The organism is Acidianus ambivalens (genome assembly GCF_009729015.1).
Taxonomy (GTDB): Archaea; Thermoproteota; Thermoprotei_A; order Sulfolobales; family Sulfolobaceae; genus Acidianus; species Acidianus ambivalens.
Genome location: NZ_CP045482.1, coordinates 2075824 through 2129969, shown reverse-complemented (window position 1 = coordinate 2129969; position 54146 = coordinate 2075824). Strand labels below are relative to the sequence as shown.

Annotated in this window: 81 protein-coding genes and 7 tRNA genes (2 of these 88 only partly in view); 12 read left to right on the top strand and 76 right to left on the bottom strand. The window is 32.7% G+C overall.

Annotation, left to right across the window (positions count from 1 at the left end; translation table 11 throughout):
* On the bottom strand, positions 1-26 hold the 5' portion of the coding sequence (gene argC / locus D1866_RS12300) for an N-acetyl-gamma-glutamyl-phosphate reductase (protein ID WP_152940230.1). It extends 1024 nt beyond the left edge of the window; 26 of the gene's 1050 nt are visible here — the first part of the coding sequence; its start codon is at positions 24-26; the stop codon falls past the left edge of the window.
* Between the two features lie 52 nt (positions 27-78).
* On the opposite strand from argC, the gene D1866_RS12295 reads away from it, so the two are divergent.
* Complete coding sequence (locus tag D1866_RS12295; protein ID WP_013775684.1) at positions 79-498, top strand: hypothetical protein; 420 nt, start codon at positions 79-81, stop codon at positions 496-498.
* Here the strand turns inward: D1866_RS12295 and cedB are convergent.
* Together cedB and hxlB are read right to left on the bottom strand one after the other, a co-directional pair.
* Positions 491-2281 (bottom strand): DNA import protein CedB, encoded by a 1791-nt coding sequence (gene cedB / locus D1866_RS12290; RefSeq protein ID WP_152940228.1) that lies wholly within the window; start codon positions 2279-2281, stop codon positions 491-493. The two genes, D1866_RS12295 and cedB, sit on opposite strands and share 8 nt — an antisense overlap.
* Positions 2282-2328: 47 nt before the next feature.
* Entirely contained in the window at positions 2329-2916 is a 588-nt protein-coding gene (gene hxlB, locus D1866_RS12285; RefSeq protein ID WP_048054574.1) for a 6-phospho-3-hexuloisomerase, read from the bottom strand.
* A 155-nt stretch (positions 2917-3071) separates the two neighbouring features.
* Here hxlB and D1866_RS12280 point away from each other — a divergent pair, with 155 nt between their 5' ends.
* Positions 3072-3356, top strand: a complete 285-nt coding sequence (locus D1866_RS12280) for a hypothetical protein (RefSeq protein ID WP_013775681.1) — start codon at positions 3072-3074, stop codon at positions 3354-3356.
* Positions 3343-4143 (top strand): carbohydrate kinase family protein, encoded by an 801-nt coding sequence (locus tag D1866_RS12275; RefSeq protein ID WP_152940226.1) that lies wholly within the window; start codon positions 3343-3345, stop codon positions 4141-4143. The genes D1866_RS12280 and D1866_RS12275 overlap by 14 nt, the downstream gene beginning before the upstream one ends.
* Here D1866_RS12275 and D1866_RS12270 read toward each other — a convergent pair.
* Positions 4103-4969 carry a hypothetical protein gene (locus D1866_RS12270; RefSeq protein WP_152940224.1) on the bottom strand — a complete coding sequence of 289 codons (867 nt, stop codon included), beginning with the start codon at positions 4967-4969 and terminating at the stop codon, positions 4103-4105. The genes D1866_RS12275 and D1866_RS12270 overlap by 41 nt on opposite strands.
* A 23-nt stretch (positions 4970-4992) precedes the next feature.
* A complete protein-coding gene (locus tag D1866_RS12265) occupies positions 4993-5304 on the bottom strand; it encodes a hypothetical protein (protein WP_013775678.1) in 312 nt (103 codons plus the stop codon).
* A gap of 68 nt (positions 5305-5372) precedes the next feature.
* Here D1866_RS12265 and D1866_RS12260 point away from each other — a divergent pair, with 68 nt between their 5' ends.
* The 3 genes from D1866_RS12260 (at position 5373) to D1866_RS12250 (ending at position 6382) form a co-directional block, all read left to right on the top strand.
* Positions 5373-5615, top strand: coding sequence for a hypothetical protein (locus D1866_RS12260; RefSeq protein ID WP_152940222.1), 243 nt, complete (start codon positions 5373-5375; stop codon positions 5613-5615).
* A 32-nt stretch (positions 5616-5647) separates the two neighbouring features.
* Positions 5648-5722, top strand: a tRNA-Val gene (locus D1866_RS12255).
* Positions 5723-6175: 453 nt separating this feature from the next.
* Complete coding sequence (locus tag D1866_RS12250; protein ID WP_152940220.1) at positions 6176-6382, top strand: putative integrase; 207 nt, start codon at positions 6176-6178, stop codon at positions 6380-6382.
* Positions 6383-6387: 5 nt separating this feature from the next.
* Here D1866_RS12250 and D1866_RS12245 read toward each other — a convergent pair.
* Positions 6388-6461: transfer RNA gene (locus tag D1866_RS12245), tRNA-Phe, on the bottom strand.
* Between the two features lie 124 nt (positions 6462-6585).
* On the opposite strand from D1866_RS12245, the gene D1866_RS12240 reads away from it, so the two are divergent.
* Positions 6586-6900, top strand: coding sequence for a hypothetical protein (locus D1866_RS12240; protein ID WP_152940218.1), 315 nt, complete (start codon positions 6586-6588; stop codon positions 6898-6900).
* Here D1866_RS12240 and D1866_RS12235 read toward each other — a convergent pair.
* The 34 genes from D1866_RS12235 to D1866_RS12070 all read right to left on the bottom strand — a co-directional run bounded on the left by D1866_RS12235 (position 6897) and on the right by D1866_RS12070 (position 28972).
* Complete coding sequence (locus tag D1866_RS12235; protein ID WP_152940216.1) at positions 6897-7316, bottom strand: archease; 420 nt, start codon at positions 7314-7316, stop codon at positions 6897-6899. The two genes, D1866_RS12240 and D1866_RS12235, sit on opposite strands and share 4 nt — an antisense overlap.
* Before the next feature lie 281 nt (positions 7317-7597).
* A complete protein-coding gene (gene cedA, locus D1866_RS12230; RefSeq protein WP_152940214.1) occupies positions 7598-8386 on the bottom strand; it encodes a DNA import protein CedA in 789 nt (262 codons plus the stop codon).
* 11 nt (positions 8387-8397) lie between these two features.
* Positions 8398-8634 carry a DNA import protein CedA1 gene (gene cedA1 / locus D1866_RS12225; RefSeq protein WP_152940212.1) on the bottom strand — a complete coding sequence of 79 codons (237 nt, stop codon included), beginning with the start codon at positions 8632-8634 and terminating at the stop codon, positions 8398-8400.
* Between the two features lie 42 nt (positions 8635-8676).
* Complete coding sequence (cmk, locus tag D1866_RS12220) at positions 8677-9207, bottom strand: (d)CMP kinase (RefSeq protein ID WP_013775673.1); 531 nt, start codon at positions 9205-9207, stop codon at positions 8677-8679.
* Positions 9204-9467 carry a 50S ribosomal protein L34e gene (locus D1866_RS12215; protein WP_152940210.1) on the bottom strand — a complete coding sequence of 88 codons (264 nt, stop codon included), beginning with the start codon at positions 9465-9467 and terminating at the stop codon, positions 9204-9206. Before D1866_RS12215 ends, cmk begins: the two co-directional genes overlap by 4 nt.
* Positions 9468-9942: 475 nt before the next feature.
* Positions 9943-10530, bottom strand: a complete 588-nt coding sequence (locus D1866_RS12210) for an adenylate kinase (protein ID WP_152940208.1) — start codon at positions 10528-10530, stop codon at positions 9943-9945.
* A 2-nt stretch (positions 10531-10532) separates the two neighbouring features.
* A complete protein-coding gene (gene secY, locus D1866_RS12205; RefSeq protein WP_152940206.1) occupies positions 10533-11930 on the bottom strand; it encodes a preprotein translocase subunit SecY in 1398 nt (465 codons plus the stop codon).
* A 15-nt stretch (positions 11931-11945) separates the two neighbouring features.
* Positions 11946-12383 (bottom strand): uL15 family ribosomal protein, encoded by a 438-nt coding sequence (locus tag D1866_RS12200; protein WP_152940204.1) that lies wholly within the window; start codon positions 12381-12383, stop codon positions 11946-11948.
* Between the two features lies 1 nt (position 12384).
* Positions 12385-12855, bottom strand: a complete 471-nt coding sequence (locus D1866_RS12195) for a 50S ribosomal protein L30 (protein ID WP_155861184.1) — start codon at positions 12853-12855, stop codon at positions 12385-12387.
* A gap of 6 nt (positions 12856-12861) precedes the next feature.
* Positions 12862-13506 carry a 30S ribosomal protein S5 gene (locus D1866_RS12190; protein ID WP_152940202.1) on the bottom strand — a complete coding sequence of 215 codons (645 nt, stop codon included), beginning with the start codon at positions 13504-13506 and terminating at the stop codon, positions 12862-12864.
* Between the two features lie 2 nt (positions 13507-13508).
* On the bottom strand, positions 13509-14099 hold the full coding sequence (locus tag D1866_RS12185; protein WP_152940200.1) for a 50S ribosomal protein L18: 591 nt from the start codon (positions 14097-14099) through the stop codon (positions 13509-13511).
* 1 nt (position 14100) lies between these two features.
* Positions 14101-14559, bottom strand: coding sequence for a 50S ribosomal protein L19e (locus D1866_RS12180; RefSeq protein ID WP_155861183.1), 459 nt, complete (start codon positions 14557-14559; stop codon positions 14101-14103).
* A 2-nt stretch (positions 14560-14561) separates the two neighbouring features.
* Positions 14562-14963, bottom strand: a complete 402-nt coding sequence (locus D1866_RS12175; RefSeq protein WP_152940198.1) for a 50S ribosomal protein L32e — start codon at positions 14961-14963, stop codon at positions 14562-14564.
* The gene (locus tag D1866_RS12170) at positions 14963-15508 is read right to left on the bottom strand and encodes a 50S ribosomal protein L6 (protein ID WP_152940196.1); all 546 of its coding nucleotides are present in this window, start codon (positions 15506-15508) and stop codon (positions 14963-14965) included. The genes D1866_RS12175 and D1866_RS12170 overlap by 1 nt, the downstream gene beginning before the upstream one ends.
* Positions 15509-15520: 12 nt before the next feature.
* Positions 15521-15922 carry a 30S ribosomal protein S8 gene (locus D1866_RS12165; protein ID WP_155861182.1) on the bottom strand — a complete coding sequence of 134 codons (402 nt, stop codon included), beginning with the start codon at positions 15920-15922 and terminating at the stop codon, positions 15521-15523.
* Between the two features lie 5 nt (positions 15923-15927).
* Positions 15928-16092 carry a 30S ribosomal protein S14 gene (locus D1866_RS12160; protein WP_013775660.1) on the bottom strand — a complete coding sequence of 55 codons (165 nt, stop codon included), beginning with the start codon at positions 16090-16092 and terminating at the stop codon, positions 15928-15930.
* Between the two features lie 10 nt (positions 16093-16102).
* The gene (locus D1866_RS12155) at positions 16103-16639 is read right to left on the bottom strand and encodes a 50S ribosomal protein L5 (protein WP_152940194.1); all 537 of its coding nucleotides are present in this window, start codon (positions 16637-16639) and stop codon (positions 16103-16105) included.
* Positions 16640-16641: 2 nt separating this feature from the next.
* The gene (locus tag D1866_RS12150; RefSeq protein WP_152940192.1) at positions 16642-17358 is read right to left on the bottom strand and encodes a 30S ribosomal protein S4e; all 717 of its coding nucleotides are present in this window, start codon (positions 17356-17358) and stop codon (positions 16642-16644) included.
* On the bottom strand, positions 17358-17729 hold the full coding sequence (gene rplX, locus D1866_RS12145) for a 50S ribosomal protein L24 (protein WP_152940190.1): 372 nt from the start codon (positions 17727-17729) through the stop codon (positions 17358-17360). The genes D1866_RS12150 and rplX overlap by 1 nt, the downstream gene beginning before the upstream one ends.
* A gap of 14 nt (positions 17730-17743) precedes the next feature.
* Positions 17744-18160, bottom strand: a complete 417-nt coding sequence (locus D1866_RS12140) for a 50S ribosomal protein L14 (RefSeq protein ID WP_013775656.1) — start codon at positions 18158-18160, stop codon at positions 17744-17746.
* Complete coding sequence (locus D1866_RS12135) at positions 18160-18495, bottom strand: 30S ribosomal protein S17 (RefSeq protein ID WP_152940188.1); 336 nt, start codon at positions 18493-18495, stop codon at positions 18160-18162. Before D1866_RS12135 ends, D1866_RS12140 begins: the two co-directional genes overlap by 1 nt.
* Positions 18492-18752 carry a ribonuclease P protein subunit gene (locus tag D1866_RS12130; RefSeq protein ID WP_152940186.1) on the bottom strand — a complete coding sequence of 87 codons (261 nt, stop codon included), beginning with the start codon at positions 18750-18752 and terminating at the stop codon, positions 18492-18494. The genes D1866_RS12135 and D1866_RS12130 overlap by 4 nt, the downstream gene beginning before the upstream one ends.
* Complete coding sequence (rpmC, locus tag D1866_RS12125) at positions 18736-18954, bottom strand: 50S ribosomal protein L29 (RefSeq protein ID WP_152940184.1); 219 nt, start codon at positions 18952-18954, stop codon at positions 18736-18738. The genes D1866_RS12130 and rpmC overlap by 17 nt, the downstream gene beginning before the upstream one ends.
* Entirely contained in the window at positions 18938-19621 is a 684-nt protein-coding gene (locus D1866_RS12120; protein ID WP_013775652.1) for a 30S ribosomal protein S3, read from the bottom strand. Before D1866_RS12120 ends, rpmC begins: the two co-directional genes overlap by 17 nt.
* A complete protein-coding gene (locus D1866_RS12115; RefSeq protein ID WP_152940182.1) occupies positions 19622-20092 on the bottom strand; it encodes a 50S ribosomal protein L22 in 471 nt (156 codons plus the stop codon). It lies immediately after the preceding gene.
* 2 nt (positions 20093-20094) lie between these two features.
* The gene (locus D1866_RS12110; protein WP_048054896.1) at positions 20095-20514 is read right to left on the bottom strand and encodes a 30S ribosomal protein S19; all 420 of its coding nucleotides are present in this window, start codon (positions 20512-20514) and stop codon (positions 20095-20097) included.
* A gap of 40 nt (positions 20515-20554) precedes the next feature.
* A complete protein-coding gene (locus D1866_RS12105; RefSeq protein ID WP_013775649.1) occupies positions 20555-21271 on the bottom strand; it encodes a 50S ribosomal protein L2 in 717 nt (238 codons plus the stop codon).
* Between the two features lie 11 nt (positions 21272-21282).
* Positions 21283-21531 (bottom strand): 50S ribosomal protein L23, encoded by a 249-nt coding sequence (locus D1866_RS12100; protein ID WP_152940180.1) that lies wholly within the window; start codon positions 21529-21531, stop codon positions 21283-21285.
* Positions 21528-22325, bottom strand: coding sequence for a 50S ribosomal protein L4 (gene rpl4p, locus D1866_RS12095; protein ID WP_152940178.1), 798 nt, complete (start codon positions 22323-22325; stop codon positions 21528-21530). Before rpl4p ends, D1866_RS12100 begins: the two co-directional genes overlap by 4 nt.
* A 5-nt stretch (positions 22326-22330) precedes the next feature.
* Positions 22331-23350: a 50S ribosomal protein L3 gene (locus D1866_RS12090; RefSeq protein WP_152940174.1), complete on the bottom strand. Its 1020-nt coding sequence runs from the start codon at positions 23348-23350 to the stop codon at positions 22331-22333.
* A 49-nt stretch (positions 23351-23399) separates the two neighbouring features.
* Positions 23400-24137 (bottom strand): putative RNA uridine N3 methyltransferase, encoded by a 738-nt coding sequence (locus D1866_RS12085; RefSeq protein ID WP_152940172.1) that lies wholly within the window; start codon positions 24135-24137, stop codon positions 23400-23402.
* Positions 24138-27278, bottom strand: a complete 3141-nt coding sequence (gene ileS, locus D1866_RS12080; RefSeq protein ID WP_196773541.1) for an isoleucine--tRNA ligase — start codon at positions 27276-27278, stop codon at positions 24138-24140.
* Positions 27279-27348: 70 nt separating this feature from the next.
* Positions 27349-28365 (bottom strand): isocitrate/isopropylmalate dehydrogenase family protein, encoded by a 1017-nt coding sequence (locus D1866_RS12075; protein WP_152940169.1) that lies wholly within the window; start codon positions 28363-28365, stop codon positions 27349-27351.
* Between the two features lie 13 nt (positions 28366-28378).
* Positions 28379-28972, bottom strand: coding sequence for a DUF447 domain-containing protein (locus D1866_RS12070; protein ID WP_152940167.1), 594 nt, complete (start codon positions 28970-28972; stop codon positions 28379-28381).
* A gap of 7 nt (positions 28973-28979) precedes the next feature.
* On the opposite strand from D1866_RS12070, the gene D1866_RS12065 reads away from it, so the two are divergent.
* Positions 28980-30395, top strand: a complete 1416-nt coding sequence (locus tag D1866_RS12065; RefSeq protein WP_170254117.1) for a M28 family peptidase — start codon at positions 28980-28982, stop codon at positions 30393-30395.
* On the opposite strand, the gene D1866_RS12060 is transcribed toward D1866_RS12065, so the two are convergent.
* The 16 genes from D1866_RS12060 to D1866_RS11985 form a co-directional block, all read right to left on the bottom strand.
* Positions 30378-31097 carry an HAD family hydrolase gene (locus D1866_RS12060; RefSeq protein WP_152940163.1) on the bottom strand — a complete coding sequence of 240 codons (720 nt, stop codon included), beginning with the start codon at positions 31095-31097 and terminating at the stop codon, positions 30378-30380. The genes D1866_RS12065 and D1866_RS12060 overlap by 18 nt on opposite strands.
* Before the next feature lie 5 nt (positions 31098-31102).
* On the bottom strand, positions 31103-33313 hold the full coding sequence (locus tag D1866_RS12055; RefSeq protein WP_152940161.1) for an elongation factor EF-2: 2211 nt from the start codon (positions 33311-33313) through the stop codon (positions 31103-31105).
* Between the two features lie 64 nt (positions 33314-33377).
* Positions 33378-34073, bottom strand: a complete 696-nt coding sequence (gene xpf / locus D1866_RS12050) for a 3'-flap repair endonuclease Xpf (protein ID WP_155861181.1) — start codon at positions 34071-34073, stop codon at positions 33378-33380.
* A 26-nt stretch (positions 34074-34099) separates the two neighbouring features.
* The gene (locus tag D1866_RS12045; protein ID WP_013775637.1) at positions 34100-34486 is read right to left on the bottom strand and encodes a prefoldin subunit beta; all 387 of its coding nucleotides are present in this window, start codon (positions 34484-34486) and stop codon (positions 34100-34102) included.
* Positions 34464-34709, bottom strand: coding sequence for a KEOPS complex subunit Pcc1 (locus D1866_RS12040; RefSeq protein ID WP_013775636.1), 246 nt, complete (start codon positions 34707-34709; stop codon positions 34464-34466). Before D1866_RS12040 ends, D1866_RS12045 begins: the two co-directional genes overlap by 23 nt.
* Positions 34681-35016 carry a hypothetical protein gene (locus tag D1866_RS12035; RefSeq protein ID WP_152940157.1) on the bottom strand — a complete coding sequence of 112 codons (336 nt, stop codon included), beginning with the start codon at positions 35014-35016 and terminating at the stop codon, positions 34681-34683. Before D1866_RS12035 ends, D1866_RS12040 begins: the two co-directional genes overlap by 29 nt.
* 163 nt (positions 35017-35179) lie before the next feature.
* Entirely contained in the window at positions 35180-35398 is a 219-nt protein-coding gene (locus D1866_RS12030; RefSeq protein WP_013775635.1) for a 50S ribosomal protein L37ae, read from the bottom strand.
* 10 nt (positions 35399-35408) lie between these two features.
* A complete protein-coding gene (gene rrp42, locus D1866_RS12025; RefSeq protein WP_152940155.1) occupies positions 35409-36239 on the bottom strand; it encodes an exosome complex protein Rrp42 in 831 nt (276 codons plus the stop codon).
* Between the two features lies 1 nt (position 36240).
* Positions 36241-36972 carry an exosome complex exonuclease Rrp41 gene (rrp41, locus tag D1866_RS12020; RefSeq protein ID WP_013775633.1) on the bottom strand — a complete coding sequence of 244 codons (732 nt, stop codon included), beginning with the start codon at positions 36970-36972 and terminating at the stop codon, positions 36241-36243.
* A complete protein-coding gene (gene rrp4 / locus D1866_RS12015) occupies positions 36950-37693 on the bottom strand; it encodes an exosome complex RNA-binding protein Rrp4 (protein WP_152940153.1) in 744 nt (247 codons plus the stop codon). Before rrp4 ends, rrp41 begins: the two co-directional genes overlap by 23 nt.
* Before the next feature lies 1 nt (position 37694).
* A complete protein-coding gene (locus tag D1866_RS12010) occupies positions 37695-38393 on the bottom strand; it encodes a ribosome assembly factor SBDS (RefSeq protein WP_152940151.1) in 699 nt (232 codons plus the stop codon).
* Positions 38394-38402: 9 nt separating this feature from the next.
* Positions 38403-39131, bottom strand: a complete 729-nt coding sequence (psmA, locus tag D1866_RS12005) for an archaeal proteasome endopeptidase complex subunit alpha (RefSeq protein ID WP_048054566.1) — start codon at positions 39129-39131, stop codon at positions 38403-38405.
* A gap of 100 nt (positions 39132-39231) precedes the next feature.
* On the bottom strand, positions 39232-39663 hold the full coding sequence (locus D1866_RS12000; protein WP_152940149.1) for an Rpp14/Pop5 family protein: 432 nt from the start codon (positions 39661-39663) through the stop codon (positions 39232-39234).
* A complete protein-coding gene (locus tag D1866_RS11995) occupies positions 39641-40204 on the bottom strand; it encodes a PHP domain-containing protein (RefSeq protein WP_152940147.1) in 564 nt (187 codons plus the stop codon). The genes D1866_RS12000 and D1866_RS11995 overlap by 23 nt, the downstream gene beginning before the upstream one ends.
* On the bottom strand, positions 40167-40619 hold the full coding sequence (locus D1866_RS11990; RefSeq protein WP_152940145.1) for an RNA-binding domain-containing protein: 453 nt from the start codon (positions 40617-40619) through the stop codon (positions 40167-40169). The genes D1866_RS11995 and D1866_RS11990 overlap by 38 nt, the downstream gene beginning before the upstream one ends.
* Positions 40616-41272 carry a 50S ribosomal protein L15e gene (locus tag D1866_RS11985; RefSeq protein WP_013775626.1) on the bottom strand — a complete coding sequence of 219 codons (657 nt, stop codon included), beginning with the start codon at positions 41270-41272 and terminating at the stop codon, positions 40616-40618. Before D1866_RS11985 ends, D1866_RS11990 begins: the two co-directional genes overlap by 4 nt.
* 71 nt (positions 41273-41343) lie before the next feature.
* Here D1866_RS11985 and D1866_RS11980 point away from each other — a divergent pair, with 71 nt between their 5' ends.
* Positions 41344-42549 (top strand): redox-regulated ATPase YchF, encoded by a 1206-nt coding sequence (locus D1866_RS11980; protein WP_152940143.1) that lies wholly within the window; start codon positions 41344-41346, stop codon positions 42547-42549.
* On the opposite strand, the gene spn is transcribed toward D1866_RS11980, so the two are convergent.
* From spn to D1866_RS11940, 8 genes are read right to left on the bottom strand one after another with little or no spacing between them, the layout of a single operon-like run.
* Positions 42546-43763: a bifunctional sugar-1-phosphate nucleotidylyltransferase/acetyltransferase gene (gene spn / locus D1866_RS11975; RefSeq protein WP_152940141.1), complete on the bottom strand. Its 1218-nt coding sequence runs from the start codon at positions 43761-43763 to the stop codon at positions 42546-42548. The genes D1866_RS11980 and spn overlap by 4 nt on opposite strands.
* The gene (locus D1866_RS11970; protein WP_013775623.1) at positions 43735-44361 is read right to left on the bottom strand and encodes a 30S ribosomal protein S3ae; all 627 of its coding nucleotides are present in this window, start codon (positions 44359-44361) and stop codon (positions 43735-43737) included. The genes spn and D1866_RS11970 overlap by 29 nt, the downstream gene beginning before the upstream one ends.
* A 32-nt stretch (positions 44362-44393) precedes the next feature.
* Positions 44394-45080 (bottom strand): tRNA (cytidine-2'-O-)-methyltransferase TrmJ, encoded by a 687-nt coding sequence (gene trmJ / locus D1866_RS11965; protein ID WP_152940139.1) that lies wholly within the window; start codon positions 45078-45080, stop codon positions 44394-44396.
* On the bottom strand, positions 45058-45651 hold the full coding sequence (locus tag D1866_RS11960; protein WP_152940136.1) for a HemK2/MTQ2 family protein methyltransferase: 594 nt from the start codon (positions 45649-45651) through the stop codon (positions 45058-45060). Before D1866_RS11960 ends, trmJ begins: the two co-directional genes overlap by 23 nt.
* Positions 45603-46259 (bottom strand): 16S ribosomal RNA methyltransferase A, encoded by a 657-nt coding sequence (locus D1866_RS11955; RefSeq protein WP_152940134.1) that lies wholly within the window; start codon positions 46257-46259, stop codon positions 45603-45605. The genes D1866_RS11960 and D1866_RS11955 overlap by 49 nt, the downstream gene beginning before the upstream one ends.
* Positions 46256-46915: a DUF655 domain-containing protein gene (locus D1866_RS11950; RefSeq protein ID WP_152940132.1), complete on the bottom strand. Its 660-nt coding sequence runs from the start codon at positions 46913-46915 to the stop codon at positions 46256-46258. Before D1866_RS11950 ends, D1866_RS11955 begins: the two co-directional genes overlap by 4 nt.
* A gap of 38 nt (positions 46916-46953) precedes the next feature.
* On the bottom strand, positions 46954-47295 hold the full coding sequence (locus D1866_RS11945; protein WP_152940121.1) for a DNA-directed RNA polymerase subunit F: 342 nt from the start codon (positions 47293-47295) through the stop codon (positions 46954-46956).
* A 6-nt stretch (positions 47296-47301) separates the two neighbouring features.
* Positions 47302-47601 (bottom strand): 50S ribosomal protein L21e, encoded by a 300-nt coding sequence (locus tag D1866_RS11940; RefSeq protein WP_152940119.1) that lies wholly within the window; start codon positions 47599-47601, stop codon positions 47302-47304.
* Positions 47602-47860: 259 nt separating this feature from the next.
* Here D1866_RS11940 and D1866_RS11935 point away from each other — a divergent pair.
* A tRNA-Leu gene (locus D1866_RS11935) sits at positions 47861-47966 on the top strand.
* 243 nt (positions 47967-48209) lie between these two features.
* Here the strand turns inward: D1866_RS11935 and D1866_RS11930 are convergent.
* The 6 genes from D1866_RS11930 to D1866_RS11905 form a co-directional block, all read right to left on the bottom strand.
* Positions 48210-48294: transfer RNA gene (locus D1866_RS11930), tRNA-Leu, on the bottom strand.
* Between the two features lie 4 nt (positions 48295-48298).
* A tRNA-Ser gene (locus D1866_RS11925) sits at positions 48299-48406 on the bottom strand.
* A gap of 31 nt (positions 48407-48437) precedes the next feature.
* Positions 48438-49352, bottom strand: coding sequence for a polyamine aminopropyltransferase (gene speE / locus D1866_RS11920; protein WP_152940117.1), 915 nt, complete (start codon positions 49350-49352; stop codon positions 48438-48440).
* Positions 49353-49538: a 50S ribosomal protein L37e gene (locus tag D1866_RS11915; protein ID WP_013775615.1), complete on the bottom strand. Its 186-nt coding sequence runs from the start codon at positions 49536-49538 to the stop codon at positions 49353-49355.
* A 12-nt stretch (positions 49539-49550) separates the two neighbouring features.
* Positions 49551-49781, bottom strand: a complete 231-nt coding sequence (locus D1866_RS11910; RefSeq protein WP_013775614.1) for an LSM domain-containing protein — start codon at positions 49779-49781, stop codon at positions 49551-49553.
* Between the two features lie 64 nt (positions 49782-49845).
* Positions 49846-49934 (bottom strand) — tRNA-Tyr (locus tag D1866_RS11905).
* A 228-nt stretch (positions 49935-50162) separates the two neighbouring features.
* Between D1866_RS11905 and D1866_RS13860 the strand changes: the two genes are divergently transcribed.
* Positions 50163-50234, top strand: a complete 72-nt coding sequence (locus D1866_RS13860) for a putative integrase (RefSeq protein WP_420809239.1) — start codon at positions 50163-50165, stop codon at positions 50232-50234.
* Between the two features lie 77 nt (positions 50235-50311).
* Here D1866_RS13860 and D1866_RS11895 read toward each other — a convergent pair.
* The 6 genes from D1866_RS11895 to D1866_RS11870 all read right to left on the bottom strand — a co-directional run bounded on the left by D1866_RS11895 (position 50312) and on the right by D1866_RS11870 (position 53974).
* Positions 50312-50386, bottom strand: a tRNA-Val gene (locus D1866_RS11895).
* A gap of 44 nt (positions 50387-50430) precedes the next feature.
* Entirely contained in the window at positions 50431-50877 is a 447-nt protein-coding gene (locus D1866_RS11890) for a RecB-family nuclease (RefSeq protein ID WP_155861179.1), read from the bottom strand.
* Positions 50849-51856 carry a DNA cytosine methyltransferase gene (locus tag D1866_RS11885; protein WP_152940114.1) on the bottom strand — a complete coding sequence of 336 codons (1008 nt, stop codon included), beginning with the start codon at positions 51854-51856 and terminating at the stop codon, positions 50849-50851. The genes D1866_RS11890 and D1866_RS11885 overlap by 29 nt, the downstream gene beginning before the upstream one ends.
* On the bottom strand, positions 51801-52313 hold the full coding sequence (tfe, locus tag D1866_RS11880) for a transcription factor E (RefSeq protein WP_048054891.1): 513 nt from the start codon (positions 52311-52313) through the stop codon (positions 51801-51803). The genes D1866_RS11885 and tfe overlap by 56 nt, the downstream gene beginning before the upstream one ends.
* A gap of 63 nt (positions 52314-52376) precedes the next feature.
* Positions 52377-53483, bottom strand: coding sequence for a GTPase HflX (gene hflX, locus D1866_RS11875; RefSeq protein ID WP_152940112.1), 1107 nt, complete (start codon positions 53481-53483; stop codon positions 52377-52379).
* On the bottom strand, positions 53480-53974 hold the full coding sequence (locus D1866_RS11870; RefSeq protein ID WP_155861239.1) for a multiprotein bridging factor aMBF1: 495 nt from the start codon (positions 53972-53974) through the stop codon (positions 53480-53482). Before D1866_RS11870 ends, hflX begins: the two co-directional genes overlap by 4 nt.
* Positions 53975-54041: 67 nt before the next feature.
* Here D1866_RS11870 and D1866_RS11865 point away from each other — a divergent pair, with 67 nt between their 5' ends.
* A protein-coding gene (locus tag D1866_RS11865) for a proteasome-activating nucleotidase (RefSeq protein WP_152940110.1) crosses the window boundary here: on the top strand, positions 54042-54146 show its 5' end (the start). Its footprint extends 1068 nt past the window's final position; the window shows 105 of its 1173 coding nt (coding positions 1-105); the start codon lies at positions 54042-54044; its stop codon lies beyond the right edge, outside the window.

Here is a 54146-nt window from a genome sequence, read left to right as displayed (position 1 = left end):
CCGCCTATTACTGCAACTTTTACCATTATTGTAGAAAAGGAGAATCCACTTATAAATAATGTTGATATATTTTAATCAATGGAGTCTAACACAGACGAGCTAAGAAAGTTCCTTGAAAATAAGATATCCAATTTAAAAAAAGAGCTAGAATACTATGAGTATTTATTAAGTTTATTAGAATCTGGATTTTCTCCAGTTAAAGGAAGTAAAGGGAGTATAGATTACATAAAAAGTAGAAAAGGCGAAATAATAGCAGAAGTATACTATACTCCTCCTTTAATGAAAATAATAGTTAGAAGAAAATTAACTTTAAGTAAAGCTTACATTAATGCATTAAGTAAAATACTTGAAGATAGCAAAAATAATGATAAAATAGATTATAATATTGTTTTCGATAAGGATGACCTAAAGGAAATAAGTATAAATAACGTTAATGATGACTTATGTTATAATAAGATAAAGATAGCACTACAGACAATTTTAGAAAGAGCTAGCTAGTTATAACATCGGTTTTTATTAATAACGGTCTAGGATCCCCTAAGAATCTCACTAGAGCTTCTCCTCTACCTAAAAACGTTAAATTATTATAGATTTCCTCATCATTAATGTTAACAAATCTCCTTACAACATTATTCCAAAATTCTTTATCTCCATTGTTCATAAAAATCAAGAGTCCAATATTATCAAGATAAACAGAGGACATTTCTCCTAAGTCTTCTATGTTTTGAGTAGCCATAAGTAATGCAATTCCATGTCCTCTACCTCTCTTTACTAAATCTGCAACTAAAGGATAGTCAACTTTTTCATTCTTAAGTACGGTCCATGCTTCGTCCAACACTAAAACTATTTTAGTTCCATTATCGACTGAAGCTGAAAATTTATTATAAATATCAGTTATAACTGTATACATGACTATCTTTCTCAAAGTTTCACTTTTAATCATCGTAATATCTATTACATTTAGTCCATGGATTATATAATCTACTAGATTGCCTCCATGATCTAAGCTTTTAATAATTTTGATCATTTTTGAAATGTAAAGATAAGTTATCTCATCTAGCATGGACTTTGCTTTCTCGTCTATTACATCCCAATTTAAGTAGGAAATTTTGCCAGAATAATAATCTTCTAGAGTATCATATATCAATTTAAATATTATAGAACTATGAATCTTATCTAAATCAAAAGAATTTGTTAATATTTTTTCTATTTGCATTGCTCTAACTTGTATTGGTATATTATTGGCTTTAAGTAATGAAATTCCATGATATAATGGATTTAATATTTTCACTTCTAGGCCTCGCTTTATTATTCTTTGCTTTATATCGCCTTTTGTATCAAAAAATACTATAGGAACTGAATAATTCAGTGATAGCTGTAAAGAAGTATTAATCAGAAATTCAGTTTTTCCTGCACCAGTAGGCCCAATAATTAGCATGTGCGGATTCTCACTAGTATCTATGTTCCAGAAAACTGGAATTCCGTGATTTATATCCTTACCTAAAAGAATGCCATCATTTCTAAGTTGAAACTTAGGAAGCTTATCTACAGAAAATGGAGTTAAGAAAGGCACTTGGCTAGGAATAGAAATTTTATTACACTTACATTCACTTAAAAAAATAAGACTTGATATTTCGTCTTTCTTCGCTAGCCTGGATCTTATATTTAATCCCTCCAATCCTTTACTTATAACTTCTGCTAATTGTATAGCCCTCTCTTTATTTTTGGAATGTATTAAAAGATATATTTCATACTTAAATGGATATTCGCCTTCTGATATTCTATCTAAAAGAAAATTAATTATCTCTAGTTCCCTTTTTGCCTTACTATTAGATGGATCAGAATCTATTATAATTCTTAAATTTTGAGCCTTGTGTAATAAAGCTTCTTTATATTTTATACTGTCTACATATTTCTTCCTAAAGAATATATCTACTTGCTCTCCTACTTGTAAGATTTTATAGAATGAGGCTATAGAATTTCTTAAGCTGTTTTCACTTAAATCTTTATAATCTACAGGTATATCATAAATTAACAGTACTCCTATATATTCATTGCCTTTTTGTATATATCCGTCCTCTATCTTAATACTAGATAAATTTATTGAATTGTTAAAAAATGGAATCTTTTGAATTAACGGCCCAATATCAATTTTTCCATGTTTAAATGCGACAAGACTTACAATAACTAATAGTAGCAATAGTAATGGATTTCTATAAACTATTGTAAGAACTATAATTAATATCGAGATAAAAACGAAAGATAACTTATCCTCATTCATCAAAATAATTATTGAGAAATAATATTAGGGAGAGAAAACCGAAACTTCTAAAGTTCGATATTAGCATGAATCTGCCTTAGGTCTTCTTCAGTCTTCTTCAGCCTTAGCATTAACTCCGCCACAACTCCGTCTAAAAACATTTGAGTAGTATCTTCAAATAACGTGCCTAAAGGAGCTAGAGGTTCAGTTATTCCTAAAATCTGTCTTGCAAAGTAATCTTCAAATTGCGAGTATTTAGTTCTGCCGGGAACTTCAACTACAACATCTGCAATTTTACCAATTGGACTATCTGCATAACTTGTTACTGCTATTAAAGTCGCCTTTGCTTCTTTAGCAGCCTCTGCTGCGGTTAAGATTAATCTAGTTCTTCCAGAACCAGAAATTGCAATTGCCAAATCGTTCTTACCAATAGCTGGAACTATGGTTTCTCCTAATACATACGCATTATAACCTAAATGTAAAAGTCTCATTGCAAAAGCTCTTCCAACTAAACCACTCCTACCGGCTCCCATAACTAATACTTTCCCATTTCTATTATTTTTATAAAAATTTTCCAGAGTATCTACCATTTTTTCCACTTGGTCAGGTTTAATAAGCTGTGCAGCTCTAATTACAAACTCGGCTAAATCGTACATTGTCTTTAAGCTTAGAGGTAGATTAAGAAGTGAGGAGGAGGAAGATGATGACAACCGATTCGCCGTGAAACTATAGGATAAATAGTTTATAAAGTTTGTTATTTATGTGAATAGTATTTTAAGTTATAATTACAAAATGATAATAATGATTTTTAATGAGTACTAGATGGCTTCCTAAGTGGAAGGTAGTTAAAATTAATGTAAAAGGAAAAGAAGTAGAAGTGTGTTACGACGATGACTTAAAACTTTATGCTTGTCCATTTTGCAATCCCATCTGCAAAAAAGGAGGAATTCCGGACTACAGCACATATTTTTACCATGTAGAGGACTTAGTTTCTCATATAATAGCACATAAAAACGCATTATGGTTAAAGAAGAGACCACAAGAAATAAGAGAAGAAGAGGAAGAAGGAGAAGAGGAAGATAATGAGGAAGATTAGTATAGGTATTATGGGAAGTTATACTATAGACGAAATTCATGAAAATAATATGACGTATGAAAAAGCTGGAGGGTCACCAATTTACTCTAGTTTAGGAGTTTACATAGCGGGTGGAGAGCCTCATGTATATTCAATAAAGGGCGAGGATTTCAAGTTTGAATTACCAGATTATATTAAAGAGGATTTTATAATTAATATAAAAAATAATTTAAGATTTGAAATAATTATAAATAATGGAAAAAGAACCTTAAAATTAAAATCTCCAGGCTCTAAAATAGATTTTAATAAAGTAAGTCTAGGTAACATAGACGGATTAATAATTAATCCGGTATGTAATGAAATTGACTTAGATCAAATTAATGTATTAAATATTCCTTTAGCCGTAGATTTTCAGGGAATCGTAAGAAAATGTGAAACAGACAAGGAAATTACATATAAGGAAATAAATTACATTCCATATAAGCCTAACTATATGGTTGCACATGCTAACATTGAAGAAAAAAATAATGGAAAATTAGATATTAAAAAACTTTTAGACGCAGGATTTAAGGAAATTATAATAAGTTACGGAGACCTAGGGTTTGAGATTTACAATAAAAATCGTATTTTAAAAGAGACTATTGAAAATAGAGGAAATTACGAAGTAGGAAACGGAGATTTCCTACTAGGATTTTATTTTACGTTAAGGGTTAAAGGGGTAAAAATAGAAGAAGCAGCAAGACTTTCAAAACTAGCTTCACAAAAATTTAGCATTTACGGACCAAATATACAGCCTCTTCTAAGCTAATGTTTTTCCATAGACCCAATCTACCACAATTTTTTATAAAATCTAACTCAACTGAAGGAGTACCATACAGTATTGCATCTTTAATAACATGCGATCTATAAGCTAATATTTCATCTCTAGAAAATAGGTGAGTCCTTTTTAAATCACTAAATACCTTTTTAATATCAGGCAATCTAGAAGTAAAGAATGAATATATATAGTTAACAAAGATATCATCCTCTATATTTTTTCTAATTATATGAGAAAACACTATACCCGTATCCCCATTGATATACACATCCCACTCCTTTTCTCCTTTAGTTATTAATATAGTTATAAATGCTGACACTGACTTTAAGTTAGGGTCGTTATATCCAACTAGCTTTAATAATTCCTTTCTTGAAATTGTATTATATATTTTATCAAAAATCACTGATCTACCTTTATTAGTAATAATTTTTTTATCTTTTATAATTATGGGATATTCATTAATAATTTTAACTCCTTTACTAAGATTAGAAATAATTTCACTAAAATTATCAATCCAAAACTTCTTCCCAGCGAAATCTAACCATGATGGAAACGTTTCGCACTCCTTACAAATCTTATCTTTTAAATATTTTGATTTTTCATAAATTATTCTAGGGTTGTATTCATGATATTTTAGGCCTTCCATAAAGTTAGGATTACTCACTATTGGAGGAATAATAGAAATATTAGTTCCTGAAATTTCTTCCGTAGCAAATAATCCACCAACTTCATGTTGTAGCTCTAGAATTAAAGATTCCTCCTTATTTAAGGAAGCTAAAAGTAATCCTGAAATTCCTCCACCTAAAATTATATTCACACAATATAGGAAGAAAGAATTATTTATAAGACTGACACTCCATTACCAAAAATACCGTTTTGACTATAAAAGATCTTAAAAGGCTTATGATCTTCTATTAACTCACCCTTAATTAACTTACTTAACTTAACTTTTGCGTCGTTCTCATCTATATAATCAAATAATATTCTCCTACCATCGATTTCTATCATAGGTGACGAATAATCATAAAGTAAATCAGTCTCTACATCTATTTTTATATCGTATTTATTTGGCAGACTTTGAATAACCTCGTACAATAATGAAGTAACTCCGTTATCGCCATAAGAACCAAATATTACCTTTATTGAAGGCATATTTTCTCAATATTATTAGCTTCAATCAAGAAAGCATATAAAAAATCTAAAATCTAATATTACTAGTGATGAAGTCTGTTTATGGTTCAACAATCTTAGAATCTGCAGGAATTTTTGACCTTCAAAAGAATGAAAAAGATGCCAAAATATCTTATAATGAAGCTAAAAGTTTGTATCCAGATTTTAAAGTTTTAATCCTTGATATGAATAAAATAGAGGATAGATTAAAAGCAATAGATATAGATCCAGATTTAGCTGATATGAAAGATATTTATGTAATCCTTGTAGAAGTGCCAGAAGAAGTAACTTAAAATTTTTATTTAACTCATTAATATTGTCAATTGGGCCCATAGTCTAGCCTGGTTAGGACGCTGCCCTCACACGGCAGTGATCGCGGGTTCAAATCCCGCTGGGCCCATATTTTACGTTCTACTCTTTTTATAGAATTGCATTAAATATGGTATAAAGAGTAAAATTACAATGTAAAATTTTATAGGTTAAGGAATTTCAAATTATAATCAATCTAATTAATAACCATGCAAATAACAAGGATACTGATAATTTTTAATAATCAAAAATCTTATATAAAGTTAGGCCATACCCAGCTAACAGTCCACGCGAACCGTGGTAGAGTGAAGCTGGGGCCTCCTCCCGCCTCTTCTCTTAGTCTGTTTATATTAATAGATAAAAATAACGATTTTACCTGCCACATCTAAAGCATAGAAACTATTAAGACACATTAGACGAATCTCATGAAGTTTCATCTAAGCAGATGCTAATAGAATTAGTTTTTGCAGAACTGATGAATCTTTGCCATTAACTTTCAATTTCGCAACTGAGTAGGGCAATAGCCCTGCACTTAAAAGTTTATATGACGGAAAAGGGGCGTAATATAAATATTGGTTATAGGGTTTTCTCAGCCGGGCAATATAAGATTCGTCAAAGAGGGAAGAAGTATTATGTTTACTCCATAGAGAAGGACAAAGAAGGTAACGTAAGAGAGCGTTACATTGGCCCCTTAGATAAGATAATCGAAACATATCTTGGGTGTGGGGGTTTTAAGTGGGTACCCCCCTAACACAGTGCCGCCGCGGGGATTTGAACCCCGGACAACCCGGTCTTCAGCCGGGCGCTCTCCCGGGCTGAGCTACGGCGGCAATATATTTCTTTAAATCTTCAAACTTAAATCTTTCGATGCTAATTAGTTAATTGGGGTCTGGCGACACCCTAGGAGAACCCTTTATTAGGGGTCAATGATATAGGGTCTCCAGAGACCCCAACATGAAAACACTTATAGTATTTTTAAATAAGATAGATATAAATAAGATATTATATCTTCAGGATAAAAAAGATATATATATATTAAATGAGATATTGCATATACCAATTTCATTTTATAATTGGGAAAACAATTGTTATGAAGAAGATAAAATACTTGACTATGTAAGTAAAAAACTTGACAATCTGTCATTCGAAAAGATATTTTTATTAACTAACTTAAAGCTTTGTAACAAAATGGCCCAAAAACAGAGTAAAATAGAAATAATCAACGTAGATGACGAGAATATGGTGAGAAAATTAATTGCAAGTACTTAAATATCTACTACAAAGGTAATTTCATACATGTCCCCTACTTTATTGATAGACATTAAGCTATAAGTCATTGCTTTTACTAGCGTTCTTCTTTCGTGTTTTTCTTCATTAAATTTTTCTCCCCAAGCTTCTCCTTCCAATCTCATATTATCTTGATCAATTTTCACTTTAAATTTACTAAATAGCATTAATTCTGAATCATAATATACTAAAAGGGCCTCAATCCATCTATATAATAAGTTTTCTAAGTCTATACCATCTATAGTTACTTTTCTCTCTTCTACTGGATCCACTTTAGAAGTATCAGTCATTACCTCAAAAACAGCTAAAGCAGAGTTCTCAAAGGCTTCTTCAAGAGTTCTACCATAGGCCTTTATCCCAACATCTGCCGTATTGTCAAAGAACTCAAATTTCTTCATAAAAACACTTTTAAACTTAGTAGGATTTAACGTTATTGATTAAAATGGGCGGAAGACAAAAAACTACTCTATTTATGACAAAAGAAATAAAGAAAGAAAAAAGAGGTACAGCTACTGGTCAGCAAACTTCCTCGAAATAATATAATTAGCGAAATATATACCAATTGCTATAAATATATCTATAGTAGAATATAATATATTTTTTGTAAAGCAATAAACTATTATTGAGTTAATAATAAGGAGCAAAAGTAATATATCTCTACTTTTCATCTTATCACACTCTAAAAGATTTCTATAGGAATTGGTAACCTAGATGAATATCCGCTTATTGCAGCTCCTACGCCTATAGAAATACCACTTAATATAATTATGTACGCTATAGGAAGCACTATAGTACCTTCAATAAGCAGTGGAACGACTTTAGTCATGAGAGAAACTATAATGCAGCATGCATTATTATTAGGTATACTATTTAAATCTTGTAGGACGTTGACTCCTAATGATGTTAGAAAATTAGGCAGATATGGCAATGCTGCATAAAATACTATAGAAAATCCTATAAGCGAACCTCCTACCCCTCTTCCAACTCTAAATGGTATAGAAATTAGTAATATACCTAAAGCTACAAATACTTGAGAATATTCGTAAACTATTCTAGCTATTATAAGTAATGTTTCCGAAGTAGTTATTAAACTTCCAAATAGTGAAAAAAGTACACCGACCTCAGATAATAAGACTCCCGCAGTAGGACCACTAGCTACTGCTATTATTCCGTATATCGTCCTTAAGAATGTATTAAGAGCAATTTCTTGAATTATTAAACAACATACCCACTTAAAGAAGTTACACCACGTAGCACCCAAATATGACTGAATCATAGATGATAAAGTCAGAATACTACCATAAGCATTAACTAATGCAGTAACGTATAATCCGTCTAATATTAATTTTGGTCCCCATTTTTTTATTCCATATATTGGTATTGGAAGACCCATAATTAACGTTCCAATAAAGTAAGTTAATGCCCCAAGCGAGGAAGCAAGAAATAACATTTCGCCTATATTAAACAATTATTATCACCTCATACTTGACCTGCTAAGTATGATATTAGACTAAATACTGTACTGCCTATAGCTAGCCAAAAAGCCGCTATTATAGCGTCTTCTATAATATCTTGACCACCTCGCTTTATTCTAAATATTGGAATAGGAGATCCTCTTAAAGCCCAACCTACTGCCCATGATAATATAAATATGCTCCATGCAGTTTCTGTTATTTGAGTCGTTAAATTAGATATTAAACTCTCTATACCAGACATTCTTGACCTAAAATTATAAGATATTTATTAAAGCTAGGAGACCTAAACGGAAGTGTTTTTACCTATATATGCAAGGATAATATTTACTATTCTATTAATATCTATATTAGAAGTATTTATAACCATATCAAAAGGAGTTAAATCTAGCAAATCTATTCCGTAATATTTCCAAAATCTAAAATAATGACTTTGTTCTCTTTCCATAATTTTAATTAGAGCTTCTTCATAGGAAATTTTGTCTCTAATTGATATTCTTTTAGCTCTTTCCTCAATATTAGCCCAAAGATATATTGTGTAATCAGCAATTCCACTAAGTAACCAGCCAGCTATATGAGACTCTATAATTACATTTCCTTTTTTTGCTTCATCTAGGATTTTTTCATCTATTAATTTATCTATATCAAATTTTTTTTCAGCAGATTTATTCATCTCAATTATATCTTTTCCTAAACTTGCTGCCATTTCTCTAAATAACTGCCCTGCAGACACAAATCTAAGTTTTAATCTTTCAGACAAAATTTTAGCAACAGTAGTTTTTCCACTGCCAGAAGGCCCGCTTATAACAATAATCATGATATTCCTCTCACACTCAACTTGATTAAATTTTCAAGACATCTATGGCACAAGTACCCACCAAAAGGCCTCTCTGGCCTTTTCTCAGTTAGAGAGAACGAATAAACTTTGTTAGTCTTTACCGCATTTAGAGGATTTCCACATATAGCACAGTGAGCTAGTTTATTCTTTCTTCTTTCAAAATGAAGCTTAGATTCACCACTTGGAGTTCTAATATGTAATTTTCTATAAGACCTAGACCTAAACTGTGGTTTAGGCATTGCTTATCAATAAGAAAATATATCTTTAATTTATATAATCTTCGGACGTCTTAGAGATATAGGAGTAAATAGAACAAACGATAAAATAAATATTATAAAGGACGAATATGGAATAATATATTTACCATTATATTGAATTGAAATTAACGGTATATAATAAGGTAAACACACATTAAAATTCATTCTAAAAACTACTAGCGATAAATCTATAAAGTATATAAAAATTAATAATGTAGTTTGCATAAATGAGTAGAAATACATAGTCGAATTATACGACTTTATTTCGTTCTGGATCTTCTTTTGGACTTTTTCTTTTCTTTTATCTGACACTATTTTGCCTAATCTCTCATCATATTCCTTTAACTTAATTATAATATAATTTAGCTTTTTACTAATATAATACTTATAAAAAAGATAAACAACAAAATTAGAAAAAAATGATAAAAGAATAATATAAAAAATATAAATTTCCATATTACATCATTGATGAAATTATCTCTTTAGCTGCAATGCTGGGATCTCCTTCCTTATTAATTACTATCTTTACAGAGGCTCCAACTAGCACTGCAGATGCCATAGCAGCATATCTCGCAAAATTAATAGTTTCGTTAATTACATTTATATCTGCATAATCTGATCTAGTCCTACCCTTATCTCTTTTTTGCCTATTTAGAATATCCTCAGGACTACTTTCAAGTAAAAATATTACTTGAGGCGATAAGATTTCTATAACGTGCTTTGGTAATCCAGGGAGATAGCCTGCAGGTGTTCTTATAACCGCATGAGTGTCTATAAAGGCTAAACCGTCTTCCCCTAATTTTTCTGCATCTTCTACAATTTTCTTTGCCGCTATTAGTTGTAATTCTCTTTGCTTTGAAAGAGGTAATTTTCGCATTTCATCCCTATTACTAACAAATCCTTCAGAAATAGCAGTGTTTAACATGTAGTCACCGTAATTCATGATTTTATATTTTCTATTTTCTAAAGATAATATCTCTGATACCTTACTTAATACAGTAGTTTTACCCACTCCAGGTATGCCTGTTACTATACCCATTTTCATTTTTACTCACCTACTAGTCTTCTTAATAATGGGTACATTTCAATAGACCTCTCATAAGCTAATAAACTATAGTATTGAATGGCTATAGTAACTGCCAATAATATTCCAACTCCTGTACCATATACTCCTAGAAAAGTTGCACCAACTGCTATTGCACTTACTATAAGAGAGCTAAAGAATGCTAAAGGATAGATATATTTAGATAGAATAGCTTCAATCATTTTAGTATTACTTCTCATGCCAGGAATCTCTATTCCTGCTTCCACTAATTGTTTAGCCTGAGTTGCAGGATCTAAACCAGCTACTTCAACCCAAATTAATCCAAATAATACACCTAATGTGATAAATACTATTGCATAGATAACAGCACCCACTGGATCTAAAACCACAGCATAAACGCTATGAGGTATTTTAGAATTTGGTGGTGGAAATTCAAAAGCATTAACTATGTCATTTAGTATACTCGCAATAGTAGAGTTAGAATAGGAGGAAAGAGAAGCAAATAATTGAATATCTGCTCCTAAAACGCTTACGAATATAACTGGTATGCTACTAACATATAGGAAATTAAGTGGTATTGTTCTTCTTATTCCTCTCAATCTTTGTGAAGTAACAGGTATTTGAATGTTTATCGACGTAAGATAAACTATAAGGATTATTAATATAATAGTTGATACTAAACCTACTAAATCAGGCTCAAAGGGTTTAGTAGTATTTACAATAATGCTAAGCAAATTACCATGACTTGCTATTAAAGAAATTAAAGTAGGAAAGAATCCTATTGGAAGGTTTTGAGAACTTACGGTAACAATTCCAAACATATACCAGAAAATTATTTTCATTACACCTGCAAATATGAATAAACTAACCCCAGATCCTAATCCCCAGCCTTTTTGTATCATCTCATCAAGTAATAGTATAAAGAAAGTTGCTGCTACTAGCTGCGCGGTAATTATAGTAGCTAGCTCTATTTGCACGGATGAAATGCTTGCACTTTTAGTTAGTACATATCCAAATAGTGATGCCTCTATTAGTATAAATATGAAGGCCAGACCTTTTTGTGCTTCAGTAAACTTAGCTCTATCATCTTCATTACCTAAGTCAATATTAATTAGCTTCGATCCAACTAAAATTTGCATAATTAAACCTGCAGTTATTATGGGACCTATACCTAACTGAGCAAGTGTACCTGCAGTTGATGCAAAAATAACTTGTTCTATCAAAAAATTACTAAAGGATGTAGATTGAATGCCATAAAGCGGTACAGACGACATTACTAGATAAATAATAACTGCTAATATTGACCACATTATTTTTTGGTTTAAATTAGGTTTATGCCTAGGCTTTCTAACTGCGGGTAAATCCTTACCAAGTGCTGCAAGAAAATCGATAAACGACATGAAATCTCAAAAACATTAAGAATTAGGGGTTAAAATAACTTGTCCACCTATTTTTTCTAATTTTTGTTTTGCTTTTTCAGTAGCACGTCTCACAATTATGCTTAATCCGCTAATATTTAGATTGCCACTTCCAAGTAGTTTATCAAATCCATACTTAGTTAAGTCAACTATTTTCTTTCCATCTTTTTCATCAATTTTAATACTACCGTTCTCTATAGATGTTTGCAAATCTCTTAAGCTGATTGCACTAATTTTAACACTAGTGGGATTTACAAAACCATGTTTACCATACCAATCTTTTCCGTACTTAACTAACCATGACCATTTATGTTTATGCATGCCTACTTGTCTTCCACCTCTAGCCCCTCTATTTCTATGCTGACCTTTAGATCCCCAACCCATTGTTCTATATCCGCGCATTTTTCTTGATTTTTTCTCTCTTCTGACTACCATTTCATACCATCCTCTTTATTAGGTTATTTATTTCTAATCCTCTATAACCAAATTCTCCCTTTGATTTATACGGTGCATTAACCTTTCCTTTGAATCCGCCACTTGGTGGATGTAACCTTATAGGAAGCTTGAATATGTTATCAAGCTTGTTTAACGCCAATTCTCCTGAAAGCAGTTTTGTTTTAAATGTATTTAAATCCATGGATAATTTAGTTTTTATGTATTCTTCTGTAATTTTCTCACCTTTGCATGTCTCTAACCTATTTAGAAGAGCATTTAAACCGTCTTCAGAAATTTCGCCCCAAGTTATAAATGGTTCTACTTTAATTAACATTCCCTTTAATGATTCCGTATAAGGATAAATCATTGTATTAAAGACTTTAGGCAATCTTAGCATTTCTAAAGTCTCTTGAATTTTCCATGGAGCGTGTGCATATCCTCTTATTCTAACTATAGCAACTGCCTTAGGAATCCCTCATCACCTCTTCCTAGCCCAATCTGCAGGCGTTACAAACTTATAAGTATTATAAAGTGCATTATATCCAGCCTTGATAAAGTTTTCAGTAGTTCTAGTCTCTCCTTTACTAAATGACCAAACGTCCTTGATACCTGCATAAGATAATAATGTTTTCAAAACACTTCCTACCACCAATCCAGTCCCTTTTGGTGCAGGCTTTAGAGTAACTTCTACACTTCCAGCTTTGCCAGTTACAGTAAATGGTAAACTATGAGGTTCTCCACATGTACATTCCCAGCTACCGCATCCTCTTCTAACTGGAATTATATTCATTTTAGCATCCCTTATTGCTTTCTGTATTGCTACTCTCAATTGCTTAGCTTTACCCATCCCAATGCCAACATAACCATCAAAATTACCCATAATTACGAGGACTTTATATCTAGAAAGCTCTCCAGCATCTGTCTGCTTTTGAACCATTTTTATATCTATCACTTCGTACTTCAAATTAGGCAATAATGCATCTATTATTTCAGGCTCAGTTATGACTAGATTTTTTTCAAATATTTCCTTTATTGAAGTTATCTTACCCTCTTTAACTAATTGACCTAGTTTAGTTCTAGGTTTCCATTCCTCTATATTAGCAGTAGGTACTCCTTCTGCCATTCTTATTCACCAGAACTTTTTATCTTATTTAAAACTTCCTCAAAATGAGAAGGAAGATCCTTAGGATTTAATCCTCTACTTAAATATCTTGAAAAGAGTTTATTGAACTTCTCTGGGTTTTCTGCTTCTAACTTCTTAGCATATTCGGAAATATGCACTCCCTTTATTCTGTTTTCATCAAGCTCTATATCACCCATAGGAACCTTTAAACCAGCGTCAAGTGCTCCTTTTATCGCATAAAATACTCTTGCACCTTTTGTAGGGGTAAATAATCCTATGTCTGCTACAGCAGATTCAATACCGGCCTTTTTAGCTCTAAGCCCGGCTAAAAATCCAGTTAAATAAGCCGCAGGTGTATTATTTGTATCCCCTTTCCATCCATATTTCTTCACCAATTCTATTGAATGTGCAGATGCTATAGTAATATCTCCTTTAGGATCAAATTTCATTACACTAACAATTACATATTCATTTGTAAGCCTAACAACTAACCTTATTGCCCTACTTAGAACATAAACATATCTCTTATAATAGTTAGTTTTACCTTCTCTTCTTCTCCTTGGCTTAACCTTATAATTAGGACCTAAAGCCATCTTACTCACCTTTTAATTTTCCCATCTGAATTAAAACTGATCTAACATCACTTATACTCTTAAAGGAGCCACCTTTTGCCTTAATATAAAGTTGCCTATATAAATGAGAATCTATGACTTCATGGTCTCTTAGCCACTTTAGATATTTTCTTATTTTCCTTATTCTGTTAACCCAAGCTTCATGCTCGTCAAATCTAGCAGTTTTCTTTCCTTTCCTACTCCCATGTCTTCTTCCTTCTCCCTTAACTCTTCTTGCTTTCCTTCTCTCTTTAACTTTAGAGTTTGATCTTTCTTTTTCCTTCTCAATAATTATCTTGCCTTCTTTAATTAGCCTTGCTATATCTGCCCTAGTTAATGCTTCTTTTACTTCATCAATATTTTCTGGCGGAATTTTTACATTGTTAATACCTACTTTAGCTATATCAGCGGCCAACCTTTTTTGTAAATATAACTCTGGCACTCTTACTCACCATTTGCAAGTTTTATACCCATTTCTGTTGCCTTCTTTATTATCTCTAACCTCTTCTTAAATCCTACGTTAGAAGAGATTATCCCTATTACTTGATCCTTAAATTTAGCAATATTTTCCAAATCTTTCATATTATTTATAATTACTGGCTTTAGGCCAGAAGGATGTAAATAGCGTATGATTTTAGGTTTTCTATATCCTGGATCAACTGGTGGTGGAAATCCCTTAAGTTTAAGCCTAGTTTTATTATCTATTCCTCTAGTCTTTCTCCATTTTTCCTGCCTTTCTAATCTAAAGTATTTATCCCAGTCATATCTTAGAAAATCTGGTATTTTAGAATTATATTTTTGCTTTAATTTATAAATCTTTTCTTTACTCAATTTGTTTATAGACATTACTCAATCACCTCTTTTTTATAAATATATATGCCATCTCCAAAGACACGTCTATCAAATCCTGATATCTTACTTGCTCTTTCTATATTAGCAGCAGTTTGAGCTACCTTTTCTAGGTCAATTCCTTCTACAATGATATCTTCTCCCTTTACGGTAACTTTAACTCCAGGCAGTATTTTTGCTCTCCTAATATTCTTTTCTCCTATTAAGTTAGTGATCTGAACTTCATTGCCTACAACTTTTACTGACATAGGGAAATGAGTAAATATTATTTTAAGATAATATCTATATCCTTTAGTGACTCCAGTAATCATATTTTGAACGTGCCTAAGTAGAGTATATACTAATGATTTAGTTCTTTTATTTGCGAATGTTGCTTCGACTATTAATTCTCCATTTTCTAATCTAACTTCTATTCCTCTCATATGCGAAATATCTTTCTCTACTTCACCTTTAGGCCCTTTAACTTTTATTTTGCCATTCTCTAAAGTTAGGGAAACATTATCAGGAATTTTTAGTGATTCTTTTACTAATACTTGGAGCATTTAAATCACCCATCAATAAACGTAACCTAATGCAACTCCTCCTAATCTTTGCCTAGCAGCTTCTTTATGAGTCATTACACCTTTAGACGTAGAGACGAGAATTACTCCAATTTCCTTAGATGGCAAGTATGTTCTAATATGTTGTGGTAGGTTTATCATATCCCTATACTTTAATGAGTATCTAGGTGTTATTGGACCGCACTTATTTATTCTTCCTAATAACTGGACAACGACCTTACCCCATCTACCGTCATCAATATACTCAAATTCTCCTATGTAACCTTCCTTTTGCATAACTCTAAGTACGTTTATGATTAGCTTAGATGAAGGCATTATTATTGCCTGTTTATTTCTCCTAACCTCGTTGTTATAAATAGTTACTAATGCATTAGCCAAAGGATTAATTACAGTCACATAAATCACCTCAATTTCTTAAAACCTAATTCATAAGCAACTTCTCTAAAACATTGCCTACAAAGGTAAATTCCGTATTTTTGAATGACAGAATCTGTGCTACCACAACGCCTACAAGCTTGAACTCCTTTTCCGTGCTTTCTCTCTGCAGGAGGCTTGTATTTGCCCATTTATATCACCTTAAACAACCACAATACCTAGTGTCTCTGTTAAAAACTTTATCGCCTCTTCTTTAGAAATCCTATGTCTCTTAGGAATTCTGGCAGTTTTTCTTTTCCTTCTTGCTACTCTATATCCTGGCCTTTCTAATGTTATTGCAATATCCATTCCAAATACTCCAACTTCTGGATCATATTTTGTCCCTGGAATAATAACGTGTTCTGCTATACCAAAACTAACATTGCCATAATCATCAAAACTTTCAGCTTTTAATTTATATCCAACTGCTTGTAAAACACGCTTAAGGAATTCTATTCCTTTCTGACCTCTTAGGGTTACTTTTACTCCTATTAACTGGCCTTTTCTGACTCCGAATTCCTTTATTGATTTTTTAGCACGAGTATACACTGGCTTAGCTCCAGTTAATTCTTCTAACAAATGATAAGCCTTCTCTAATCTTTCTCCAGACTCTCCTAAACCAATGTTGACTGTCACCTTAGCTATTTTTATTTTCCTCATCGGATTTTCCTTTTTAACTTGAACTGTTTCTTGAGACATTCTTACTCAACCTTTATTTCAGGATTTTGTTCTCCAATAACCATTGTATTTAATAAATTAGTTTCATAACTTTCATTATCTTTTTGTATTGTCACTATAGAATACTTTCTAGTCTTATATTGTGCTCTTTGAATCTTTACAATTTTACCATGTAAGCCAGTATTCTTTCCACCAATTATTATTCCGTACATATTCTCTACTAAAGGATATACAGAGATTATATTTTGTGAAGGAATTTCAATCTTCAAAGTGCTAAGAGTAGGATACTTTGAAGAATCCTCCTTATTTACTAATATATTCCTACCATCTTCCAAATTTAATTGTAATTTATCACCTTTTACCATAGTCTTGTTCATAATTCTAACTAGCTTATACTTAGCCTCTGCTTCGCTAATTTGTTTAGGAGAAATATACCTTGATTTATCAGGAAACATGACATAATATAATCCAGCACTTGGTATAGATATAATGTCCATTAATCCTACTGGGAACCTATAATCTTTCCTTATAATTCCATCAACATAGACTTTACCTTCAGATATTACTTTCTTTGCCTCAGATAATGTTGCAGCTACCTTCAAGTAATCCCTTAATATTAAACTTAGTGGTATACTTTTTGATAATGGATGAGGACCAGGATTAGCTCTGACAGTCCACTTGTATTCTTTTTTACTTATTTTTAAGAACCAAGGAGCTTCAAATCTTGTAATGTGAGGCATCACTTACTCACCTGCTTAACTTTCCTTTCTATTGAAGCTTTCCTTTTATTGTCTGATAAATCTAACTTAGTTATCATAACTTTAGATGCATGAATCCAAATATAGACTGGCGTTCCGTCAGCTTTTTTCCTTGTTAGCCCTTCTATAGCAATCCTTCCAGTTTTAGTGTTTACTTGTGCGACTTTTCCTTCAAATCCTACGTTATCTCCTCTCATGACTTTTACTGTATCTCCTTTCTTAACTTCTATTCTCTTTATTCCATACTCTTTGGTAATTTCTTCTGAAACCATTGCAGTAAGCATCTTTCTCCTTAAATGATAAGGTGCATTAAATAGCATTTTTCTTTGCTTAGCAGGTTTAGAAGATGTCATTACTTTCACCGCCTTCATACAACCATAGTAGCTAAGCTTGCTACTTTTGGCCAACGTTCTGCAGCTTCTCTTGCTATAGGTCCTCTAATCTCAGTACCTTTTGGCGTACCATCAGGATTTACTATAACTACGGCATTATCTTCAAAAGCTACCCACGTGCCATCTGGCCTTCTAAAAGGCATTCTTTGCCTTATTATAACTGCACGGAATTTCTGTTTTCTTACTTCAGGAGTGCCTTTCTTTACAGATACTACTACTAAATCCGCAATATTAGCAAAAGGCACTCTTCTTAAAACTCCTCTATATCCAAATACTCCTATTATCATGGCTTCTTTTGCTCCACTATTATCAGCTACAACTACCCTAGAATAGTGCTGTAAACCAGGAGTTAATGCTTTTCTTGAACCCAAAACTTGTAATTTTTCTGACATTAACTACTCACCTTCCCCAATACTACAAATGATACAGATTTAGCTATTGGTCTACATTCCCCAATTATAACATTATCTCCTTCTTTTACATCTAAGCATGGAGGAATATGAACTCTTATTCTGCTTCTTCTTCTTTCATATCTCTTATATTTACTATTATAGTACAAGTAAACTCTTTCAAAAACTCCAGTTTTATTTGCTCTAAATTTGATTAATTTTCCTTCAAATATCATACCTCTTACTCTAAGATTTCCATGAAATGGACAATTCTTGTCATTACATACTTTTTCTGGAGCTTTTACCCCTACTATTCCAACATTTTTAGCTTGACTCATTTTGTCCACCTTTTCTTTAACCTTTTAACAATATTACCCATTAACTTATAACCATGCATAATCTGATGACTTCCTTTAAAATCTATCTCAAATATACCATCTGCTTTGTACACCATTAAGACCTTACCTTTAGAAGACTTAATATATAAAAACTTAGACGACTCAAAAACAATAACTCCAGAAAGCCCTATAAAAAATGGATTAGAATGCGATAAAACCTTAACTTTCAAACCTATAAGATCAAGTGGTCTTTTCATTCTTTTTACTTCTCTTTTTCTCTGAAATTATAGTCAAGATCCTTGCTATATCTTTTCTCACATTCCTTATCGCAGACGTGTTCTTTAGCGTACCCATTCTACTTTCAGCTCTATATTTTAGTAACTCAGCATTATACTCTTCCAATTTCTTGTACAAATCTTTTATGTCCATCTTTCTTAGCTCTTCAGGATCCAGCGGCATTCTGTGCACCTCCAGTATTTTCATCTATAATCTTAACGTTTGTTACAGTGACCTCACCTGCAGAAGGAGCTGGAGTTTCCTTAAAGGAAATCTTATCCACGGGCCTTAAAGGCTTTGCAATAATTATTTCTACACCGTAGATTCCTGGTTTTAATGTAGCTATTGCTACTGCTCTGTCTATCATGGTCTCTAGACTATTTCCAGTCTTATATACAGTACCTTCTTTTAATTTCTCATATTTAGCTCTCTCAGAAGTAATCTTGCCACTTACTACTACTTCTGCACCTAATGCTCCAGCATTCATTATTCTCCTGATAGTTATAAAAGCCGCTCTCCTAAAATGATATCCTTTCTCTAAAGCTACAGCAAGCCTAAAAGCCATTACTCTGGCATTTAGCTCTGGATTATCAACATTGGTTACCGTTATCTGCGGATTCTCTAAATTGAAGAACTTTTCGAAAACTTGAGCTAATTGTTTTATAGTCTTTCCACCTTTGCCTATTATCATTGCAGGCCTACCTGCATATATAATAATTCTAGTTCCCATAGGAGTTTTTATTATGTCAACGCCCGCATATTCAGCATTATAGAATTGTTTAGCCAAATATTCATCTAGCATTACTTTAGTCATCGATTTTTGCAGAAAGTATTGTTTTATATTTACCATTCATACCTCACCTACTATAACTTCAATATGTGATGTTCTTCTATATTTTGCTGTAGCTCTTCCAAACGCTCTCGGCATAAATCTCTTTAAAGTAAACGACTTATGAGCAGCTATATGAATGATCTTTAGGTTATCTGGATCTAATCCTTTTGCCACAGCGTTAGCTTCTGCATTGTCTAAGGCTTTTAATACGTATTTTATGGCCTTAACTGGATATCTTCCGTTTTTAATACCCCACCTTGATGAAATATTGGACTTGTGAGAAGAGCCATGCGAATATCTCCAAAATGGCAAAGCTTCTTGATGTTTTAACACTCTATCCAAGAAATCTCTGGCCTCCTTAACTTTCATACCTCTTATTGCCTTACATACGTTATATAGATCTCTAATAGATACTGGTGCATCTTTAACTACAGCCTTACCTAACTTTGTCTCATCTATAGATAATTGAGGGTATGTCCAACTAGCCATAATCATCCCTTCATAGCTAAGAATAGGCTTGATCTCGTAGCCTTCAGGCCAGGTTCACCGTGCTCTACTTTCTTTGTAGTTATAGCAAATTCTCCTAAATAATGCCCTATCATCTCTGGAACTACTTGGAACTCAACGAATTCCTTACCATTATATACACCAAATTTTAAGCCAACCATCTCTGGAAGGATGACCAAATCTCTTACATGAGTCTTTATTGTTTTAGTTAATTTTCCTTCTCTCCTCATTTTCCTAATTTTCTCAAGTAATCTTCTCTGTTGGGGAGTAAACCCTCTAGTAAGAGATCTTCTTTGCCTGGAAGGCAAAAGTTTAACAAATTCATCCATGGGCATGTTTATTAGTTCATCTAAACTCTTACCTCTATACTTAAACTTTTGCCATTCAGCCGGAAATTCTGACATTGCCATTATAATCACCCTATATAAACATTGGTATTAAAATTCACTTCCTCTCTTTCCTCCCAGTTCTTCTTGCAGCTATATGCCCAACTTTTCTTCCAGGCGGCGCATTTCTTGAAACGGTACTAGGTCTGCTTACGCTAGTGTGAAGACCACCTCCATGTGGATGATCTACAGCGTTCATAGCTACTCCCTTAACTATTGGCCACTTGGTAGCTTTTACTTTATACTTCCAGTAAACGTTTCCTGCTTTTAACATAGGTTTATCATATACTCCTCCACCAGCGACCATGCCTACCGTGGCTCTAGCATTACTTAATACTTCCTTTATTTTTCCTGATGGTAGCCTAATAAGAACCCTATCTCCACTTTTACCTATTACTGTAGCATAAGATCCAGCAGCTCTAGCATATCTTCCTCCATCTCCATAATGCTCTTCTACGTTACATATTATTGCTCCTTCTGGCAAATTACCTACTTCTACAATATTTCCAGTCGCAGGATTCACATTACTGCCTATTTCTATTTTCTGCCCTACTGTCATCCCTTGTACTGCTTGCATATAGAAGACATCTCCAGTATCTAATTTTACCTTAGCTACAGGGGCTAGCATTCCAGGGTTATGCAGAATATCAATTACTTTACCTACGTGATTACCTTCTATTTTTGGATACCTAACTTTACCTACTCTTAGCCATCCTGGATTCCTAAAGTTTATATTACCTCTTCCAGCTCTTTGTTGAAGTAAACTTTTACCCAATTTGTTTCACCTCATAATAATCCTAATTTCTGTGCCACGTCTGATGCTTTATATTCTGGACTTAATTTAACATATGCTTTCTTATCACCGGTTGGTGTGATTAATGTATTAACTTTAACTACTTTTACATTTAGTGCTTTTTCTATTTCCTTCTTTATTTCTGATTTTGTTGCGTTTCTATCGACTATAATAACTATAGTGTTCTCAGAATCGATTAGCTTTGTTGCTTTTTCAGTAGCTAAAACTTCTTTTATTTTCATTTAAGTTCACCTCCAAATCTTTCATTTAAAACTTGTATAGCACCTTCTGTAAATATTGTAAGTCTACCCGGATGTCCTCCTGGAGCTAAATGTATAACACTAAGTTCTTTAGCAGTTATTACATCGAAACCTTGTATGTTTCTTATGGCTTTAATAACTGGAGATTTTTCGTCCTTTATTACAAATAGTAGACCTTTAGGTATTTTATATCTCCTACCTCTCATCTTACCCTTACCTGCTCTAATCTTTTTAGTTTTGCATCTTTCCAACTCATCTTCTAATCCTAATTTTTCAATAAATTCTATTATATCCTTAGATTTAGATAACTTCTCCAGGTCATCAGTAACTATGATAGGCAAAGAAAGTCCATCTGGTAATCTATGACCTCTTCTTTTAACTAGATCTTTAATAGCTGTAGCTGAGATGGCACTAATTATAGCAAGTCTCATCTCCTTTTTATTAATCTCTTCAACTATCTTCTCCATAGGAGAAGGCGGAAAAGCTAGTCTGCCCCCTACAGTGTTGGGAGCTAAAGCTGCTTCTCCACTTCCTCTTATTCTAGGTACTCTTGCTAGTCCTAAATTAATTCCAAAGCTTCTTGCAGTAGTTCTTTTACCTGCCATAGGATCTCTTCCTTTAGGTTGCAAAGACTTAGTAAATGAAGACCTAAAGGCCCTATTAATTAGGTCTTTCCTTACGGGATAGCTAAAAATTAACGGTAAGTCTATTTCCTTTAATTTCTTACCTTCTAAATCAATTACGTCTGCTTTTTTCTGTTGAAGTTGTATATACATTCAACTCACCCTTGTTTACTACTTAAATCTATATACGTAATCTTGGGAGCTTCTGCAGGAACTTCATAAGGTCTTATAGGGTATCTTAAGAATAATGGTCTTTTTCTTACCCCTATAGTAGAACCTTGAATCAGTATATAAGGATTCTTTACTAATCCATATTTTACGAATCCTCCTGCAGGATTAATTTCTTGTGGATTAGTGGATATTTTTAATATTCTTTTATTATATTCTGTCCTCCTATGAAAACCTAATTGACCAGGTTGCGGAACATAGCTAGGAGTACCCAAAGAGGGCCCTTTAGTACCTACTTTTCTACTACCTTTTCTATGTTTATGCCATCTAGGTAATTCCATAACGCTATATCTCTTTATAACTCCTTGGAATCCTTTTCCTTTTGTAACTCCTATTATGTCAACTAGTTGTCCCTCCTTAAATATGTCAGTAACATTAACTGGCTTACCTAAAATATTAAGCAAATAATTCAATTGCGCAGAAGTATCTCCTCCACCTACTTGTATCTCCACAATCTCTGGTTTCTTCTTTCCAAGTGCAGGAACTAGCTTAGGTTGCGTTGAAATTATTGCCCTTAGATATAAGATATTATTAAGGTTAGACTTTATCTTATCTAAGAATCCATTTAATTTGTCCTTATTTACTTTTAAAGACTTTATCTTCCTAGTTATCTCTTGAGGTAATTCTGGAGTCCAATAATCTGTAAGTACTTCTGGCTCTCCTTTACTTCCTAGTATATATGCTCTTAAAGCAATAGGAATTATTGGAGGTGCCTCTATAACGGTGACCGGGGTAAATACCTCTTTTCCATACTCTGAAGATCCCTTAATATCATTAATATAATAAACATGAGTCATGCCTACCTTATATCCTACAAAACCAAGGAGTATGGGATTAGAAGAGCTTATCCTAGGCCAAGACCTAGGAGTAGGAAGTAATTCCTCGGCTCTTTTCCTAGGTCTAAATCCAGATGAACCTCTTCTTGGCGACGCTAATTTTCGGTGACCCAATCCTCTTCCCCTTCTTATTTCATGCACTACTATTAAGTTATAAAAGTAACTATTCCAAGATTGCATTAAGTAAGCTTAATGAGGAAATTATAGCCTCCTCTGCCCTAACATCTGAAACACCTTGTTTTATTATAAAATTATAAGACTTTTCCAAAAATTTTTCTCCCAATTTTTTTAATAGCATCCCTTCAGGTGGGCCTATAAGTAGTGTTAGACCTTTTTCTTCATACATGGAAATTATTTCTTCCTTATATTTTAATGGATTTTTTCCATTTCTACTGCCTATTATGAGATTATTCTTTTCAAGTATTTTCTCAAACCTTATTTTATGAATTTCAAATCCGTCATAGTATATCATTGGATATTGAATAAATGAACCTTTTACCGAATCTGTAAACATAATAGATCTATACGTGGTTCTAATTTTTTGATGCAAACCGAAATCTTGATTCTTACCTAGTCGTATTTCACCTTCCACTGGAAATCTATGCACAAGATGAGAAGGTAAATTCATTGGAGGTAATAAACCAGCTTTTCTTAAGTTGGGACTTATTGGGATATATTTTTTTAGATAAGGTGGAGTTAATGCATATTTGGAAATTTCTCTTAATAAGTCATATTCTTTATCTGAGGAGCATATAACATATACATTTGTTATCCTGTATTCTATAAAAAATCTAAATAGCAATGAAGCTTTAAGAGTTTTTTCTGTAAGAGTTCTTTCTATTGAAAATATTGATGAAAAAAATGCTATATTGAGCTCTTTTCTTCTCTTAAATGGAAACATTTAGTCTGCCTTACTTATGCCTATAATGTATTGCTCTCCTTCAATATCCCAGGTTTCTGTAAGCTCCTGTTTTTTATCGGAAATTTCTATGTTTTTAGCTCTAGTTTCTGATGCAATGTAATTCTCCCATTTCTCTATCATTTGTACTCTATCACTAGGTGGCATTATAGAAACGTTGATATAATCTGTGACATTTAGATTAAGCTTCTTTCTCATAAATTGTATTCTCCTTATTATATCTCTGATCATTCCTTCTTCTTCCTCTTCTTCGCTTATAGTCTTAGATATCATAATTACACCAAGATCGAACTTAGAGCTTACATAGCCTTCTAAACTAGTCTCCTCAATATTAACGTAATTCTTGTCTAGCTTAACGTTAACTCCGTCTATAACTACTTCATGATATCCCTTATCTATAATATCCTTACCTATAACGTTAGCATTATTATTAATATATTGTACTATTTTGGGCGTAAGTTGCTTATAATCCTTACCTATTTTACCAGGTAATGGGGATACTATAATTTGTGAGAATTTAGCATAATCTACAATATTGTGTAACTCTACTTCTTTTGTATTAAGTACAGATTTGAGTATATCTATAACACTATTAACCAGCTTAATGTCATCTTCATTATTCAGGAATACAAATGTTTTATTTACAGGCCACCTAAGTTTTATTCCAGCTTTTGCTCTAACGTTTAAACCCGCGTCTTCTATTTTTCTAACAAGATCAACTGCTTTTTCTAACTGATCGTCTATAAACCTTTCTTGAATTTCAGGAAAGTCTTCCATACTAACAGACTCTTTAGGATTCACCACAAAATCTCTATAGATCTTTTCTGCAGTATAAGGAATAACTGTAGAAGCTAATATAATCCAGCCTTTTAATACGGTATAGAGAACATAATACATTGCAATCTTATCTGGATCATTATACTCTACCCACGCTCTTTTTCTAATTAGCCTTAAATAGAATCTGCTAACATCATTTATAATGAAATCAATTAGATAATTAGCCATCTCATGAACTTTATAATTCTTCATACTTTCCTTTATTTTCCTTAGCATGGAATAATATCTCGACAATATCCATTTATCTTCTACTCTAAGGTATTTTTCTACATCGGAGAAACTATACTTTTCTGGCTCGAAATTATCTAAGCTCATGTAAGTACTTGCAAATACGTAAACATTCCACACTATTTGTAGGTCACGCATTGTAAGATCCATTGCCTTCCAAGAGAATTTTGCGTCTTCCCAAGTAGTATTTCTTAATAGCCATAGCCTTAAAATGTCTCTTCCATATTTTTCTATAACTACTGATGGTTCAACGTAATTACCTAGGCTCTTGTGCATTTCCCTACCCTGCTCATCTAGCATAAAGCCGTGTACTAATACAGATTCATAAGGTGCCCTATCCATTAGTATAACTCCACTACGTAATAAGCTAAAGAACCATCCTCTAAGTTGATCATGCCCCTCTAATACAAGGTCTACAGGACCTATTTCCTTCCATTTTTTATCCCAATTTTCTCCTAAGCTAGCAAAAAATGCTACGCCGCTATCAAACCATACATCCGCTACGTCTGGTATTCTGCGTGCTTCTTCACCACACTTAGGACATCTTATTATGACATTATCTATCCACGGTCTATGAAGGTCATCAGGAACTCCATTTACAGATAATTTTTGTAACTCTTCTTTACTACCTACTACAGTTATATGGCCATTTTTACAGATCCAAATTGGTAATGGAGTCCCCCAGAATCTTTGCCTGCTTATTACCCAGTCTCTTAATTCTTTTACCATATTGCCTATTCTTGTTTTACCCCATTCTGGCACCCAGTTAACCCTTTCTATTTCGTTTAGAAGTTCAGTTTTTAACTTAGTCACTTTTATGAACCATTGTTCTACTGCCCTTAATATTAGTGGAGTCTTGCATCTCCAGCAAATAGGATACCTATGAACTATCTTGCCTGCATGGAATAATGCACCGACTTTCTTTAGATCTTCTATTATTTCATTATTAGCATCTCTGACGTATTTACCTGCATATTTACCTGCAATATCTAAAAACTCACCTTTGTCGTTTACGAGCATTACCACTGGGAAGTTCATTTTTTTACCTATTTCAAAATCCACATCACCGTGACCAGGAGCAGAATGAACTAAACCAGTACCTTCCTCTAACGTTACTTCATTTCCGCCGTCTACTACCTTATGATATTCATCTAAGTCTTTCTGAGCCGGAACAATGTCTTTTAATGGATGAATATACTTTAAGCCAATTAACTGAGAACCTTTATACGTCCTTAAAATTTTATAATCTTTTATTCCTGCCTCTTTCATTACACTCTCTACACGATCCTTTGCTATGATGTAAATTTCGTTACCTACTTGAACTTCTGCATAATCGAACTGAGAGTTTACCATCACAAACACGTTAGCAGGAATAGTCCATGGAGTTGTAGTCCAAATGACTAGATATTTATTATCTTCTCCAGCAACTTTAAATTTCACATATATTGCAGGATCTTCTATATCTTTATATTCTGAAACTTCGTAGTCTGATAACGTAGTCTCGCATCTAGAACACCAATGCAAAACTTCAACGTCTTTTGCTAGAAGTCCTCTCTCGTAAGCCTTTTTTATTAAGGCCCACGAATTGCTAATATATTCATTTTTAAGCGTATAATATGGATTATTCCAATCCATAAAAACTCCAACATTTTTGAAATTTTCAGTCATTGATTTCGCATTAGTTAAAGCAAAATTTCTGCACTCTTGGATAAATTTATCTACACCTATTTTATCTATAATATCCTGTTTTCTTACAACACCTAGTTTTTTCTCAACTGCCACCTCTATAGGTAAGCCATGGGTATCATAACCTGGCTGGTCATAAACCTTGTAACCTTCTATTCTCTTAAAGCGTAGAATGCAATCCTTTATCACTTTGTTCCATATCGTGCCTATATGCGGTACTGGCGCAGAAGGATATGGAGGACCGTCTATAAATAGGAATTTTTTTGACCTAGTCTCTTGATTTATTTTCTTTAACTTTTCATATATTGTATTAGAATTCCAATATTGTATAATCTCATTCTCAATGGACTTTGAATCGAATTTAGTAGACAACGCTTTCATTGAGGATAATTCGTACCACCAAATGAAAAATAAAATTTTGGTTAAAAAGCATTACGTGAGTTTACGCTATTTTAGAGTATATAGCATCAATAAAATCAGTTAGTTTAGCCGACCCTCCTATATCTGGTGTTAGAGTTTTCCCTTCTTTGTAGACTTCATATATTGCGTTTTGTAATGCGTTAGACGCATTCTTGTATTTTATTTCCTTAGATAATGAATATATGTAGTCTAACATCATAGAAACTGAAAGTAAAAATGCTGTAGGGTTAGCTATATTTTTACCGGCAATATCAAACGCTGCACCATGAACTGGCTCAAATAAGGCTTTAGAATCTCCTATATTTGCTGAAGGAGCAAGACCAAGACTTCCAGCTATTTGCGCTGCTTCATCACTTAAAATATCCCCATAAACATTAGTGGTTACTATAACATCAAATCTCGATGGGTCTCTTACTAGATTAGCAGCTGCCGCATCTACATACATTTCCTCAAATTTAACCTCGCTTCCTTTTAATATTTCTTTACATACTCTCGAAAAAAGTCCATCTGTAATACGCATTACGTTTGCCTTATGAACGCATGTTATCTTCTTATTTCTCTCTAGCGCGTATTTTAGTGCTACTTTTACTATCCTTTCTGAAGCTTTTTTAGTTATTACTTTTATGCCTATTGAAGTGTCATCTGAGAGCATGAATTCAAATCCCTTATATAAATCCTCTGTATTTTCACGTACAATTAATATATCAACATTACCGTATTTATTTGGAACGTTAGGTAAAGATTTAGCAGGCCTTATATTAGCATACATGTCGTACATCTGCCTTAATTTTACAACTACATCCATTGCAGACTCTCCTACTGGACCTTTTAATATAATATGTGATTTATTTATTATATCTAAAGTCTGTTTAGGTAAAGGATCGCCATATTTTGCTAGTGCAGAGTCTCCAGCTTCTACTTCCGTAATTTGTAGGTTTAACGCATAATTTTCTACAAGTTTGGATAAAATTTTCTTAGAATTTGCAACAATTTCTGGTCCTATTCCATCTCCAGGAAGTAAAGCAATCCTATACTCCATACATAGAGAAACATTATTCAAGTTTATAACCTTTTGATCTTATCAAATCTTCAATTTCCCTAATTATATCTAATAAATTTGGCTGAGTCCGTTTAATTACTTTAATCTCATAAGAAATTACTTTTAACATTGATTCCAGTTCCTCTCTAGAAAAGATATCTAATCTAGTAATATTAACAAGTAAATCTATAAATAAACAATTACCCCTATTAAACGCACTAATTTTCTGTTTAGAATACTTCATATCAAATGGATCTAAAGATAAAATTACATACTCTGTATGATCTTCTATTATTTTACAATTAGAAAATATGACATTGTCGGAAACTACTGGTAAGCCATGAATTAAATTATATTTGACTGACTTATTAAACAGTGCAAGATAAAAAATTTTAGGATTGTCAATTACCACGTTAATTGAGCAGTACGGATAAACAAGTATATTCTGGTATGTTGTTGTGCATTTATACAATTTTACTTTAAGTTGATTTTCATTAACTATAACTCCTATTGGCGAAATATTGTCCCTTATGCCTTTAGTACCTAATATAACTTCATATATTCCATTTGATGGAAAGATATTCTTTATAGCCTCCTGTAACTCCATAGAGATTATGATAGTGGAGAGAGTAAAAGAATTATCAAGCTTTGGCGAAATATTTGCAGGAGATAAAATAGAGGGAAAAATAGTAAATAAGATCAGAAAATTCTTTAATAAATGCGATGAAACTAAAGTTATACCAATACCGGTCCTAAATTATTCGGAGTCACATGAAATTTTTGGAAAAAATAAGATAGAAAATTCTGAATATTTGCCATATTCTCCAAGTGCAGATATTGAGGGAAAATTAACTTACTCGCTTGACGAATGTAAAGACTCCATATTAGGAGTAAAAATAGAAAATTTATTTGATATACCTAGATATTACATAAAAGCAGAAGAGCGCGATTGTGAGGCTATAGTATTTTTCACAGATAAAAGAAGAAAATTTGTCATAAAATCGGATCCTCTTCTAAACATCTTTCCTACTTCTCCCCCTAAAATACCTGGAATAATTATACCTGAAAGTGAAAAAAATAAAATTGAAGATAAACTAAGTATAAAGGCTAGCGTAACTATAAAAGAAAGTACCGGATACATTATAGAATGTATAAAAAATTCAAAAAATGATAAAAAAGTTTATATTACTACACACCACGACCACTGGTTTAAAGGAGAGCATGATAACTTATTGAGTGTTAGTTTATTACCAGAATTAAAATCGGAAAAATACGAACTACATCTTATAAGCTTTACTGCAGAAGAAGCAGGAGCTTTAGGTTATCAATCATTTTCATGGAGTTATGGGTCGAGAAAATACTTTGAACTACAAAAGAAGGGATTAAACAAGGACATAATACTTAATATTAATCTTGATAACATAGATCCATGCAATTTAAAAATTAAAGCCGTGTCATCAATATCCTCAGTTTTTGAAAAATACTTTAATAATAGTATTGTATATGAACCAGAAATCTACAGTGATGGATATACATTTATAAAAAATGGTATACCTAGTGTAACGCTTGAAGGATATTATAAAGAATATCATTCAATAGATGACGAAATTATCCCTTCAGAAGAAGTATGTATATCCAGTATAATATTATCTATAAATAAAATACTAAATGATGAAAACATTGAACAGATAAGATATGATATGTTAAAAAGCGAACTTATGCAATTTATGAGCATTACTCAAGCTCCTATGAGAACATATTTATTAAATATTCTAGATAATTTGAATAATAAGGAAATATACGAAAATTTACTCAAATTATATGGGGGCATTCTTCCGAGAGATGGCCTAGCAATTGTTAAATTGTTTCATAAATTAGTTGGAATAAAATATGAGAAACCTGTATATATTGAAGGAAAACCTGCATTAAAAATATCTTCAAATGATAAGCTCTATTTACATTCAATAGCCAAAGAATTTGAAGACGAATATATGAATAGACTTTATGAAATTTCAAAGAAATTCCTCTAATTCCCTTAAGCTGCGTATGACATAATCTGCGTAAAGTTCAGCAAATTTAACCTTACTTTCTCTGTCAATTAATATTGACTTAAGTCCGGCCTTTTTTGCGGCTAGGCAATCTTTTACTGGGTCGTCTCCTATCATGGTACAATTTTCAACTTTCTCGTTTAATTGTTCACAAATGTATACAAATGGTTGAATATTGGGTTTAGGCTTAACTCCGTTAGTACCAGCTATTACTATCTTATCAAAAAATGACGAAATATCAACTTTATTTATTCTCTGTAACTTATTTCCACCTTCTCCATCATCGTTAGTTAGAATTCCTAGTTTATATCCTTTTGATTTTAAATATTCTATAATCTCTCTTGCATCGTCATAAACAGGATTATTAGATGCTATGGACCAATATAACGAAGTCCAATCGTATAACTGATCTTTTTCTACTTTCAAATTAAGTTCTTTTAATGCTTCCTCCCACCATTTATTTCTATCATATACTCCTTCGCTGTCCAATTTTTCTGAAATAGAAATTAAAATAGAGAGGATTTTCTCGTATCCTGGAGAAAAAGATATGTCATTAAAATAATCAGACATATCCTTAGCGACAGCCTCTAATGCTTTCCTAGAATAATAATTAAATTCTACTAATGTATTATCAAAATCAAAAATAACTGCTCTGGTTCCGTAAAAAATATTATATTCTTGCATAAAGTTCACGATAAGAAATCTTCTGGCTTTGGTATTTGCTTTGGTAGTCCTTTTCTTTCTCTTATTTTCATTATTACATCCATTAGTAAGCTGTCTGGTACTGGAGCCCATCTACTAAATTCTGTACCCCAGAATGCTCTACCTCCAGTTGCTCCTCTTAAATCACTAGCTAATTCGTAAGAATCTGCTACTGGAATCTCTGCAAGTATTCTTGCCACATTACCTACTTGTGTCATATTAAGAATCTTTCCTCTCTTCCTTGTAAGTACTGCGGTTACATTGCCTACCAAATCTATTGGAACTCTTATGTCTAACTTTTGTAATGGTTCTAACAATGTTGGTCTAGACGTTAAGAAGCCTGCAAATATGGCGTTCCTAACTGCTGGATATATTTGTGCAGGGCCTCTGTGTGCTGGATCTTCATGGACAACAGCATCGTGTAATACTACCTTTAATCCTCTTATAGGTTCGTGAGCTAAAGGACCTTCTCTCATTGCTAATCTAAATCCTTGTAATAGCGTATCCATTATTTCCCTTAAGTGCTGAATACCGCTGGTCATATCTACAAATAAGTTAACGTTCTCATCTACAGCAATAATTCTTTTGGCCTCATCATAATCCCAATCTGCTTGATCTCTTAAGATCTTAGCCATTTCTTTAGAGTCCATATCTTCTCTAATTGTACCATTAGCAATCAATTCTATTGTTTGTTCATTTAATGGTTCTACGCTAATGTAGAATTTATTATGCTTATTAGGAGATTTTCCTTCAAATACTTGGCTTTTAGCTCTTATGCTTTCTCTATAAACTACAATTGGTGGTGATGTGTTAACTTCTATACCATAATTATCTTTAAGCAACTGAAGTGAAACTTCCAAGTGTAAGAATCCCATTCCAGATAGTAGATATTCTCCTGTTTCTTCGTTAATTTTTACAACTAAATTAGGGTCTTCAATAGTTAATTTTCTCAAAGCATCGATCATCTTAGTTAAATCTTTAGGATTCTTAGGCTCTACAGCTATAGTAACTACTGGTTCTGAAACATAATGTAAACTTTCAAAGCTACCTTGTAAATTCTTGTAATTAATATCAACTAAAGTTTCTCCTGCCCTCGCTTTATCTAAACCCAGTACTGCTGCTATATTACCTGCAGGTATTTCATCCGCTAATTCCCTTAATTGACCCATATAAATGCTAACTTGCAATATCTTCTGAGGTGATTTTGCGTTAACCAACCATACTTCTTCTCCAGATCTAAGAGTTCCAGAGAATACTCTACCCGTAGCTACTAGTCCAGCATGTGGATCTACTTTCATATCGTTTATCATCATTACTATAGGTCCATTAGGATCTGCATTTAACATTGATTTTACTAAATCATTATCCATATCTCCTTTCCATATTTTTGGAATTCTATATTTCTGCGCATCTCTAGGATTAGGGACAAACTTAATTACTGCATCTAATAGTGCCTCATGAATTGGAACTTGGGAGGCTAATTCATTAATCTTGTTCTTATCAGAAGATGTATAAGCATCTATTACGTTTTTCATGTTTATTCCTTTCTTTTGAGCAATGGGTAAAGTAAATCCCCATTTATCCTTTGCAGAACCAAATACTACAGTACCTTGGGTGGGATTAACCATCCATTTATCCTTGAATTCTGGTTCAGCGTACATGTCTATTAGATCGTTTACGCTTTTTATTATATCAAGTAGTTTCTGCATCATCTCTTGAGGTCCTAGTTTCAATTCCTTTACTAGCCTGTCTATCTTATTGATAAATAAGATTGGTCTTACTCTCTCTTCTAAGCTTTGTCTTAGGACAGTTTCTGTCTGAGTCATTACTCCTTCTACTGCATCAACTACAACTATAGACCCGTCTAAGACTCTTAAACTTCTAGTAACTCTACCGCTAAAATCTACATGACCTGGAGTATCAATTAAGTTAATTACATATCCTTTACCATCAACCTCGTGATACAAGCTTACGTTAGCTGCCTTTACAGTTATACCTCTTTGTTGCTCGACTGATAAATAATCCAGAGCTAGAGCTTCTCCTGCTACTTTAGGAGAAATTATACCTGCAGCTGCTAATAGCGTATCGCTTGTCGTAGTCTTTCCGTGATCTACGTGAGCTATGATTCCTATATTTCTAACTCTTTCAATATCTTTCATTAGGCTTAAGACTTGTTCTGTAGTCTTATATTTCGCCAATACTAATCACCAATATACGACTAGTACTAAGTTTAAGAAGTATTAAAATGTGTCTGCATGTTTCTTATATAAAATCCATTAATGATTTCTTGTTATTAGAATTTGAAGACTGAGGAGAGTAAGGTGTTATTAGAATTTTATATAATTCTTCAGCTCTTTTTCTACTTCCTAAAACTTTTTCTAAATCAGAAATTGATGCGTTGCATATATTTCTTATTGTAGAAAATTTCTCTAGTAATTTTTTGGCGTTTACTTCACCAATATTAGGAAATGATTCAACAACATACAATTGAATATCCTTAATGCTTTCAAATTTAGGCTTATCATGAAGGTTAATTATTCTCTTTTTACCTCCATGCTCTTGAAACTTTTCAGCCAGTTTTACTAAAACTTCTGCAGTATCTCTTTTATCAGATGAATATACTACCTTTACATCATAATCCACTATAATAGAGATTAATGCAGAATTTATTGCCTTCCATTTTTCAGTAATCTCTCTAATTCTATTTAGATTTCCCTCTATAAGTAAGAAAGACGTCTCATAAGCAGAAGTTAATCTATTAATTTGATCAAAAAATCTTTTATCAAAAACAGAATTTACCAAATCAGAAACACTTTTCCTTTCTACTGCTACACCATCTGCCAATACATAATCCGCTACATCCAATTGCTCTATTATTACTGATATGCCCATATCCTTAAGAATTTCAGGAATTCCACTATTTTTTTCTCTGTTATCAACGTATATTCTTAACATTATGTGAGAATGATAGAGTTATAAAAAATTTAAGCTTTTGGAGGATTAGACGAACCCTTAAGCTGTGGATAATATCTTTGTAACAAATCGTTAACATTCTTTTGTAAATCTTCAAATTGTTTCCTTAATAATGATTCCTGCTTCAAATACGTTCTACTTCTTAATTCAAGTATTTCCTTTCTATCGTTTAATTCTTGTTCAATGGAAGCCTTATCTTTCCTAACTAATATATTACCTACTATCTTATAAACAGGAGTATCAGCACTTAACTTTGATAATTCCTCTAGTATCTTGTTTATTTCTCTTAGTTCGCTATCAATTACGCTTCTCTCATATGTTAAATTGTCTAATTGCTTTTGTAATTGTTGAAGTTTTATTAACTGAGTCTGTACTTCAGGGGGAATTTTTTCTGCCACTTTTATCCACCTCTTCTAATGTTCTTAGAATTGTATAGAGCCAAAATATATAAGAGTTCATTATTGCTCTGCCCCTACTTATTGTTTCTGCCTTAATTCTAATAGTTAAAGGGTCATCTATTTTAACGTATTTTTCATCAATTTTCTCTAAAAGTATTGCTTTACGAGCTATTTCTCTTATATCCTCAGGTATTTCATTTATAGAGATAGTTATTGAAATCATATGCTCTAATAATAGGGCCTACAAGTTTTTCAAATTTATTGACAAATTTTATTTCGCATACTTCATCCTTTTTTATTATATCTATAAAGTTGCCACACGACGAAATATTAAATAAATTTAGATCGATCAAGAATGGAATAAACTCCTTACATTCAATGTTCCTAATACAAATCTTATCAATTTTTTTCCTTTCAATTTTAAAATCTGATAGCGTAGAAACTCCCTTTATTTTTATTTCATATCTTATTTTATTCTGAATAGCATCATAAAGTAGTATTCTATGTGGATTTCCTTTATCAGAGTCCACATATAGAATAAATCTACAATTTAATTTTCTACAATAGAATAAAATATCCTCGATTGAACTTCTTCCTCTATTGCGTTTTATAGAATAAGGAATAACGCACTCTAGATCATTTAAAAAATTCCTTAATCTAGAAGATGCATCCCTACTAGAAGTTATAAGTACATTAATACGGTGTGTAAGCAAGACCAGCCCATTTTGCTTTACATTTCTTACAATACCAAATTCCACTAGCTAATCTAGTTACTGTACCAACAGTTTTACACACTGGGCATTGATAATCTTGATATCTCTTTTCCATAACTTCCTTCCATCTTTTCCTTAGAGTTGATCCGTATCTAGCACCAAATCTCCCTGCTATACCTACAACCTTATACTTTGCCATTTTAATTCACCTATTGTATGTTTATTTGCTTTTTAAGTTCTTCTAATAATTTTTGACTAACTGACCTAGCTAAAGTTTCTACATTATCTATCTCTGTTAAGGTAAACGTACCTATACCAGTTTTCTGTATACCAACAATTCTACCTTCTGGCGTATACGATAATGAAATCTTAGCGTCCATTATTCCTTCTTCATCTAAATCTGGATCAACTACTAAATGCTTACCTATTTTAGCTACTGATACAGTGACTACTGGGAAATTCATTGGAAGTTTCTCTCCTTTCTCTTCTTTGATAATTTTTATTTCGTCGCCTTCCTTTACAACTTTAGGCAATCTAGTATCATAAAGTGCAGATACTGCAGCTAACGTGCATGCATCTAATATATTTCCTCCATAGTCTAAGACATAAATATCGACCCATACTGTCCATATCTTTTTACCGGGTTCTATTACTAGCTTAGATAAGTCTATTGACTTAGAGTCTCTAAGGCTTCTATCAACAACTCTAGATAATTCTATTGCGTTCTCATCTGGAGGACCTGGCTCAAAGGTTTCATAAGCCAATGGTAACAATTCAACATTAACAACCAAATTACCTTGATTCGGGGTGTCTTCAAAGGGTTCTTCTGGTTCAACTTTAACTCCTGCCAAAACTGTAGTATCACCAAGTTTAACTAATGCAGAACCATCAGCTTTTTTTGCATAACCTAATGTTATGCTTAATGGTCTGTACTCGTTAAATTTCCTACCATCTGCTCTAATTCCTCTATCTAAGCTTGCCAGTATACTTTCTCTTTTAATCAACGGGACTATGTTCTCGTTTGATGGGGTTATTGACATTCTACTCCTCCTTTAATTCTGCATATTTATTTTTAAGTGTCTCTTTCTCTAAATTATAAATAATATTTATTCCCTTCATTGCTAATTCCATTCCTTGTCTAAATTCCTCTGGGGTCATGTTTCCATTAAGCTGTAAAAGATTTATTTGACCAATTGAAGGCATCATAGCTACTGGCATATCTGCTTCTCCCCACATATCTTCTGGCTCATTTAAATCTAAAACTACTACACCGTCTGCTTTGCCTACTGCAACAGCAGCTATTAAATCTCTTACTGGTATTCCTGCATCAACTACAGCTAAAGAAGCTGCCATTAGAGATGCTAATCTAGTTCCTGCATCTGCTTGTAATACCTCCATGAAAACATCTATAGAAGTTCTAGGGAACTGTTCTACAAGTATTTGTGACTCTAAAGCTTCTCTTATTACTTTAGATAATTCAATTTCTCTCCTACTAGGTGCAGGATTCTTTCTTTCATCAGTAGAGAAAGGAGTCATATGATATCTTACTCTTAATACGGCTCTATTTGGCAATGCCAAATGCCTTGGATGCATTTCTCTAGGCCCATAAACTGCTGCTAAGATTTTAGTGTTACCAACTTCAACTATAGCTGATCCATCTGCGTTCTTTAATACTCCTACTTCCATTTTCATTGGTCTTAATTCGTCTGGTCTTCTTCCATCCAATCTTAACCCATTATCTAAAATTAATTTAGGCTTTTGAATTTGTAACATTTAACTCACCTTTTTTCTTTTCTATTAGTTCCTTTATCCTATCAGTTAAACCTTTAATATGAGATTCCCTTTCTATAGTTTTTATAGACAAAAATAACACTTCTTCCATATCTTTAGATGGGCAATTAGCCCATATACGACCGTTCTGAGCAACTATCATTTCACATCCTGTTTCTGACGTTAATAATTCATACATACTCTTATTCTTACCTATTACTCTTGGGACCTTTACTGGCATTATATCTATTATTTTACCATTATTCAATCTTCCTAATCCTTTTCCTTTTACAGTTAATACTGGATTTATTGTCCTATCAAAACTTTCTACTCTAGCTATTACATAATCTCCAATATCAAGATATTTTCTTAAATCTTCGCCTATATTGACTGGTCTTCCCAATAGAGAGAGTGCAGGCAAATATGCTGAATAGGGGGCTTTAATGTCAACTATCCACCCATATAATTCTACATCTTCTATAAGCCCTATTACTGTATCTCCTACTTTTGGATAGTAATGAGATCCTTCAAGTGGTATTATTTCAAAAGTAGAATCCTTAGGGTCTACTATACCTATAACTGTAGAATAATACTTATTGCCGAGCTTATAAATATATGGAGACCAAGGTATTTGAAAACTGCCTTCTGCAATTAAATCGCCGGGCACTACTATACTTCTAGATTTAAAGTAAATCTTGTTATTAGAATTTTGATTGGAATCCATTTCAAACCACTTGCAAAACTTTTACTTCAACCTCGCCTTTAGTTAATGAATTTAATTTATCAATTACTTCTTCTTGAGCACCTGCTGGTATTTCTATTTCTGCAATTAAAGTACCGTCGCTTAACCAGTTAGTTTTCTTAACACTTCCAAGATTAGACAATTGAGACTTTACCTTAGAGCTATATTTTGCTGGAACTTTTATTTCTAATGTAGCCCTAGCAACTTTTATTGGTATTATTCTTGCAAGCTCATGGATGATCTGTAATGCTTGAGATTCTACATCTCTGTTAAGATCTATTTGCACTCTAGCTTCTTCCATAGCAGCTTCTATTCTAGCAGGTGGTATAGGTAAATGCGTCTTAGGATCAATAGCATTCCTATGAATGAAATCTATTAATTGCTTCTTTTTGCTCTCCAGCATCTCTTTTCTCTGCTCAGCAGTTATCGGCATTTCTCCTTTTAACAAAATTTCCCTAGCTACTGTTTCAAAATCAGTAGTACCAAATACTTTTTTTAATGCAGAAGGAGAGGCTTTTAATCCTTTTTTTACATCCTTATAAATAGTATCAGAAATTACTACATCAGAAAGAGATATTGATTTTCCAGACCTAAAAGCCATTGCTTCTTTCGGCTTCACTAATATTTCAAATCTCTCTCCATGCGATTCATATTTTATCACTACATAATCTTGTTTCGCCATTAATTTTTTTCACCCCAACTTCTGTAAGTATTGTATCTTCTCTTCTGTGGTTAATTTTCTAAATATCCCAGTATCGGCTGAGGCATAGCCTATTTCTACATTACTTGGCCCTAACTTTTCACCTGGCTTTAGTGTAGATTTAAGTGCATTTAAAGCTAATAATATTGTATCCTCCACATTTAAATCTTCTTTATAATTTTTCTCGAGATATTCAGTAGCAGTATATCCTCCTTGACCTATAGCAACAGCTTGATATGGCATAAACTGGCCACTAGGCTCAGTCATAAATAGTTTTGTTACTCCGTTATCAACTCCACCTATTATTAATGCTACTCCAAAGGGTCTAACTCCTCCGTGTTGTGTATACATTTGCTTAACATCAGAAATTAATTTCGTTAAATAATCTACAGTTATTGGTTCATCATAAATAAGTCTATGTTGGAGTGCGGAGTTTCTTGCATAATCTATTAATACTCTGCCATCTGAAGCTAAGCCGGCAAAGCTGCAACCAACATGATCATCTAATAAAAATACCTTTTCTATGCTATCTAAATCTAATAATTGTGAAGCTTTTTTCTTTTCTCCAAGCACTACTACAGCTGACTTTGTCTTAATACCTAACGTTGTCCAACCTTTTTTCACAGCTTCAAATGCATAATCTACTTGATATAGAGAACCATCTGGAGAGAATATGGTTATTGCTCTATCGTATCCCATAGCGGCTGGTCCAAAAGCCAATTTTGATCACAGTTTTATAGACTTGAACCGGTTAATAAAAGTGTTACACATTATTCAGATCGTCGCTGGGCACATCATTTTACAGCCATCTAAGTCTTCATCATCTAATACCAATTAATCTTTTAGCCTTTTTTAAACTTCCTGTAGTTCTCTTAGGCACTATTAGTACTTTCTTGCCATCTACTGCCTTAACTAAAGGCAAAGATGCTATAACAGCTTTATATCCTGCTCTGTTAGTAGAAATTATTCCTTCATTGGTTTCATTTAAATAGATAATAACTCTAGGATTAGAAATCTCTAACCACATACTTCCAAGAAACTCTTTAACTGCAGATCTTATTGCGTCTTCTACATTTTTTGGACTGATTTTTTGATCTTCACTAATAATATAGAAAACTATATATCTTTTAGATCTAATATCCTTCTTATTTTTAATTTTTCTTATATATAAATTATTTTTAGCTAAAATTAAATAGGTCAAGATAGATAGCCATGTAATTAACACAAAGTCAATAATAATTTGAACTAACATTGTTCAAAAACACCTGAGGTGATTTAAAAACCCAATAAGTTGCCATCTCGTAATCTGCACCATGTAATATAAGATAATTAACTTTTGATAAAGGATTCCAAATTTCATTAAAATCTTTTGCACACGATGAAAATAAAATATTTCTAATCCATTTATAGCCCCATATTATATATTTATATATAATGTATGAGGAGGAATATGGCAAAATTACCTCTATAGTCTTGTCATGAAGCCTAATTAAGTTGAGCATAGCCCTTCTCTTAAAAAGGTGAAAATTTACATTATCCACAGTTATTGCATTTACTTTATTATATGATATACATATTCGCAAAATCTCTTCTGTTAAAGGTTTACAAAATATTAACTTATTTCCAGTATAAAGCTTAATATTATTAAAAAGAGTATTCTTATCTTTAGTCACTATTGTAATCCTTGAAATTCTTGAATTAGAATCTTTACTTTCTATAAAAGCTTCATCATATCCAGCTTTTTTTAAAAAATGTTTAATCTTGAAATTGAGTATGCATGGCTCTATTAGCAATTTTATTCAATTCCTCCTTAACTCTCTTTGGACCACCAACAGAACTTATTATTATTTTTATAATATCGTCACCATCTCTAAGATAAAGCTTTCCTTCGGCTATGAACTTTTGCTTATCAATTCTTATGTGTATTTTACTTTTCTCAAGCCTAGAATCTATCGTAGAAACTAAATATAATAGATCTGCCTTATCTAATTTGGAAAATAAATAATCGACAATTTTTTCTGAGATTTTGCCTTGAAAATCATATTTTATTAGAGTAATTTTGTCTCCATAATGACCTTCAGTAGAATTCTCTGATATATTAGCATACTTTAAAAAATCTTGAAGAAAAGAATTCAAAGCATTTTTAATTTTTTCCACATTTTCAGTCTCATGAGAAAATATTTGAAAAGAAACGCTAGTTACTTTCATCCCTTACCAGGTATTCTATCATAATTTTGTAGTCTATAATACTTATTGGCTTCATGTCTCTTCTTTGCTTCTCTTTCCTTCTGCTTCTTGACAAACTTATGTCTTACAGTATACTTTAATCCTCTACTCTTTAATAATCCTCTAGCTTTCTTACCCGCAGCAGTTAATCCTCTAAATACTCTTCTTCTATTAGCAGGATCTTGTAACCACTTTAAGTTTGGATCGTTCTTTATAACTGGATGCGCAGGATCTACCAAAATAACCTCATAATACTTATAAAGACCGTCATCTCCCACAAAGTAACTACCGAGAACTTCTAAGTTCGGATATCTTCTAGCAGCCTTTTCTTCCGCTATCCACCTATAGCCTTTTGATGGTGAAAACCCGTATACGCCCATTCTTTTCTGTCTTCTACCTTTATTAGGTCTAGGTTTATTTAATCCTCCTTTCCTAACTCTTACTCTGACTACGACAAATCCTTGCTTAGCTTTATATCCAATAGCTCTTGCTCTATCTAGTCTAGTAGGTTTCTCTATTCTTACAACTGTGTTTTCTTCATTTCTCCACTCTATCATTCTCTTCCTTAATACACTCTTCTTCCATTCCTCATCTTGCCAAACTTTTGCTAAATAATGATACATGGATAATGCCATTATCTTCTCCTACTTCAAAATAGAATAACTAATTAAAAAGAGTGATGCCTATCTTATTAGGAGGAAAATGCATGATTACAGTAGGCCTTATTGGAAAGACAAATGTTGGTAAGAGTACTTTCTTCTCAGCAGCAACATTAGTAGACGTGGAAATTGCAAATAGGCCTTTTGTTACAATAGAACCTAATGTAGGAATGGCATACGTTAAAACATTGTGCGTTCATAATGAATTCAAAGTTAAATGCAATCCAAGAAATTCAATATGTATAGGAGATTATAGGTTTATCCCAATAAAATTGGTAGATGTAGCAGGACTAATACCTGGAGCACATGAAGGAAGAGGATTGGGAAACAAATTTTTAGACGATTTAAGGAAAGCAGACGTATTAATTCACGTAATAGATGCGAGCGGATCTACTAATGAGGAAGGAGTTCCAGTAGAGCCAGGCAGTAGAGATCCAGAAGAAGATATAAAATTTGTGGAAGACGAGATAAATGAATGGTTTATCTCAATTATCAAAAAAGACTGGGAAAAATTCGCTAGGGTAACAGATCTAGGAAATAAAGATCCAATAGACGCATTACTTAGTAAGCTTTCAGGATTATCTATAAATAGAGAACAAATAATTCAAAGTTTAAAGGAGAGTAAATTAGAAAATGTAAAATTTATGCAGTGGAGTGAAGAAGACATAAGAAGATTCGGGATTACTTTAAGACAAATTTCGAAACCTATTGTAATAGCCGCAAATAAAGATGATATACCTATAGCTAGAAAAAATATAGATAGACTAAAAGAAAAATACAAGTTTCTTATTCCTACTAGTGCAGAGGCAGAATTAGCGTTAAGAAAAGCCGCTAAAAATGGACTAATAGATTATATCCCTGGAGAAAAAGAATTTAAAATAAAGAGTAACAATTTGCCTGAAAAACAACGTAAAGCGTTGGATTATATAAAAACTAACGTACTAGACGTTTATGGAAATACTGGAGTTCAACAAGCTATAAATGAGGCTGTATTTGGAGCTTTAAACATGATTACTGTATTCCCAGTTGAAGATGAGAGAAAATTAACAGATAGAAACGGTAATGTATTACCAGACGCTATCCTAATTAAGAGAGGATCTACACCTAAGGACTTGGCATCAGTAATACATAGTGACCTAGCTAAAGGATTTTTATATGCAATAGACGCAAGAAAGAAAATTAGAGTTGGAGAAAATTACCAATTACAAGATAGAGACGTAATCAAGATAGTCTCAAGCTTGGCCCACGGCTAGCCTTTATAAAATTCTCCCTTTTTGACGTCTCTATTAACTACGGCGCCAGGATATATTTTTGCATATGCTCCTATTTTAACTCCAGGTAAAATAGATACATTTATTCCAGTCCTAACATGAGCTCCTATAAAAGTTCCTAACTTCTTTCTTCCAGATGAAACTCTCTCACCTTTTATAAAAACCTTAACTTCTGCCTCATCAAACCTTAAATTAGCTACTAAAGTACCTGCACCAAAATTAACATCTTCAGAAATAACACTATCACCTACGTAACTTAAATGTGGAACTTTTGTATTTTCCATTATTACTGATTCTTTTACCTCTACTGATGCTCCTATCTTATTATTTCCACATAAAACTGTATAAGGTCTTAGATAACTATTAGGACCAATTATCGAATTTTTTCCTATAAAAACTGGACCTTCTATATATGTACCATGAAGAACTCTTGCACCTTCTTCAATTATAACTTTACCTTTAATTTTTACTCCATCCTCAACCTCTCCTAGAATTCTAGGCTTTTCTATATCTAAAAGCACCTTGTTAGCATCGATTATATCCCAAGGTTTTCCAATATCCATCCACAATCCATCATATTTTATTATTTCTATTTTATTTTCGATAGAAAATAAATTTATTGCGTCTGTTAGCTCATATTCACCCCTAATAGATTTAGAAATTTTATCTATATACTCAAATATTTTACTACTTAACTTATAAATTCCACCGTTTATCAAATTGGATGGAGGGTTCTGGGGTTTTTCCAAGATATTCTTCAAATAGCCGTCTTCTGAGATATTTAGCACACCAAAATCGCGTGGGTTATTTACCTTTACTCCAAGAATCGCATTATGGGCTGCTGAAGAAACTTTCTCTATGGCATTTTCATCTACAAGAATATCCCCATATATTAAGAGGAATTCTTCATCCTTAATTGCCTCTCTTACGCTCAGCAAGGCAGAAGCTGTCCCGTAATCTGTTTTTTGTTTAACTAGTTTTACATCTTTAAGCCTTGAGTAAAATTCCTTATATTCTTCGGGATAATCTGAAGGAATTACTACTAAAATTTCATTACCTATATTTCTCTCCTTAATAGAATTAATGGTTCTTTCAATTAATGTAGAACCTAAAAGTGGAACAAAAGGTTTAGGTCGAGTATGAGTAATTGGCTCTAATCTTTCTCCTTTACCCGCTGCTAGGATTACTACTTGCAACTGTGACCTCCTGAGAAGGAGCTTCAAGTAACTTTGATTTTTCTATCTCAACTTTTCTTAATGGAGCTATTTTCTTAGCTTCATTAAATATATCATTAGCCAGTTTTCCAAACACCATATCTTGAATAAATTCGTCAAAAGTGCGTCCCTCTGCGTCTTTCTTTATTAGATCTTCCATAATTTTTCTTATTGCAGTCCTTTGTTCTCTGTGTACTCTATAGGTAGTTAAAGCAAGACCTTTAACTCGTAATAAATAACCGTCCTTAGTTCTTACATCAGTAATTTCATTAATTTTAGAGCTTTTTCTTCTAACTAAAGACCTAACATAATCCCTGGACAATTCATGTCCATAAAAGCTAGTTATTAGTTTATCACCATCGTGAGATACTACCTTGAAATAAAGATGTATATAAACCATACTAAAATCTCCAGTTAAGTCATAAAGCGTAGTTTCTACTTTCCTACCTATAGTATAAGATACATCAAATGCTGGCGTAGATCCTAATACAACTTCTCCAAATACTTTAGGAGCTAATATAGTATACCATTTTTTTAACTTCCATTTATCTCTAATTGCACTTGTGGATTTTGACGACATTTATAAAAACATTAATACTTGGGTATATAAGATCATTCTTTATCCTCATGCAAAATTCTTGTATAAAGTCTCCTAAGAAATTTTATTACCGTTCTTGCTTCTTCTTCATCATTTATCCCTTTAATTAAGGCTCTTTTCAATGCAATATACAAAACATAATCTTCTTCACTCCTTTTTATTAGATCATATAGAATTTTTGAGTATTTATCTAAGAGGTCTATAGACTCCTTAGTTATTTTAGGTTTGATCTCATGCTTTGCCTTCCATATCTCATATAAAGCAATACCGACTGCATGTGATAGATTAAGGGTAGGATAATTAGGGTTAGCCGGTATAAAAAGAAGGAAGTCCGCTTTACTTATTTCTTCTCTCGTTAACCCAACACTTTCTCTACCAAAAATCAACGCTACCTTTTCTGATTTCATTACACTTGGTAATTCCCAAGGAAATACTGCTTTCCTTAAAATGTCTCCTTTATTGTTAGCAATACTGGAAGTTGCTATCTTTATCTCTACATCTTTTAGTGCATCATCATAGTTATCTACTATCTTAGCGTTACGCAAAATACTCTCTCCTTTCGCAGAAAATTTTATTGCAGAATTAATATCACATTTTGGTCTTACGATAAATAATTCGTCCACTTCAAAATTTTTACATAATCTAGCTACAAAACCTACATTATACTCTCCTTCAGGCTCAACTAATACTACCCTCAGCATTAAGCTCTAATGCTATAAGCCTTTCAAAGCCAAAAGTTTTTTCTATTTTCCTATTAATTACCATTTTCCTTTTTCTAATAGCCTCTAATATTTTATCTTCATTAGACAGAGAAGAATACAATATGTATAATCTTCTAGCAGATATTGTGTTAATAAAATCAACTAAAACCTCAGATCCAGATTTGCCTCCAGACCAGCTATATTTTATCCAATCATCGTACTCTTCAAAAGGCAAATATGGTGGATTAAATATACCAACGTCAAATGTTATATTTCTTAAGCACGTTAACATGTCACAGTTAATAACATCTATATCAAGGTTATTAAGCTTAGAACTACATAACGTAGCTAAAGACGCGAAAGGATTAATATCGATGGAATACACTTTTCCACCCATTTTAGCTGAAATTATACTAAGTATACCAGATCCAGAACCAATTTCTATAACTTTTTCTCCTTTCTTAATTTTAACAATTGAAAGCAGAAATTCGGTATCTTCTGCAGGCTCATAAACTTCGTCGTTTATACATAATTTAATCCCATTAAATTCAATAGTTCTATAACTTGACATGGTTTAAACTCCCTCACGCGCTTTTCGCTATTAGATGTAAAGCCGCAATATTCTCCTACGTTTTTTAATTTCTTATTCCTAAATCTGCTAACACATTTTAAATACTCGTCTACTTTTGCATTATATGCCCTTTTCCTCATAAAAGTTACTATAATTGAATAAACCTTAGGGCTTGGTGTAAAAGCTGAAGGAGGAATAACCTCGTGAGTTTTAATATCAAAAATATAGTTAAGTAAGAAAGAAATATAAGTAGCATAATTTAATATTTTATCTATAAAATCTTTTTGTAAGATTAAAACTAAACTGATTACTTGATCCAGTTTACTTACTTCCAAGAAAAAATCTTCAGTAATAGAATAAGGTAAGGAGGAGACTATCTGACCTCTCTTTATAGGTAAAAATCTCGCATCTGCGATAATAAGGTTATAAGTTCTAAGATATTTAATGAATTTATCATCAATCTCTATGCATAAATCAGGATTAATAACCTTAGAAATATTACCTTTACCGCATCCAACTTCAACAATTGGCTTTATATCATTTTTTACATAGGATGAAAATTTAGAAACAAAAAACTTATTAACCAAAAAATTTTGTGAAAGTTTCATTTTAACTTCTCCAAATATCCAACGTAAATAATCTCTTGCTGTTGCGCAGCTTGAGGCTTTTTATGATCTATAGGATAAGCAAATAAATAATACTTGTCCTTTCTCTCTATTTCGATAAGAATTCTCTCGGCTATTATATCAATAATATTCTTTATTCCAGTTCTATTCTCAATATCCTTAAATGATTCGAAAGGCTTCTTTTTTCTCTCTTCTAAAATTTCCCTTAAAGTTTTCTTACCAATCCCAGGTAAAAGTTCTAATGCATGGAGCTTAAGAGTTAAAGGCTCAGATTTATTAAAGAATTCTACAAACAACTTCTCTTTTTCTTCAATTATTTTTTTGATAACCCTATTTAAAGTATCTTTAGCTACTGAAGTTAAATCATCATAGGAAATTATAAAATCTACCTTTACGCCGAAGGAAGGATCTTCTAAGTCCACTTTCTCTTCAATTTGCAATTCCTTAATTGTAGAAGCTTCCATTAACATGAAATAATCTGTGCCAAGCAATTGAGCAAAAGGCCTATTTTTATGAATTTTATGCTTATCTAAAGGATTGCCTTCTCTCAGATAATCTAAAACGTACGCGAACTTTTCCCTTCTTTCAACTCTTCTTTCTCCTTTCCTCTCATAAGGTCTTCTATTCTCAGCCATCATTCCACTATAATCAATTACGCTTAGCTTAATAAAAAATATCAACCTTTTTGAAGATACTTCTTAACAAGTTCTACAATTTTCTCTAGAATTTCTTGGCCATAATTCTTGCTATCAGATGCCAAAATACTTCTTACTTCATCTACTGTAGTTGGGCATATACTGGCTATGACAGCACGTATTTCTTCTTTTTCCACTATTTGAGCTAATTCTTCCATAAGTTTATTGGCATCTTCGTCACTACATTTAGTTATTGAATTAAGATATTCATATGTTCTTTGTAAGATACTCGAGTTATTGCCATTTCTGATTAGTTCATATACATACTTCTTAGCTACTGAATATGGAATATAATGCTCCTCCTCTATAATAACTGAGGACAATCTACCTCACTGCTTAAATAATCTAAGATGCTCTGGTCTCACAATTATCAATTTTTCCTTGTTACCAACGCGTAATTTTAGCTCGTAAGCTCTACCTCTCTTACCTACAACCTCTGCAACTCTCCCTTGAAACCTTCTATGCGGCATTCCATTATGGATTGCAGAATTTATTTTAATAATTACCTTATCTCCAGGCTTATAATCATACATTAATGAACTTAAGGATGGAATTGCCCCTCTTTCTCTAGGAGATTTCTTCAAAAGATTTCTCGACCTGGTTCTGTTACCCTTAGAGTGAGATACCATAATCTTACCCAAAATAGCATAAACATACCTATAATTAAATTTTTGGCCAGTCTTATAAGCAAAGAGTCTCGAATTCTTGAAAACATGCAAAAGGACAAAATTATGTGCATATAATATGTATCAATATTTAATTTATGAAATAAATATTAAAAATTTAGGAAGAAAGAAGATTAAATTAAACACTAATTAGCTTCTTAGATACCTTCTATAAAGATTATGGAAAAACATTTAAGTTGTACATTCTAATTTCTACTTACGTGCGGGGGTGCCCGAGCATGGTCAAAGGGGGCGGACTTAAGATGCCACCCGCCAGATAAGATATCCGCTGGCGAAGGCCTGCGTGGGTCCGAATCCCACCCCCCGCATGTTTATTTTCATTAATATTGATTATTTATATGGCTTAATACATTATACATTTTTAACTAAAACGAAGTCATAATTAACTAATATTGCAAACAATAAACAATACAATTTTAATACTTCTTATTAATATTATATAAAAAATTAATACTTTTATTTCATTTTTTAATTATATTAGTTTAACTTTAATCAGCGCTGGCTGAGAGTCCCAATCATTTTTCATTGGTCGGGACTCTCATCATAATAAGTGCGGGGAGCGGGATTTGAACCCGCGAAGGCCTTCGCCAGTAGGGCCTGAGCCTACCCCCTTCGTCCTGGCTCGGGCATCCCCGCAATACGCCGGGGGCGGGATTTGAACCCGCGTGTCCTTTCGGACAGTAGGTCGCTCGCTTTTAGCTGGAAATGGTCTCGAGCCTACCCCCTTAGTCCGCTCGGGCACCCCGGCAAATATAAAATTAGAAATTAAGGCTTAAAAATCAAGCTGGAACATATATTGGATTCTCTTCCGTCGATACTCTTTTTTCATTTGCAAGATATTGCCTTATATCTTTTGGCATATTAAATATCATTGAATGAGTTTCTCCATCATAAAATCTAAGCTCACCTTCTATCCTGTCTTTAATTCTCTTGTTAACTTGCTCTTTAGTTAAAGATATTGGATTTACATAGTCTGAGGCGTAGACAAATCCCCATAATCCGTCAAACGCCGGAACATAAACTATTGATGCAGACACTAGCTTAAACACTTGCCTAAGCGTATTGAAAATTGTTGAGAAAACGCATAAAGAGAATGATGGAGAAGTTGCTTGGGTTACCATTGCTCCTCCTTTGTTTAATCTTGATTTTATCTTTTCGTAAAATTCCTTTGTATATAACTTATATGAAGTATTACCCTTTATGGGATCAGTCAAATCTAGAATTATCGCATCATAACTTTCGGTAGTTTTCTCAATATAATCCTTTGCGTCAGATATTATAATTCTGCTTCTTTTATCGTCAAAAGACCCTCTATGCCATTCGGTTAAGTATTGTTTAGCAAAATCTATAACCGCTTGATCTATATCTACCATTGTAGCCTTTTTGACGGTCTTATGCTTTAATACTTCCCTAAGTGTTGCTCCTTCTCCTCCGCCTAGAATTAACACATTTTCTGGATTTTCAACACTAAGCATAAGTGGATGAACTAAAGTTTCATGATATATGTACTCGTCAGCTACACTAGACTGAATCTTACCATCTATTATTAATACCTTGCCAAATCTTGCAAGCTCTGCTACCATAACTCTTTGATATTGTGTCTTTAAATCAACAATTACTCTATTTATTAAATGCCCGTGAAATTCACAAGGACTTTGCCACTCTAAATGCCAACTCCAGCCAAACTGACTCATTTAAACTAACCTTACTCCATTAACCTTCTTATTCTGCCAGCTATATCTCCTTATTCTCTTAGATCTGCCAAATCCGCATGCTGCACAATAATGCTTCCTTGGGTTGTATGCATTTCTTCCGCATCTTCTGCATCTAATATGTGTAGCACCTTTATTCATTTTACCAAATGATGGTGTCCCTTTCATTTTCAATCACACTTATGCTTGTTGTATTGGGGATATAAGAATTACGTTATCTCCTCTAATTACTATAGTACCAATCTTCTTTCCGCTACCATCACTTTGTATTTCCTCGGAATCTGATAGTACCAAGTTCATATGTTGGTCATAGCTTTTTAATAGTCCTCTTACCTCTTTGTTTCCTTTTAATTTAACTAATACTAAGCTACCTAATGATTCTGCAAGCACCTTATGTGCGGTTTCTGCCAAAATATCACCTTAAATGATTTTGAAGCAAAAGGAGTTTAAAATCTATCTTTCACGAAGAAGGAAGTCCCGCCGCGGGGAATTGAACCCCGGACCACCCGGTAACTGCCCCCTATCTACAGCCGGGCGCTCTAAACCGGGCTGAGCTACGGCGGGTCTTCGATTTATGTTTTTACTTTAAGGATTAAAAAAGTTATTTTAATGAAAGCTTAATCGTTTTACCCGTTTTTTCTTACACGCATATAGGCCTTTCTCTAAACAAGTATTGTTGTAATTTTTACCCTTTACATCACATTTGAAGTCAAAATTTTACGAGTCACAATCCTTGATACGAGACGATAAAATGTAGGAAAGTAACGTCGTTATAAATTCGGTGACTATATCTTGAGGGAAAGAAAAGGTCGGTATCATGTTTACAAATTAGAGAATGTGAACGGTGAAGCGAAAGAGCGTTAAGTCGCCCCTTAACTGACGTAGCTGAAACTTACGAAAAATTGAAATTAGGATTGAGAGTGTGGGGATATCCCCTACAGTGGGCCCGCTGGGATTTGAACCCAGGATTTCTGCCTCGTAAGGGCAGCGTCCTAACCAGGCTAGACTACGGGCCCATTTTTTATTTTGGCTTAACGCTCTTTAAAGTTTTTTCCTCGTATTAAAGAAGCGTATACAAGAGTATAGCAACTTCTGCTTCTGGTCCTAGATCCCCTGATAATTTAGGAATTTTTACATAATTACCTAAAGATTGCTCTATTTTTGTAAATCCACTCTCTATACCAGAGAATATTATTAATATTTGATTAGAATCTTTTTTATTTCTTATATCTTCAATATTTATTTCGTCTCTGGCACTAGAAGATACTAAATACACTAAACTGGGTTTTAATAATTCTATTGAATCTTTCAAATCAGGTAAAATTAAAAGGGATTTATTAAGTTTAAAGGCTAATTTTCCTACTTCTGGAATTCCTACTTGTGCTGCAGTTCCACTAGCTTTAGTTACAACTAATTTCTCCACGCCAAGATTAAAAACTATTTTTGCAAAGTCTATTAATCTTTGTGAACTTGTAATATTATGCAAACCAACTATAATATTCTTCACGTATTTTCACCTTAATATATGATGCAATAGCAGTTGATAAGGCTACTGGAACTGCTTCGCCTATTTGATTATACTGTTCATCTTTACTTCCTATAAAGACATGATCGTCCGGATAGCCCATTAATCTAGCTTGTTCTCTTACTGTTAAGAATCTATCATGATAAGGATGAATAAATCTTGAATTTCCTAAAACTGTTGGTGCTAGGTCAAAAGGATCTAGCCTAATATAAAGCGGAATTTCTTTCTTACTTCCCCTATACATTGTTAAATAATCACCAAAGCTTAATTTACTTATTTTTAGCATCTTTTTCTCAGAAATCTCATGAATCTCGTTATTTGGAACGTCTGTTCTCCCATCTAAATCTGATATTGCGTCATGAACTGTGACCTTTTTAGCTAATTTTGGTGGGTTTATTTTTATGTTAGAGATAAATACTCTTAACCTTCTAGAGGGATTACCGTAATCTTCTGCCCTTAGAAAATTAAAATAAATTCGATTATATCCCATTTTTGAAAATTCAAGCACCAACGCATCTTTTAATTCCTTGGTCTCAACTATTGCAGGAACGTTTTCCATTACGAAAATTTTAGGTTTTAATTCTCCTACAAGTCTTATAAATTCCAGCGTTAAAGAACCCCTTTCATCTAAGTATAATCTATCTACCGGATTTTTTAGTCTAGATGGATTAGCTGCAGTAAATCCTTCGCATGGAGGACTTCCTATCAAAATGTCTGGACTTGAACCTAAAATATCTATTATTTCTTCTCCAGTAACATTTCTTATATCTTCTTCTAGAACAACTGTCGAAGGAAAATTCTGAGCATATGTCCTAGCTGCTGCATGATTTATATCTATAGCCAAGGCTATATTAAATCCTTGATTTTTAAACCCTAAAGAGAATCCTCCTGCTCCAGAAAATAAGTCAACTACTTTTAGCTCCAAGTTTAGTCTCTTTATCAATCTCTTCTTGTAACTCATTAATTTTTTTCTCTAATACTTGTCTTACTTTGCTGGAATCATAATATATTAATTGAGATCCGCATTTTGGGCATTTAAACTCGTTTTCAAACGCTTCATCAAAGGTATATTTACTTTTATCTTCTGGACACATATAAAATTCATTATTAGATTCATACTCCAATCTTGCCTTTAATTTTTCTAAAATTTCTCTTTTTCTATTTAATAGTATTTCATTAATTTGCTCAGTATTAACTTTCCAATAGTATATATACCAGCCTGTATCCTTATCTCTACTTTTACGATAACTAACAAGCCCTTGATCTGCTAATGCATAGAGCTTTTTTCTTATCTCATTAACTTTTATACCCAGCTCATTAGCTATTTCATCATCGGTCATTTCAGTCTTTTTATTTAAGAGAAATTCTAACAGTTCTGTATATTCTTCTCCTAATAAGCTCTTAGCTAAATTTAGTATAAGCTCATCTACGTTACTAGTCAATTGTACTCGCCTACCTATATATTATTCTTCTAGACGTTTTTATAGATTACCTATGTAATTTCTCTTTTTTTCCTGATTATAATACATTAATAAACTTTCTGCTATTTTTGTCTTTAAATTAGACAAATTATACAAAGTTTTAGCAGAAAATGGAATTATGCCAATAATAGGAGAATATATTTCGTTACTAATTTTATATATTAAGTCTGAGCGCCTATCTATCTCTTCATAAGGTATTTTATCTGTTTTATTTGCCACTATTAGTATAGGTTTTCCAGAGATTCCTAATTCTCTTAAAGTTGAAAATGAAGACTTTAGCATTTCAAGGATTAATGTATCTTCGAGGGATATGTCTACTACTAGAAGTATAATATCTGCGTATTTAATTTCTGATAGAGTAACAAAGAATGCTTCAATAATTTGAGGAGGAATTCCTCTAATAAAACCTACAGTATCAACTAGCATTAACTTTTGCCCGTTTATAGAGATTTTAAATCTTTTAGGGGCAGTAGTTGTAAACATTGAGGAATCCACTTTCTGGTGGAGACCAGTTAGTATATTAAATATTGAAGTCTTTCCGGCGTTTGTGTAACCAGTAATAGCTACAGTTGGTATACCGTTACTTTCATGTTGCTTTACTTGAGATTCCCTCAATTCCTTTATATGCATTAGTTCTTTTGAGATTTTTGCAATTTTTCTATGATAAAGTCTAAGTATTGACTCTACTCCATAAACTCCTGCTCCTAATAGACCTTGTTGCTCAGATATTTTATGCTTTTTATAAACATCTTTAATTATAGGTAATTCATACTTTAATTTAGCTAGCTCAATTTGTAACTGGGCTTCCTTTGATCCGGCATGCAAAGCAAAAATTTCCAATAGTAATAAAAGTTTATCCAAAATTTTCATCTTTCCTCCTAATTCTTTATTTAAATTGATAAAATGTCTAGGCTTTAAGAGATCAAATACTATTATAGCATCAATATTCTCGTTTTTTAGTTTATTTAACTTATCTTCTTGAATATAATATGATGGATTGGGCTTTTTTGGAAGTTTATATATACTAACAATTTCATATCCTGCAGTTTCAGACAATGTTTTAGCTTCATCCAGATACTCCTCTGATGAAAACAGAATTGCTTTCATTTCTTTTCCCTTATATTTACTATATCTCCTAAAGTAAGTTCAAAGCTCTTCTCTCCTCTCTGTGTTTCCTCGTTTGACACTGTATACAGTAATTTCACTGATAATATCTTTTCTAATTCCTTTGCTTGCTCTATTGTAGGCTTTAATTTGCCTTGTTCAAATCTTTTTATTATATTTTCAGAAACTTTCATTTTATCTGCCAATTGCTTAGTAGTAAGGCCTAAACGCTCTCTTGCACTTTTAATTACTTTATAGCAATCATCAACTACTTCAACTTCTATTTCTGGATTTTTATTATTGATATTTTGACTCTGTTGCTTTATTATCTGCGCTTTTTTAGGTTTTTCTTCATAAATTTTAGCAGATTTTTTAATCTTTGAATAACATACTTCACAAACGGTTATTATACTACCCTCGTAGACTACCGTAAAACCTTTTCCACGTATTGGCATGCCGCACATTTCACAGTATTTTTGGGGTTGTTTCTGAATACTCACAAGTAATAAATAGTGGCAAACATTTTTAGTCTATCTCATTAAGAAATGATATGGGTTAAGCTTGTCTGGAGAAATAGATGTTTCTAGAGATAATAACGAGGATTATGAGCAAATAATTAAGTTGCTTGAAGAAAAGATTAATGCGTTACAAGCTGAAACTGAAAGT

Excerpts from the sequence above, each read along its gene's own strand:
- D1866_RS12295 (WP_013775684.1), top strand. The coding sequence starts at position 79 with ATGGAGTCTAACACAGACGAGCTAAGAAAGTTCCTTGAAAATAAGATA.
- cedB (WP_152940228.1), bottom strand. The coding sequence starts at position 2,281 with ATGAATGAGGATAAGTTATCTTTCGTTTTTATCTCGATATTAATTATA.
- hxlB (WP_048054574.1), bottom strand. The coding sequence starts at position 2,916 with ATGTACGATTTAGCCGAGTTTGTAATTAGAGCTGCACAGCTTATTAAA.
- D1866_RS12280 (WP_013775681.1), top strand. The coding sequence starts at position 3,072 with ATGAGTACTAGATGGCTTCCTAAGTGGAAGGTAGTTAAAATTAATGTA.
- D1866_RS12275 (WP_152940226.1), top strand. The coding sequence starts at position 3,343 with ATGAGGAAGATTAGTATAGGTATTATGGGAAGTTATACTATAGACGAA.
- D1866_RS12265 (WP_013775678.1), bottom strand. The coding sequence starts at position 5,304 with ATGCCTTCAATAAAGGTAATATTTGGTTCTTATGGCGATAACGGAGTT.
- D1866_RS12260 (WP_152940222.1), top strand. The coding sequence starts at position 5,373 with ATGAAGTCTGTTTATGGTTCAACAATCTTAGAATCTGCAGGAATTTTT.
- D1866_RS12250 (WP_152940220.1), top strand. The coding sequence starts at position 6,176 with ATGACGGAAAAGGGGCGTAATATAAATATTGGTTATAGGGTTTTCTCA.
- D1866_RS12240 (WP_152940218.1), top strand. The coding sequence starts at position 6,586 with ATGAAAACACTTATAGTATTTTTAAATAAGATAGATATAAATAAGATA.
- D1866_RS12235 (WP_152940216.1), bottom strand. The coding sequence starts at position 7,316 with ATGAAGAAATTTGAGTTCTTTGACAATACGGCAGATGTTGGGATAAAG.
- cedA1 (WP_152940212.1), bottom strand. The coding sequence starts at position 8,634 with ATGTCTGGTATAGAGAGTTTAATATCTAATTTAACGACTCAAATAACA.
- cmk (WP_013775673.1), bottom strand. The coding sequence starts at position 9,207 with ATGATTATTGTTATAAGCGGGCCTTCTGGCAGTGGAAAAACTACTGTT.
- D1866_RS12215 (WP_152940210.1), bottom strand. The coding sequence starts at position 9,467 with ATGCCTAAACCACAGTTTAGGTCTAGGTCTTATAGAAAATTACATATT.
- D1866_RS12210 (WP_152940208.1), bottom strand. The coding sequence starts at position 10,530 with ATGAAAATGGGTATAGTAACAGGCATACCTGGAGTGGGTAAAACTACT.
- secY (WP_152940206.1), bottom strand. The coding sequence starts at position 11,930 with ATGTCGTTTATCGATTTTCTTGCAGCACTTGGTAAGGATTTACCCGCA.
- D1866_RS12200 (WP_152940204.1), bottom strand. The coding sequence starts at position 12,383 with ATGGTAGTCAGAAGAGAGAAAAAATCAAGAAAAATGCGCGGATATAGA.
- D1866_RS12190 (WP_152940202.1), bottom strand. The coding sequence starts at position 13,506 with ATGGCAGAAGGAGTACCTACTGCTAATATAGAGGAATGGAAACCTAGA.
- D1866_RS12185 (WP_152940200.1), bottom strand. The coding sequence starts at position 14,099 with ATGGCTTTAGGTCCTAATTATAAGGTTAAGCCAAGGAGAAGAAGAGAA.
- D1866_RS12175 (WP_152940198.1), bottom strand. The coding sequence starts at position 14,963 with ATGTCTATAAACAAATTGAGTAAAGAAAAGATTTATAAATTAAAGCAA.
- D1866_RS12170 (WP_152940196.1), bottom strand. The coding sequence starts at position 15,508 with ATGCTCCAAGTATTAGTAAAAGAATCACTAAAAATTCCTGATAATGTT.
- D1866_RS12160 (WP_013775660.1), bottom strand. The coding sequence starts at position 16,092 with ATGGGCAAATACAAGCCTCCTGCAGAGAGAAAGCACGGAAAAGGAGTT.
- D1866_RS12155 (WP_152940194.1), bottom strand. The coding sequence starts at position 16,639 with ATGTCTCAAGAAACAGTTCAAGTTAAAAAGGAAAATCCGATGAGGAAA.
- D1866_RS12150 (WP_152940192.1), bottom strand. The coding sequence starts at position 17,358 with ATGCCTCACATTACAAGATTTGAAGCTCCTTGGTTCTTAAAAATAAGT.
- rplX (WP_152940190.1), bottom strand. The coding sequence starts at position 17,729 with ATGACATCTTCTAAACCTGCTAAGCAAAGAAAAATGCTATTTAATGCA.
- D1866_RS12140 (WP_013775656.1), bottom strand. The coding sequence starts at position 18,160 with ATGTCAGAAAAATTACAAGTTTTGGGTTCAAGAAAAGCATTAACTCCT.
- D1866_RS12135 (WP_152940188.1), bottom strand. The coding sequence starts at position 18,495 with ATGAGTCAAGCTAAAAATGTTGGAATAGTAGGGGTAAAAGCTCCAGAA.
- D1866_RS12130 (WP_152940186.1), bottom strand. The coding sequence starts at position 18,752 with ATGAAAAGACCACTTGATCTTATAGGTTTGAAAGTTAAGGTTTTATCG.
- rpmC (WP_152940184.1), bottom strand. The coding sequence starts at position 18,954 with ATGCCGCTGGATCCTGAAGAGCTAAGAAAGATGGACATAAAAGATTTG.
- D1866_RS12120 (WP_013775652.1), bottom strand. The coding sequence starts at position 19,621 with ATGGTAAATATAAAACAATACTTTCTGCAAAAATCGATGACTAAAGTA.
- D1866_RS12115 (WP_152940182.1), bottom strand. The coding sequence starts at position 20,092 with ATGGCTAGTTGGACATACCCTCAATTATCTATAGATGAGACAAAGTTA.
- D1866_RS12110 (WP_048054896.1), bottom strand. The coding sequence starts at position 20,514 with ATGTCAGAATTTCCGGCTGAATGGCAAAAGTTTAAGTATAGAGGTAAG.
- D1866_RS12100 (WP_152940180.1), bottom strand. The coding sequence starts at position 21,531 with ATGAAAATAAAAGAAGTTTTAGCTACTGAAAAAGCAACAAAGCTAATC.
- rpl4p (WP_152940178.1), bottom strand. The coding sequence starts at position 22,325 with ATGTATATACAACTTCAACAGAAAAAAGCAGACGTAATTGATTTAGAA.
- D1866_RS12085 (WP_152940172.1), bottom strand. The coding sequence starts at position 24,137 with ATGTTTCCATTTAAGAGAAGAAAAGAGCTCAATATAGCATTTTTTTCA.
- D1866_RS12075 (WP_152940169.1), bottom strand. The coding sequence starts at position 28,365 with ATGGAGTATAGGATTGCTTTACTTCCTGGAGATGGAATAGGACCAGAA.
- D1866_RS12070 (WP_152940167.1), bottom strand. The coding sequence starts at position 28,972 with ATGGAGTTACAGGAGGCTATAAAGAATATCTTTCCATCAAATGGAATA.
- D1866_RS12065 (WP_170254117.1), top strand. The coding sequence starts at position 28,980 with ATGATAGTGGAGAGAGTAAAAGAATTATCAAGCTTTGGCGAAATATTT.
- D1866_RS12060 (WP_152940163.1), bottom strand. The coding sequence starts at position 31,097 with ATGCAAGAATATAATATTTTTTACGGAACCAGAGCAGTTATTTTTGAT.
- D1866_RS12040 (WP_013775636.1), bottom strand. The coding sequence starts at position 34,709 with ATGATTTCAATAACTATCTCTATAAATGAAATACCTGAGGATATAAGA.
- D1866_RS12030 (WP_013775635.1), bottom strand. The coding sequence starts at position 35,398 with ATGGCAAAGTATAAGGTTGTAGGTATAGCAGGGAGATTTGGTGCTAGA.
- rrp42 (WP_152940155.1), bottom strand. The coding sequence starts at position 36,239 with ATGTCAATAACCCCATCAAACGAGAACATAGTCCCGTTGATTAAAAGA.
- rrp41 (WP_013775633.1), bottom strand. The coding sequence starts at position 36,972 with ATGTTACAAATTCAAAAGCCTAAATTAATTTTAGATAATGGGTTAAGA.
- rrp4 (WP_152940153.1), bottom strand. The coding sequence starts at position 37,693 with ATGGATTCCAATCAAAATTCTAATAACAAGATTTACTTTAAATCTAGA.
- D1866_RS12010 (WP_152940151.1), bottom strand. The coding sequence starts at position 38,393 with ATGGCGAAACAAGATTATGTAGTGATAAAATATGAATCGCATGGAGAG.
- D1866_RS12000 (WP_152940149.1), bottom strand. The coding sequence starts at position 39,663 with ATGTTAGTTCAAATTATTATTGACTTTGTGTTAATTACATGGCTATCT.
- D1866_RS11990 (WP_152940145.1), bottom strand. The coding sequence starts at position 40,619 with ATGAAAGTAACTAGCGTTTCTTTTCAAATATTTTCTCATGAGACTGAA.
- D1866_RS11985 (WP_013775626.1), bottom strand. The coding sequence starts at position 41,272 with ATGGCATTATCCATGTATCATTATTTAGCAAAAGTTTGGCAAGATGAG.
- D1866_RS11980 (WP_152940143.1), top strand. The coding sequence starts at position 41,344 with ATGATTACAGTAGGCCTTATTGGAAAGACAAATGTTGGTAAGAGTACT.
- D1866_RS11970 (WP_013775623.1), bottom strand. The coding sequence starts at position 44,361 with ATGTCGTCAAAATCCACAAGTGCAATTAGAGATAAATGGAAGTTAAAA.
- trmJ (WP_152940139.1), bottom strand. The coding sequence starts at position 45,080 with ATGCTGAGGGTAGTATTAGTTGAGCCTGAAGGAGAGTATAATGTAGGT.
- D1866_RS11960 (WP_152940136.1), bottom strand. The coding sequence starts at position 45,651 with ATGTCAAGTTATAGAACTATTGAATTTAATGGGATTAAATTATGTATA.
- D1866_RS11955 (WP_152940134.1), bottom strand. The coding sequence starts at position 46,259 with ATGAAACTTTCACAAAATTTTTTGGTTAATAAGTTTTTTGTTTCTAAA.
- D1866_RS11950 (WP_152940132.1), bottom strand. The coding sequence starts at position 46,915 with ATGATGGCTGAGAATAGAAGACCTTATGAGAGGAAAGGAGAAAGAAGA.
- D1866_RS11940 (WP_152940119.1), bottom strand. The coding sequence starts at position 47,601 with ATGGTATCTCACTCTAAGGGTAACAGAACCAGGTCGAGAAATCTTTTG.
- speE (WP_152940117.1), bottom strand. The coding sequence starts at position 49,352 with ATGAGTCAGTTTGGCTGGAGTTGGCATTTAGAGTGGCAAAGTCCTTGT.
- D1866_RS11915 (WP_013775615.1), bottom strand. The coding sequence starts at position 49,538 with ATGAAAGGGACACCATCATTTGGTAAAATGAATAAAGGTGCTACACAT.
- D1866_RS11885 (WP_152940114.1), bottom strand. The coding sequence starts at position 51,856 with ATGAGTTACAAGAAGAGATTGATAAAGAGACTAAACTTGGAGCTAAAA.
- hflX (WP_152940112.1), bottom strand. The coding sequence starts at position 53,483 with ATGAAAGCAATTCTGTTTTCATCAGAGGAGTATCTGGATGAAGCTAAA.